The organism is Chryseobacterium ginsenosidimutans, from assembly GCF_024807225.1.
GTDB classification, from domain to species: Bacteria; Bacteroidota; Bacteroidia; order Flavobacteriales; family Weeksellaceae; genus Chryseobacterium; species Chryseobacterium ginsenosidimutans.
On record NZ_JANUCO010000001.1, the window covers coordinates 3921665 to 3979335 of the forward strand.

Genomic DNA, 57671 nt, shown 5'->3' on the forward strand with positions numbered 1-57671 from the left:
ATTCTCACTTTGCTCCATTACTTTTGCAAAATATTCCGAATTTTCAATTTCATCCCAAGAATATGTTTTATCATTTTCGGAAATCTCAATATTAGTAATCCCTTTTATTTGTGATAAAAGCTTTTTGATGAAAGGAACATCTGCATATTCGTCTAAACTGATTTTAATTTCCATAATTTCTGTATTTATATCAAAGTTAATGAAATTATTACTAAAAAATTAAATCGCAACAGGTGCTTTAATTCCCGGATGCGGATCATAGTTTTCCAGTGTAAAATCTTCAAAATCGAAACCGAAAATATCTTTAATTTCAGGATTTAGTTTCATAGTAGGAAGCGGTCTTGTCTCTCTTGACAATTGTTTATTTACCTGTTCAAAATGATTATTATAAATATGAACATCACCAAAACTGTGAACATAATCACCAACTTCAAGATCACAAACCTGCGCAACCATCATCAATAACAACGCATAACTCGCAATATTAAAAGGTACTCCCAGGAAAACATCGGCACTTCTCTGATACAATTGAAGCGACAATTTTCCATCTGCCACATAAAACTGAAATAACGCATGACAAGGCGCCAAAGCCATATTAGGAATCTCCGCAACGTTCCATGCAGAAACGATCAATCTTCGGGAATCTGGATTTTTTTTAATTTGGTCAATCACTTCTGTAATCTGATCAACAACCTTTCCGTTTGCACCGTTCCAGCTTCTCCATTGAGCGCCATAAACAGGTCCTAAATCTCCATTTTCATTTGCCCATTCGTCCCAGATTGAAACTCCGTTGTCTTTTAAATATTTGATGTTGGTATCGCCTTTTAAAAACCAAAGTAATTCATAGATAATAGATTTCAAATGCACTTTTTTAGTCGTTACCAAAGGAAAACCCTTCGACAGATCATACCTCAACTGATATCCGAAAACACTCTTTGTTCCCGTTCCCGTTCTGTCGGTTTTCTCTGTTCCGTTATCTAAAATATGTTGTAAGAGGTCTAAGTAATTTTGCATTGCACTGAAATTTTATCGTTAAAAACCGCCGTTGATTTTTTGCAAAATAAAGGATTTTTAATTGAAAAAAGTTCTTTTATAATTGGAAAATAAAAATCTGTAACGATAGAAAAAAGCAATACTTCTATAAAATCGGGCTGTTCGTCTAATAGTTTTGATATTCTTTATGATATGGGGCAACTTTGTCACTGTAAATCAGAAAGACAATGAAAAAATACATCACCATAGCGCTCTTCATCGGAATTCTGGCTCCGGCTCAAAAAGTATGGACGCTTCAGGATTGTCTTGATTATGCAGTAGAAAATAACATTACGGTTAAAAAGACCGTTCTCGACAAAACGACTGCCCAACTGAATTATCAGCAGCAGAAAAACAATAAACTTCCAACCATTTACGGTTTCTTCTTCATTGGGATTGACGAACGGTTCGAGTATTGACCCGATCACAAGTAGTTTCGTGAATCAGAATATTTTATCAAACAGTTTCGGAATAAGTGGAAACATTGCCATTTATCAGGGAAATAAACTGAATCTGCAGATCGAACAGAATAAAATGATTTTAGATCAATCTTCTTTGTATCAAAAACAGGCGGAAAATAATATTGTTCTGAATGTTCTGCAAACGTATCTACAGTCATTATATTATTATGAAGGCATTGAAATCGCCAATTACACCGCCAATTCTTCCGCTCAGGAACTGAAACTGACTCAAACTAAATATAAAAACGGAGCGATCTCAAAACTGGATCTCGCAGACGTGGAAACTCAGAATGCACAGAATCAATATACGGTTGTAAGCAGTCAAAACCTTTACAATCAGCAGGTTTTAAAATTAAAACAATTGTTAGAACTCGATCCGAGTGTAGATTTTGAAATTGAAAAAACATCACTTCCTGATATTGAAGAAATCATTCCGGATAAGCAGCAGGTTTTTGCTCAGGCAACGGAAAATCTTCCCGATCTTAAAATTTATGATGCTCAGAATGAAATTTTAAACAAAGCATTACAGATTACAAAAGCAGGATACAAACCTACGCTTTCTGCAACAGCCGGCTTGAATACAGGTTTTACAAGCACTCAGGATTTTACTTATTTTAATCAGGTTAAAAATAATTTCAATAAATCTGTCGGGCTTTCATTAAACGTTCCGATTTTCTCAAAGAAACAGAACAATACGAATGTTGAATTGGCGAAAATTGATATTCAACAAAATCAATTAGATAAAATAAGTGCAGGAAAAACGTTGTATTCAAGTATTGAAACGGCTTGGCAAAATGCGATTGCGAATCAGGCTCAGCAAAAATCTTCTAAAGTAGCGAGAGATAATGCCAAACTTTCTTACGATTTATCCAACAAGAAATTTGAATTCGGAGGACTGACAACAACAGAACTTTCTGTAAGCAGAAATACCTATCTCACCAACGAACAGACCTACATACAATCTAAATATATGGCGGTTCTGTACACCCAACTCCTGAATTTTTATCAGGGAAAAGTACTAACGACGAACTAAAATAACAGGAAAATATCAAAATTATGAATCCAAAATATAAAAAGACCTTCAGAAATTCAATCGTTTTTTTGGTGGCCGCCATTGTGATTGTTTTCGCGTACCGATATTTTACGCAGAGTGAAGAACCGAAGATTACCGTTCAGACCGTAAAATTGACAAAACAGGATGTAACAACTTCTGTAACTGCGACCGGAACTGTAGAACCCGTCGACACCGTGCAAGTGGGAACACAGGTTTCAGGACTTATTAAAAATATTTATGTGGATTATAATTCACAGGTAAAAAAGGGACAACTTCTCGCGGAAATTGAAAAAACCAACCTTCAGGAATCGGTGAATGATGCGCAAGCTCAGTATAATTCGGCTTTGAATGAACTTAATTATCAACAGCAGAATTTTCAACGTCAGAATAATATGTTCAAATCCGGTGTTATCAGCAGAGCAGATTACGAGCAGGCTTCTTATCAGGTGAAAAACGCGCAACAATCGGTAAATCAAAAGAAAACCGTTTTAGCAGAGTCAAAAACCAATCTAAGTTATGCTAATATTTATGCTCCGATTGATGGTATTATTTTAAGCAAAAAAGTGCAGGAAGGGCAAACGGTTGCCGCAAGCATGACGACTCCTACCCTTTTCACGATTGCGAAGGATATTACGAAAATGCAGGTTCAGGCCAATGTAGATGAAGCAGACATTGGAAATGTTCAGGTCGGTCAACGGGTTACTTTCACGGTGGATGCGTTTCCTGATACTGAGTTTAATGGAAATGTAAGAGAAATGCGTTTGAGTCCGAAAACCTCTTCCAATGTAGTGACTTACACTGTTTTGATTGATGCCGATAATTCTGAACAGAAATTAAAACCGGGACTTACCGCAACGATCACAATTTTCACTCAGGAAATGAAAGGAGCGAACACCATTCCGGCTTCGGCAATAAGCTTTAGTCCTGAAACTGAAACAATGCAAAAATATTATCAGAAAAATAATATCAAGGCTAAAATTCCGGAGATAAAAACCGGAAAAGGCAAAGAAAAATATATCTGGATCAAAAATAACGACGGAAGTATTTCTCAGAAGCAAATTACGATCGGAATCAACGACGGAATCAATGTACAGGTAAAAAGCGGATTGACAGGAAACGAACAAATCGTGACTTCATTGGATGAGCAAACAGAAAGTGTGGCAAAATCCAGCTCAGAAGGAAGCAGCCCATTCATGCCGAAAAGACCGGGAAACAATAATAAAAAAGCTGGTTCAAAACCTTCTGGAAATTAATATTTAGTTGTTGGTTGATGGTTTATAGTTGATGGAATTTTAAATCGCTAAAAACCAACAACTATCAGCCAAAAACAGTCAACTATCAACATAAAATAAAAAGCAATGAAACCCATCATCAAAATAGAAAACCTGAAACGAGAATTCCGAATGGGTGACGAGATTGTTCATGCGCTGAAAGGAATTAATTTAACCATCAATGAAGGCGAATTTGTAACGATCATGGGAACCAGCGGTTCGGGGAAATCAACTTTCCTAAATACATTGGGATGTCTCGATCAGCCGACTTCGGGAACATATGAACTGGATGGCGTTTTGGTAAAAGATTTAAATAAAAATCAGCTTGCTGAAATCAGGAATACCAAAATAGGATTCATCTTTCAGTCGTACAATCTTTTAGCAAGAACCAGTGCTTTGGAAAATGTAGAACTGCCTTTGCTTTACAATTCTACCATTTCTTCGGAAGAAAGAAGAGAAAGAGCTGTAAAAGCATTGCAACAAGTTGGTTTGGAAAGCAGAATGGGACATGTTCCGAGTCAGCTTTCGGGAGGTCAACAACAGAGAGTTGCGATTGCGAGAGCCTTGGTGAATCATCCTGTGATTTTATTAGCCGATGAAGCTACCGGAAATCTGGATACAAGAACGTCTTATGAAGTGATGAATCTTTTTCAACAACTAAATGATGAAGGAATTACGATAGGATTTGTCACCCATGAAGAAGACATTGCGAGATTCAGTAAACGTACAGTGATTCTCCGTGACGGAATTATTAAGGAAGATAAAATGGTAATGAACAGACTCAATGCCAAAGCCGAGCTGGAAAAATTACCCAAAACAGAATAACGTATATCAAATTATATTAGCTGTAATGAAGAGGAAATAATGCGGTGTCTTTTGCAAATCTGATATGAAGAGGATTTCTACGGAAGTGAAGTTGTTTTAGAGTGTTAGTGTAGGCAGATTTGCAAAAGATTTTTAAACAAAAAAGAAGAATTGAAAAGTAATAAAACCAAAATATAGTTCTATCAAATTATATTAATTAGCTGTAATGAAGAGGATGTAATGCGGTGTCTTTTGCAAATCTGATATGAGGAGGATTTCTACGGAAATGAAGTTGTTTTAGAGTGTTAATATAGGACAGATTTGCAAAAGATTTTTAAAACAAAAAAAATAAAGTTATGAATTTCTCAAACTTATTAAAAATAGCCTGGAAAGCCATTATCCTTAATAAAACCAGAGCCATGCTTACCATGCTCGGAATTATTATCGGAGTTGCTTCCGTGATTGCGATGCTTGCGATTGGAGAAGGTTCTAAAGAAAGCATCAAGAAAAATATTTCAAGTATGGGAGCGAATCTCATCACGATTCGTCCCGGTGCAGGAATGACGGGCGGTGTGCGTTCTGATCCTTCTGCGATGCAAACCCTGACTTTAGCAGATTATAAAGCGCTGAAAGCTCAGGTTACATTAATTAAAGACATTTCTCCTTTGGTAAACGGAAGCGGACAAAGTATTGCCGGTTCTAAAAACTGGCCGACTTCGATCTACGGCTCTTCACCTGAATATCTGAAAATCCGTGATTGGGGTGTTGAGAAAGGCTCGATGTTTACGGATGATGATATTGAATCTTACGCAAAAGTAGCCGTGATCGGAAAAACTGTTCAGGAAAATCTTTTTCCGAATGAAGATCCGATCGGGAAAATGATTCGTTTTAAAAATATTCCGTTTAAAGTCATCGGTGTTTTAAAAGAAAAGGGTGAAAATACTTTCGGGCAGGATCAGGATGATATTATTATTGCGCCTTACACAGCGGTTCAGAAGAGAATTTTAGCAAAACCATATCTTCAGTCAATCGTTGCTTCGTCGTTGAGTGAACAGGATTCTGAAGCTGCGGTGAATGAGATTAAATCCATCATGGAAAAACAACACAAAATAAAACCCGATCAGGATAATGATTTTAACGTGTCGTCTCAACAGGAAATTATCTCCATGTTCAGTTCTACCAGCGAAATGTTGACGATTTTATTGGTTGCCATCGCAAGTATTTCATTAATTGTCGGCGGAATCGGAATTATGAATATTATGTATGTTTCCGTGAAAGAAAGAACCAAAGAAATCGGTCTGAGAATGGCGATTGGCGCAAAAGACAGAGATATTCTGATGCAGTTTCTTATCGAATCTGTTCTGATAAGCATTACCGGAGGCGTTTTGGGAGTGATCATCGGGATTATTGCGACTTTCAGCATCAAATATTTTGCAGGATGGCCCGTTACTATTACGATGATTTCAATCGTTATTTCATTTGCGGTGTGTACGATAACAGGAGTCTTTTTCGGATGGTATCCTGCGAGAAAAGCGGCTCAGGCAGACCCGATTAATGCTTTGAGATATGAGTAAAATATCGTTAATAAGACTTGTTTAAATTGATTTAGACTTGGGACGAATTATCCTTAACGCAACGCTCGCAAAGTTGTATTGAAAATGATTTTTATTTTTCTGTTCGCAAGGGCACTTCGTTCAGCAAATGATAATTGCGTTTTTAGCTGAGTGAAACGCCATTGCGAACGAAAATATTTTCAAGTTTAATAAAAAATCTTTTGCGAACATTGCGTTTAAAATATTCTGAAGATTTTTTATCTCAAATCAGGTTAAAATAAAAGTTAAACAAGTTCAATAAAAATATAGGAAAAATGATAGAAAAAATTCTAAATTCACTTTTTCAAAAGTTCCATCGATCAAGACTTTTTGAAGGGTTGAAAAAGTATAAATTTTAAAATCTAAGACTGTAAAAAAATGGTCAATCTAAAAAATAAAAACGTTGAAATCAGCCTGCATTTCTTGATCTGGCTGGTTTTATTCTTTCTTCCGGCAGCTTTTTCTGTCGGTTCGAATGCAGACTGGAAAGATCTTTTCCGCCACTTTTGGATTCAGCTTATTTTCCTTGCCGTTGTTTTTTATGCCAATTATACTTATCTCGTAAAATACCTTTTTGAGGATAAAAAAGTATGGTTTTTTGTGGTTAATTTAACCTTGATCTTAACCTTAATCTATTTTAAAAATCAAATCTCCGACTGGCTTGAACCCAATCGACACAGACCTTCAGACAGAAGACCGCCTGTCGCGTTATTCTATTTTATGGATACGCTAATTTACATGATTCCTGTTGCTTTTTCGATTGCCATTAACGCCGGAAAAAAAATACAGAAAGCTGAAGAAATGAAGATTGAAGCCGATAATATCAAATTACAATCTGAACTTCAACATCTTAAATATCAGTTACAACCGCATTTTTTCTTTAATTCTTTAAATAACATTTACTCCTTGATCGATTTTGCACCGGATAAAGCCAAACAAAGCATTCACAGTTTAAGTAAACTGATGCGACATTTGTTGTACAAAACCGATGTTCCGACAATAAGTCTTTCTGAAGAAGTGGAATTTTTAAATAAATATATCGAACTGATGTCGCTGAGACTGACTGATAATACAAAGGTTTACACCAATTTTCCGAAAACAATTCCTGAAATGAAAATTGCGCCGTTGCTTTTTATTTCGATTGTTGAAAATGCTTTTAAACACGGAATTTCGGCAACACAACATTCTGATATTCATTTTAAAATGGAAATTATAGAAAAGGAAATTTATTTTACGGCTTCCAATTCTAATTTTCCGAAAACGGATGCCGACAAAAGCGGTTCGGGAATCGGCGTTGAAAATCTTAAAAAAAGACTTAATTTGCTGTATCCCGAAAAGCATGAATTTCATTCTCATTTGAACAATGGGATGTATATTGCGGAAGTAAAACTCGACACAAAATAAGATCAATTTATGAGAAAAATTTTAGCATTATTTATTTTACTGTTAACCTTTATAAGTTGCTCTAGAACTGAATTTGATATTGAAGAAAGGAAAGAAGATATCAATTCGATTATCACTACAATCGTAGAAACTGACAGCATCAATATTGCTAAAAATAATCCTGAAAACAATAAGGTAACGCAATTTTTAAAGAAAATTAAAATTATTACTCCAAAACCTGAAGAAATCACTCCGCCAAAAAGGTATGAAACAACATTAAGCTGGATTCTTAATGTTAATCGTATAAATTTATTTAGTAAAAATGATTCATTGTATTTACTATCTCAGAATATAAATCCAGATAGTCTTGAAATTGACAAAATGGTAAAAGCAAAATATAATTACGCTGAACTTTTTAAGATTTTAAAAGATAGAAATAATGAGCATTATTATCAATATTACGAATTTTCAATTCCTGTTTTCTCAGAAGACAATAAAACTGCATATATTGAATTATATTACCAGTCTAAAGGCTATTTTGGTCAAGGAATGGCTTATATTCTCAAAAAAGAGAATAATAAATGGAAAGTTGTTGAAAAAGAAGGAACTTGGATAAACTAAAATAACTATGAAAAAACTAACCTGCTTAATTGCCGACGACGAACCGATGGCTTTAAATCTAATTGAAAGCTACGTTCTGAAAACACCTTTTCTGGAGCTGAAAGCCAAATGCAGCAGCGCCATCGAAGCCATGCAGAAACTGGAAGATGAAAAAGAAATCGACCTGTTTTTTCTTGATATTCAAATGCCGGATTTAACAGGATTGGAATTTTCAAAACTGCTTCCTCAAAAAAGCAAAGTTATTTTTACGACAGCATTCGATCAATATGCGATTGACGGATATAAAGTGAATGCGCTCGATTATCTTTTAAAACCATTCGATTACACTGAATTTTTGAATGCCGCGACGAAAGCCCGAAATTATTTTGAAAGCCTACAGCCAACTTTAGAAAAAACAGAAAAAAAGCAGGGTTTTTTCTTCGTAAAATCTGAATACAAACAAATTAAGATCAATTTTTCTGAAATTTTATTCATTGAAGGACTTAAAGATTATGTGAAAATTTTCCTGAAAGATCAGCCAAAACCGATCTTAACGTTGATGAGTTTAAAGAAACTGGAAGAAGAAACTTCCATCGGAAAACTTCATGAGAATTCACCGTTCCTATATTATTGCACTTGATAAAATTGAAGCGATTGAAAGAAATCATATCGTGATCAAAGAACAGCAAATTGCGATTGCTCCGAATTACAAAGACTCCTTGATGGAATATATTGGCGGGAAAAGCTTTTGATAAGCTGGAAGTCGGAAGAGGGAAGCTGGAAGTTACTACTACACGATTATTCCTTAATTATGACCTCCATTACTCCAGCTTCCCTCTTCTAACTTCCAGTCTTGATTAAATTGCGGTATAACCTCCGTCAACAAGGTAATAACCACCTGTCATGAATGAAGATTTTTCAGAACTTAGGAACAGAACCAATTCTGCAACTTCTTCCGGTTTTCCGAGTCTTCCCATTGGATGTTTTGCGATCAGAGCATCTTTAACATCTCCGCTTGTGCTGTCCAGAAGCGGGGTTTCGATATAAGCGGGACCTACTGCATTGCAACGGATATTTTTCTGTCCATATTCTGCTCCGATATTTTTTGTAAGACCTACAACCGCATGTTTTGCCGATGTATACGCCGATGAAAGTGGCGCAGCAACCGTTCCGTGGATGGATGCGATGTTTACGATAACTCCTCCTCCATCTTTATCCATCTGTGCCAATTGATATTTGCAGCCGTAGAAAACGCCGTCTAAGTTGACACTCAAGACTTTTCTCCAGCTGTCTAAACTGTAATCTCCAGTTAATTCTTGTTCGCCACCAATTCCTGCGTTGTTGCAGGCAATATCCAGTTTTCCGTAGATTTCTACAGTTGATTTTACCAGTGCTTCCACTTGTTCTGCATTTGAAGTATCTGCTTTTACAAATGACGCTTCTCCGCCTTGCGATTTGATCTTTTCTACCGCTTCATTTCCGTGTTCTTCGTTGATGTCTGATACAATTACTTTTGCACCTTCTTTGGCGTACAATTCTGCGATTGCCAATCCGATTCCTGATCCTGCACCTGTTACCAGTGCCACTTTATTATCTAAAATTCCCATATTGATAAAATTTTAATATGATTTTTATTATATTAACTTTTATCTAATTTACGGTTAAAATTTTTCATTGCTTCATAAGTAAACAATAAAATTTTCTTAAATTATTAAGGGAAATATTAATTATTTTTAAAGAGCATTCTTTTGATCAAAACATTTAGAATTTGTTTGAGATTTATTTAAGGAATGAAATAATTTATTATGAAAAATTCATTTATAATAAACCATCATTGTTTATTAAACATGATTACCACACTTCTTCAATAGTCTGATTGATGGTATTGATAGAAAAATTCTGACCTTTACTCAATCCTGCCATCGCTTTTACCAACGGTGATTCCGCGGAAACCGTCATGATTTTCTGATTCTCCAAAACAATTTCTCCAATCGAGGCAGAAATATAAAACAATCCTTTACTTGTTTTTACCAACGCTCCGTTTTGCACTTTTGAAGAAAGTTCCGAGGTTATTTTTTGAATGAGTGCTTGTTGATTCAAAGATTCATTCAATTGTCTTTGCAAATTATTGATTTCCTGTTGCACCATTTCCCGACTTGTTTCATATTTGTCGCCCATCGAGCTTTTGGTCTCGTTATTTGAAGCACGTGTTTCTGCAATCAGACTTTCAAATTTTTGAATTTTATCTATGAGCTTATTTTTAACGATGTCTAATATTTTTGATTTATCCATGAAACTAGTTGTTGAAATTTTACAAAAGACTTCAAATGTATTAAATAAATTTAATGTTCGCGAACACATTTGCATCCATAATATGATTAAATTATATTGATTTTCTCTGACTAAAAAATCCCAGCCTTTGATTAGACTAGGATTTTATTTTTTTAACGACTTCTTCAAAGGGGAATTTCCGTGCTGTTAATAGAATTATTTATTTTTCAAAAACAGCATAATCACCAGGTTTGAAATTGAAATCTTTTCCCTGATTAAAATCTCTTTTCGTTTTATCGAATACATTTTTGAAATTTCCGGATAAATGTTCGTCTTCGATGGTGAAATTTACTTCTTCTTTAGACATATTTAAAACAACCACAACCTCATCATTACCATTTTTTCTAACGTAAGCGAGGATTTTATCGTTCGCTGTTGTATTTAAAAGATAGGTGATCACATTTGAATCTCCACCTCTTAAAGCCGGACTTGAAGCTTTTAAATCTAATAAAGTCTTATAAAAATCTGCCATCTGATAAGTATTTGTCCATTTGATAACATCTTTTTCGAAGAACTCCAAACGTTTCATATTGGGTAACTCCTGCCCTGAATATAACAGCGGAATGCCATTCCAAGTTGCAGAAAATACAGCCATCGGTTTTGTAATATCTCCATATTTTTCGTATTCGGTTCCGTTCCAAGAATTTTCGTCGTGATTGGTCGTAAACCATGCTCTCATTGAACTGTCACCGATATTCGAATATTGTTTTAAAAGATCTTTTAACTCCTGAAGCGGTTCGTTTTTCTTGTAATAATCTGCAGATTTGTGCATCCATTTCCAAGAATAACTTGCATCAAAAACTTTTCCGTATTCGGGACTTTCCAGTTCATCAAATTCGCCCAACCAGAAAAGCGGTTTTATTTTTTCGACTTCCGGACGAGCCTGCTGCCAAAAATCTACCTCAACCCAAGAAGCCAAATCGCATCTGAAACCATCGATATTGGTTTCCTTAATCCAATATTTCATCGCATCGATCATTGCGAGGCGCATTTCCTGATTTTTATAATCTAATTCAATGATATCATCCATTCCAGAAGCGCGGTGAAAACTTCCGTCGGGATCTTTTAAATAAAATTCCGGATGCGTTTTTGTCCAGACATGATCCCAACCCGTATGATTTGCAACCCAGTCGATAATAACTTTGAAACCCAGTCTGTGAGCTTCATTTACCAACTGTTTAAAATCATCCAACGTTCCAAATTCCGGATTAATTGAGGTATAATCTGAGGCTGCATAAGGACTTCCTAAGCTTCCTTTTTTGTTTTGCTGAGCAATTGGAGTAATCGGCATGAACCAAAGTGTTTTCACTCCCATTGATTTCAGGCGGGGCATTTCTTTTTCAAATGCTTTGAAAGTTCCTTCCTGAGTATATTGTCTTACGTTTACTTCGTAAATATTTGTATTATGTTTCCAGTCTTTAGGTAAATCCGTCATGTTTTTTGTGGCATTTTGAGTGGTACAGGAAACAATTCCCAGACCAATTACAGCAATTAAAATCAACTTTTTCATTAATTCTGTTTTAACAAATATAGGGAATGTGATTGAAAAGATACGGTAACGAACGGTGATATTTTGAAGTTTGAGCAAGCCTAAATGTTGAATTCAGCTACAAAAAAGCCCCGAATTTTCATTCAGGGCTTTATATTATTTTAGATCTTTCGATTATCTTTCGTCGTCGTTGTCTTCTTCATCATCAAAAACATCGTCGTCATAGTTTTCTTCTTCCTCATCATCGAAGTTATCGTCATCTTCATCTGCAAAGCTTGTACCGCCTCCGAAATCATCTTCAAAGCCAAAATCATCTTCCATTAACGGCATAGCAGATTTCTTTTTAGATCCTCCTGCAGTACCACTTTTGCTTGGTGCTTTTAAAGGAACGTTTCCAAATCTGTAAACGGTAATCGGATAATTAACTCCTTTTGTCTCATCGATAATTTCTACCAATTCGCAGAAAAACTCCCAAAGGTCCAGAAACCCATATTGGAACTGAGCTTTATCTCCTACATTTTCGAAAGCCTCGTCAATATACACATCCGACATAATTTCGCCATCTCCGTCGTCGCTCATATCTTCCAACGGAACTCCTTTTACTATCGTTCCGTCTTCTTCCAATAGATTAAAAGTAGAAAGCTCGTCTCCCTGCAAGCTGAAAGCGCTCTTAATACCTAAATGTAAGTTCCATAGCGTCTGTTTTCCTTTAACTTCGATATCTCGGAAAATATCTTCTTTCGCATCTAATATTACGCGGATTTTGTAAACCATTAGTTTTATAATTACTTTTTGCCTTTGTTATTATGATAAATTCTAATGCAAATATAAAATAAATGAGATGTGACAAAAAAATATTTCAGGATTTTTTAAAATATTTTTTTTCCTTACATTTTGCGAAAACTATTTACTTTTTTCCAGCATAAAACTAAATTTCGTTCCTTCGAGATAGACACTCTCTACGGTAATGTTTTCGTTATGAGCTTCAAGGATGTGTTTTACGATCGCCAAACCAAGTCCGGAAACCGCCTTCTCTTCGGCTTCGGCTAGTTTCTACACGGTAGAATCTCTCGAAAATTCTCGGTAAACTTTCGGGTTTTATTCCCATTCCGTTGTCTATGACTTCAATTAAAACTTTATTTTTCAGAATACTTGTTTTTACTACTACTTTCGCTTCCTGTCTATTTGCGTAATGAATAGCATTTGAAACTAAGTTGATAAAAACCTGCGAAACCTTCTGTTTGTCTGCATCCACCCAAATCTGAGGCTGCAATGTTTGAATCTGCAGCGTTGTGTTGTGTTTTTCAGCTTCGAGATCGAGAAGATCAAAGATTTCCTTGATTAAAAGATTAACATCAAATTTTGAAACGGTAAGATTAATTTCGCCCGCTTCAAGCCTGTTAATCATATCCAGATCTGTGACAATGGCAATAAGCCTTTCCACGGATTTATCAATTCTATCTAAATATTTATCGCGAATCACAAGGTTATCAACACCGCCGTCTTGCAGAGTTTCAACGTAACCCTGAATTGAAAATAAGGGCGTTTTAAGCTCGTGAGAAACGTTTCCTATGTATTCTTTACGATAGCTTTCCATTTCCTTCATCATATCAAGTTCGGTAACTTTCTGCTGATTGAGGTCTGAAAATCTTTCTCCCAATTCTTTAATGGTAATATTTTCATCATTAGCGTGAACAATTTCTTGCGGCAATAGCTGCGAAAGCCCACGAACCTGCTTTTTACCGTAGTAATTAAACAGCAGTTCCAGCACGATATAATTAATGATAAAAATAAAGACAAGGCAAATGAAAAGTCCTATTTTAAAGAAAGGGGTACGGTAATAGATATCCTTTAGCGAATCGAAAATGATTACTAATAGAAACATCACCAATGTCAGAAGACAAGAGGCGACAAGGGTAAGTCTGTAAAATTTCAATTTTACAACGTATTTATTTGGTTTATATAAAAGTAAGAAATCGAAATTGAGTATTAAACAATAAGTTTATACCCAATTCCTTTTAATGTTTGAATGGTATTAATACCAAGCTTTTCTCTCAATCTTCTGATGTGTACATCGATCGTTCTTTCTCCTACAATCACGTCATTACCCCAAACTCTCTCCAGAATCTCTTCTCTTTTGAAGACTTTTTCTGTGTTTGAAGCTAATAAATACAACAGATCGAATTCTTTTTTCGGAAGCAAAAACTGCTGTCCGGCTTTGGAAACTCTGAAATTGTCTTTATCAATAATAAGATCACCGATTTCGATTAATTTCGCATTATCCGAAACCTGAGATGTTAATTGCAATAACGCATTCACTTTAGAGATAAGGATTTTCGGTTTAATAAGCTTCACAATGTAGTCGTTTGCACCAGCCTGAAAACCTGCCAATTGTGAGAACTCTTCGCTTCTTGCAGAAAGGAAAACAATTAATGTTTTCTGAAGTTCTTTAATCTTGCGAAGCTCCTGACATGTTTCAATACCATCTTTTTCTGGCATCATGACATCTAATAAGATCAAATCAGGGACAATTTCTTTAGCTTTATCGATACCTTCGTTACCGTTTGTAGCAGTATAGATATCGTAGCCTTCTTTTTCTAAGTTGTAAGACAGAATCTCTAAAATATCCAGTTCGTCGTCTATTAAGAGGATTTTCTTTTGGTTCATTTTCAATTTTTACGAGTCAAAGTTAATAATATTTTAATCACAGTTTAACAAAACAGACATCGTTCACATAAAGTTAACAAAAATATCGATTTATTAATGTTTAGTTAAGAAAAAATTAAATTTCGCTAAACCATTTACCCCGTCAATCTTTCATTCCTTTGCAGCGAAAGAATTTAGTAAGATAAAGTAAAATGAAAAAACAATTCCACAAGAGCATTATGCTACTTGCCTTGTTTTCTGCTGGTTTTGCATTCGCACAAAGTCAGGTATTAGAAGGTAGGATATTGGATGAGAAAGACAATACTCCTATTGAAGGGGTAAAAGTAAAGGTAAATGATCAGGAGGTAACGACTGACATTTCCGGAAACTACTCTTTCAATCTTCCAGCCGGAACCAACTACATTATAACGGTAACTTCCAACGGCTACAATAGAAAAGAGATAAGCGAGGTCATTGTAAAAAATGATGCCAATACTCATCTTGATATTGTTTTGGATAAGCAATCTACGAAAGAAAAACAAATCGAAGGTGTTGTGATAAAATCCAACGCAAGAAAAGAAACTATTGCTTCTACAATCGGATTACAAAGAAACTCTGGTGTAGTTTCTCAGGTGATTGGTGTTGAAGCTATTAAAAGAAGCCCGGACAGAAATACAGGAGAAGTTCTGAAAAGAGTATCGGGAGTAAGTTTGTTTGAAGGAAAATATATTGTTGTAAGAGGTTTATCAGACCGTTATAACCAAGCGATGTTGAATGGTATTCAGTTATCAAGTACAGAGCCGGACAGAAAAACTTTCTCTTTCGACCTTTTTCCTGCAAACGTTATCGAAACGCTTGTTATCAACAAAACTTTCATTCCTGAATACAGTGGTGAATGGGCAGGAGGATTGATCCAGGTAAATACTAAAGACATTCCTAATAAAAACTTTTTCAATGCACAAGTAGGCGTGGGAGGAAACTCTATCACGATGGGGCAGGAATTTAAAATGCAGAAAGGTGGAAAATGGGATTTCTTAGGAATTGACGACGGATCTAGAAAACTTCCTACAGGGATGCCTGCAAAAAATGCATTCAACACGTTGGATGATGCTACTAAAACAGGATTCGGAAAACAATATGTAAAAAACTTAGGATACAATACAATCGGTTATCCTGAGAACGTAAACTTACAATTAGACGGAGGTTTCAATACGAAGCTTTTCGGAAAAGATTTAGGAGTTATTGCGGTTTTAAACTACAGCAACACCAAGAGAAAAATTGAAACTTCGAATAGTTTCTTTACAATCAACGGAGAGAAAGCTGATACCAACTTCGATTATTACACTGAAAAATATCAAAACGACGTTATTTTAGGAGGTTTATTAAACCTTACTTTAAAACTGAATAGCAACAACAAAATTTCCCTGAAGAACATTATTACCAACAATACGGTAAATCACATGTCTTTCAGAACAGGAAAAGATTTTGAATTTGATCCTGTAAACGGAACAAATATCATGGCAAGAGAAATTGGATTTAAAGAAACTACTTTCTACAATTCTACGCTAAACGGAACACATAAAATTGATGCTTTAGGAGGTCTTACTGTCAACTGGTACGGAAGTTTCGGTATTTTGGATCAGTATATTCCATTATTACAACGTCTTCAGTACAATCAATATCCTGACATCAACGGAAGTCCTTATCTGGCTTTGATCTCAAACGGTCTTTCTCAAAAATCAGGAAGTGTATTCTACTCTACGCTTAGTGATTATCTGTATAATGCAGGTGGAGATGTATCTAAAACTTTTGAGATGTTTGGACAAAAACAAACTGTAAAAGGAGGATATTTATTCCAGGTAAAAGACAGAGTTTATAACTCAAGACCTTTCTCTGTAAGACTTGAAGGATATAACCAAGGATTGCTTTCTCAGCCTTTCGAAACGATTTTCAGTCCTGAAAACTTCGGAACAGACGGAACTAAATTCAATTTCGACGAAATCTCAGGAGATCAATACAGATATATCGCCAATACGATTCTTAATGCAGGATATTTGCAGATGGACAGCAACTTTACGCCTTGGTTCAGAGCGGTATATGGTTTAAGAGTTGAAAACTTCGATCAATTGGTTGGAAGTACAAAAAGAAGCGATGACCGTTTTGTAAACACTCGTGTTACTGACTTTTTACCCGCTTTAAACATGACATTCAAGTTAGCGAATAACATGAATCTACGTGTTGCAGGTTCGCAGACTGTTGTAAGACCAGAATTTAGAGAAGTTTCTCCATTGGCATATTACGATTTCGATTTGGGAGCTACTGTTGTAGGTAACAAAAACATCCAGAGAACTAAAATTACCAATGCAGACGTTCGTTGGGAATGGTACCCAAGAAACGGAGAAATTCTTTCCGTTGCAGGTTTCTACAAAAACTTCAAAAACCCTATTGAATTATATTTTAATCAATCTGGTGCAGGAACGAGTAATACTTTTAACTATTTAAATGTAGATAAAGCTGATGCCTACGGAGCAGAATTAGAATTCAGAAAAAAACTTGATTTCTTCAGTGCTCTTAAGAACTTCACATTAGGTGGAAACTTCGCTTTAATTAAAAATAAAGTAACCGACGAAGCTACGAAAACAGACAGACCAATGCAGGGACAATCTCCTTACACGGTAAACGTAAGTCTTCAATATGACACTGAAAATACAGGTTGGACTTCAACGGTACTTTTCAACATGATCGGAAGAAGAATCCTTTATGTAGGAAACGATCAGATTCCACCAATCTGGGAAAACCCAAGACCACTTCTTGATTTCCAGGTTGCTAAAAAAATCTGGCAGAACAAAGGAGAAATTAAGCTGAACGTTTCAGATATCTTAAACCGTCACGCGAAATTCTACCACGATCTGAACAACAACAAAAAATATGACAGTGCAGATGCACTTGCTATCGACAGAGTAACGGGAACAAACATCAGTTTAACTCTTGGCTATAGCTTTTAATTCAATTCATTATCTAATTAATAAAAAATAACTCTTTATAACATGAAAAAATTTGTTTTATACTCTTTAATGCTTGGTACTTTAGCAACTACTGTAACAGCATGTAGAAACATAGAAGAAGACGGGCAGACTATCGTTCAAAACGGAGGTTCAGGAAACGGAGAAACTGAAAACTTGATTCTTTCAGGAAAAATCTCTTCAAGTCTTACGCTTAAAGCTAACAAAACTTATAAACTAAGAGGATTAGTATATGTAACTAATGGAGCTACGTTAACAATCGAGCCGGGAACAAAAATCGTTGGTGAGGCTGATAAAAACGGTTCATTAATTATTACAAGAGGAAGTAAGATCATGGCAGAAGGTACTGCTTCAAATCCTATTATCTTCACTTCAGAAAAACCAAGTCCTAAAAGAGGAGACTGGGCAGGATTAGTAATCTTAGGAGCTGCTCCTACGAATGCTTCTTTCAACGGACAAGCTGGAATCGGAGAGATCGAAGGTGGTATCAACAACACTGAAGGTTTAGGTCTTTACGGAGGAACAAATGCTGCTGACAACAGTGGTATCTTAAAATATGTAAGAGTAGAATATGCAGGGTACGCATTTTTACCAGACAAGGAAATCAACGGAATTACATTCGGAGGTGTTGGTAACGGTACTACAGTAGATTATGTAGAGGTTGCTTATGCTAATGATGATAGTTTTGAGTGGTTCGGAGGAACGGTAAACTGTTCTCACCTTATTTCTTACAAAGGTCTTGATGATGATTTCGATACTGATAACGGTTTCTCAGGAAAAATTCAGTTCGGTATTGCGGTAAGAGATTCTCAGATTGCTGACGTTTCTGGTTCTAACGCATTTGAATCTGATAATGATGCAAACGGTTCTTCTTTGACGCCGCAAACAGGAGCAACATTCTCTAACATGACTATTGTTGGACCAATCAACTCTACAAGCACTGCTACAAACGCAAGTACAATTAATGTTTTGTTCCAGAATGCTTTACAGATCAGAAGAAATTCTTCAATCTCAGTATTTAACTCTGTTTTCACAGGATTCCCGATCGGTTTATTCGTTGATGCTACAAAAGGAGTACCTACAGATAACAACATCGGTGGTTCAAGCCTTGTTTTCCAAAACAACATTTTGTCAGGAAACGTAACTCCTTTAAAATTTGCAGGATCTACTACAACTCCTACATCTTTCACTTTAACAGATCTTACAAACTGGTTCAATACAGGAGGAAACTCTACTCTAGCTTATACAGCTGATGCGAAATTTACAAACGCTTGGGCTCCTGCAGGAACAACTCCAAACTTCTCTCCTGCTGCCGGATCAGCTTTATTGACTGGTGGTGTATTCACTCACGCAAAATTAACAAACTGGTTTACTGCGGTAACGTACAGAGGTGCTGTTAAGGACGCAAACGATACTTGGTACGCAGGTTGGACAAACTATAACTTATAATATTTACACTAGTAATTAGTTTCTTCATATCAAATTGAGAAAACGGCATCGGAAAGCTTTTCCGATGCCGTTTTATTTTATTAATGTTCACGAATCTCTATCTAAGTAAATTTTAACTATAAAAAAAGCAATACATTATACTTTGAATTGGGAAAATAAACAGAAAAATGGTAATTTGGTCTTCTCAAATAGAATCGCTTTTCAAAAAGCATCTATTAAAAGTAAAATCTAAAATATTATGAAGAAAAATTACGTAAAGTCGATCATTGCAGCGATTATTATAAGTTCTTCCTTTGCCATCCATTCATGCGATAAAGACGATGAGGATATCGAAACAATTGCAGTGGTGGGAATCGCTCAGGATCCAAGTAATTTTCAAGGTGATGTTACAAACGGGCAAGTCGTAACGCTTGATGCAACGAAAGTATATGTGCTTAACGGTTCTGTTAAGGTGAAAGACGGCGGAAAACTGGTAATTCCTGCAGGAACAAGAATTGTAGCAACAGCAGGAGCAGCTTCTTATCTTTTAGTTGAACAAGGCGGACAATTATATGCCAACGGAACCGTAAATTCACCTGTGACATTCACCTCTTCTGCGGCAACTCCGGGAACTTGGGGTGGTGTTGTCGTTTGTGGAAAAGCTCCTATTAATACGGGAACTTCAGGTTCTTCAGAAATTCTAAATTCACCGTACGGAGGAACTACGGCTGCAGATAACTCTGGATCTTTAACCTATATGAGAATTGATAATGCAGGGATAGATTTTGCAACCGGTAAAAAATTTAACGGGTTATCTTTATTCGGTGTAGGAAGTGAAACCAAAGTAGAAAACATCGCTTTGGTGAATGGCGCAGAAGACGGAATCCAACTATATGGCGGAACAGTGAATGTTTCCAACATCATTTCTGTCGGTAACGAAAACGATGCTTTTGTATGGACAGACGGATGGATCGGAACAGGAAATAATATTTATACCAAAAGAAAAACAAGCGGTACAGGAAATACGGGAATTAAAGGAATCAATAATGCAACAAATCCGGCTGCAACTCCAATATCAAATCCTATCCTTAAAAATATTACATTAATTGGCGGAACTTCAGGAGAATCTAATGCCATAAGACTTTATTCAGGAACGTATGCTAATTTTGAAAATGTAATAACTTCTAATTGGACAACAGGTTTCAATCTGGAAAGTGATCCTACGGTAACTTCCATTAATGGACAAAGTAAAATTAAAGATGTTTTCTTCGACACCAACGTTACCAATAAAATCACAGCTAAATCAACAGCTGGAACCAATGTAACGATATTAGCTGCGACTTACACCGAAAAAGCCGATGCAATAGGCGCAGGAAACGGTACAGCAAGTCCGGCTTGGGCAATTGGCTGGTCTAGCTTACAATAAAAATAATTTTCATAAAAAATAAAACAGCATCGGATAAAATCTGATGCTGTTTTTTAATTATTCTCCTCAGGAATCCAGTTTAATATTTCAATATTTCTTTGAGCAAAATCCATAGCTTCTTCGATGGATAAAAACGGTTTCGAACTGCTGTCTGAAGAAATATATCCAGATTCATTAATAAAATACCTGCCGAAATGCAGATAATATTCCAACCCTTTCTTATTAATGTGTGACAAAACATGCCTGTAACCTTGTTCATAAAAACGATCCCAATCCTGTTCCACCAAAAGAATCGGCAGATAAGTGTTTCCGGAGTATTTCCATTCTCCTTTTTTAATAATTGTTTGCATGGGTTAAAAATTTCGATTCAATCAAATATATTTTATTTTAACATTTTTAAATTAACGATACTATTAAATCTGATGTTAATTTTTGTACTTATTAATTTAAATTTCAAAGTTTTTTAAACCCACATTTTATTGTTGGAAATCGCAAAGGCGCAAAATCTAAATTAAGGAACTGTTTTAAGGCGCAAAGATTTTATCTGGGATAAAATTGTTCCTGTTTTTTCTAAAAATCTTGTTGGAAATTCTTTTGCTACATGGAATTTTCGAAGTGTGGTTGTAAACCTTCAAGGTTTGATTTGTAACAGTCGCAAATTCCTAGCCGCAAAAATAGCGAGTGCGGAAAGCGGGAAATAGCTTCAAATAAAAAAAGGACAAAGTGTAAAACCTCGTCCTTTTAATTTTTATATCTGATTATATCTTAAGAATACTCAAACTTTCTGACAGCTTCCAGCGTCATATCAATTTCTTTATCTTTAATTGCATCGCTGATGAAATACGTTTCGTATCCACTTGGCGGAAGATATACTCCATTTTGCAGTAATTGATGAAAGAAATTATTGAATAACGAATGATTCGCTTCCTGAGCTTCATCAAAATTAGAAACTCTATTGATATGGAAAAACACAGACATCATCGAACCTTTTCTGTTGATTTTATGGGCAATTCCTTTTTCATTTAAAATTTTCCCGATTTCAAAATCTAGCGTTTCTGTCGTTTTTGCTAATCTGTTGAAAAATTCAGGATCGTTTTTAATTAATTGAAGAGTTTTTAATCCGGCTCTCATGGCTAAAGGATTTCCACTCAAAGTTCCTGCTTGGTAAACGCCACCTTTTGGCGCCAAATGATCCATAATTTCGTTTCTTCCGGCAAAAGCACCAACCGGAAGTCCGCCTCCGATTACCTTTCCGTAAGTCACCAAATCTGCCTTCACATTGTATAGTTCCTGAGCACCGCCAAAAGCCAGTCTGAAACCCGTCATTACTTCATCAAAAATCAATAAAGCTCCGTTTTCGTCACAGATTTTTCTTAATTTCTGAAGAAATTCGTTTTCAGGAAGAACACAACCCATATTTCCGGCAACAGGCTCGATAATTACCGCAGCAATTTCACCCTGATTATGTCTGAACAGATCTTCAACCTGCTCAAAATCATTATATCTTGCCAATAAAGTATCTTTTGCCGTTCCTGCCGTTACACCCGGAGAATTCGGATTTCCGAAAGTTGCAGCACCACTTCCCGCTTTAATTAAAAATGAATCTGAGTGACCGTGATAACAACCTTCAAATTTTACAATTTTATCTCTACCCGTAAAACCTCTCGCCAATCTTACAGCGCTCATACAAGCTTCTGTTCCCGAAGAAACCATTCTTATCTGATCGATATTCGGAACATTTTCTACGATGAATTTTGCAATTTCAGTTTCCAGTTTCTGTCGGAGCACCGAAAGAAAAACCTTTCTCCGCCTGAATTTTTAATTCCTCCAAAACTTCCGGATGCGTATGCCCCAAAATTGCAGGTCCCCAAGAATTAATATAATCGATATATGTGTTGTCATCGGCATCGGTAAGGTAAGCTCCTTTTGCAGACTTCATAAAAACAGGCACTCCTCCTACAGATTTGAATGCTCGAACCGGAGAATTTACCCCTCCCGGAATGTATTTGTAAGCTTCATCGAATAAAGCTGAACTTCTTTGGTATTTCATTTTCTATTTTTTCTTTATAATTTAATCCTCAAAATAAAGGATTCCATCTTCTCCTGCATAATTTTTTTTCCCCTTTATCATTGTGTAATATAATTGAAACGCATGTCCGTTTTTCCAGATTGTTTCTGCTGGTTCAAATCGTCCGTTTAATATTGTATTGTTGGGAAGAATTGTTTTAAAAATCTCATTTTCCAAATTTTGAGGATCGGGTTCTGAAAGTAAAACAAGCTTTTGAGAATCCAACAGTGAAATGGAGGTATATTTTATAGGATAAACTTCGTATGAAAATTCATCCGCCATTCCAAATAAGCCGGAAGAATCTGTGGTTAAAACATAAGGTTTTCCTTCATAAAACTGCCATCCGATATAAGCGATTTCCGGTGTGCTTTTATATAGTTTTTTGATTTTTGGAATGTAAATTCCGATATGAGAATCTTCTGAAACGATCTCAAGAAAATTAGCTTTAAAATTAATCTGATAAGCATTCTCATCTTCGTAAGGTTTGAGCATTTGCATATCTTCATCATCCAGATCGTCCCAAGTTAGTTTCGGTTCTTTATGAGGATTATTTACATCAAATTGATTTTCCCAACCCTTGTCTCTCATCGGAAATTTTTCAGGCTCAATATATTGATCCAGCTTCATTTTGGTTTTCATGGAATAATTATAATAATCAACACCATCGAAAACGACATATTTATCACCATTCACGAAAATTGCCTTTTCTGAAATAAACGGCATTATTGGAGTTGCATTATGATCAATAAGTCCAAACTTTCCATTCTGTTCTGCATGAAAACCACCTACCGAAGCATCGTACCAACTTATGCTGTAATATTGCGGTTGTACTGCTACAAATTTATTAGCATCACAAAGTCCCCAAAGTTTTCCTTTTCTGAAAGGAATATATTTTTGCGACTCCTGTGAAAATATTTTACAGGAAACAATGAGTAAAAATATCCACAGAAATCTGGATTTCATATTCAATATTTTCATTTTGCTGAGAGTTCATGGGAGTTGGTTGATAGTGTATCGTTATTAATTTAACCAGTAACTATAACCAATCAACAAAAATTAGTTTCTAGGTTTCTTGTCAATTAAATAAATCAATTGTCCGGCAGAAGGTTTTTGTCCTTCATCCATTCTGTTTTTTGCGTATAATTTATTTAATTTAATTCCGAATTTCTGAGCGATATCGTGCATATTTTCTCCAGATTCGGCTTTGTAGGTTGCGGTATTTCCGTCAGAATTTTTAGATTCAAGGAAGACGATATCATTTTTTTGAAGAACATCACTTTCCAGTTCATTCCATTTTATCAGTTTGCTTTCGCTTACTTTGAATTTATTCGCAATGAATTGCACATTCGTATCCTCAGGAATGATAATATATTTCAACCCGTCATTTGGGTGACTTTTAATTAAAATAGAATTAAGAATTTCTGCTTTCGTTTTAATTCTTTCCACTCTTTTCTGTTGCTGAGCGTAAGAAGTCGGCTTGTAAGGAACTTCAACCGTTACAGGTTCTTTTACCTTTTTTGTATACTTTTCAGGCTCTAATTGCGCCATAAAAGACCTGTCTTCTTTCAAATTCGGATACATTTTCAGGACGGCGTACAGAACTTCTTTAGAATTGGTATCATCAAATTCGTACAATTTATACCTTTCAATTTTACCGATTAAGATCGAAGCATAACGCGGATTTGTAGCGTAACCAGCCTTTTTCAAACCATGTGCCCAAGCTTTATAATCTTTCATATTAAGATTAAAAAGACCTGTATAATATTTTCTTGTCGCCAAAAATATGGAGTGATCTTCGTAAGACTGTCGCGGATCGTCGTACACACGGAAACACTCATTGGGAGCGTCATCGGTATGTTTCATCGTTTTCCCCGTCCAATCTTCTTTACACTTAATTCCGAAATGATTTTTGCCTTCCTGAGCCAATATACTTTGTCCGCCTCCGGTTTCCAAAAGTCCTTGTGCAAGAGTGATAGAAGCCGGAATTTTATATTTTTCCATTTCCTCCACTGCATATTTTGCAAATTTTTGGATGTATTGATCTTCAGTTGCCCAAGTCTGGGCCGAGAATTTTGATAAAACTAAAAGGCTTACGAGTAAGAAAAGTCTTTTCATGTTTTTCAATTTTACTTTATATGATTAAATTTCTATTCTGTTTTTCTAAAAGCAAATTTGCCCCTTTAACACCCTGTAATCCACCGGTATGAAAGCACAAAACCTTGCTGTTCTCAGGAAAATAATCTTCATCAATCAGTTCGAAAACCTTCTGCATCATCTTTCCTGTATAAATCGGTTCCAACGGAATTCCGTATTTCTCTTTAAAATCATTGATAAAACGAATATTTTCGTCTTTTATTTTACCATAACCTCCAAAAGCTGAATCTATTAGATTAAAGTTTTTGCGTAAGGTTAATTCAAAGATTTTATTTTCAAGTGAATCATCGTCAACAGCCTTAAAACCGATAACTTTCTGATTGTCTTCACAATATTTTGAAATCCCTGCAATCGTACCTCCCGTTCCGACTGCCGTGCAAAGATAATCAAAATCTTTTGTTTCGTTATTGAGCATCATTTTCACGCCTGTCACGGCATCTTCATTGGTTTCCGCCTTCAGGAATGATCAGCGCATCGGGAAATTCTTTATGTAAAAATTCGGTTAATTTTTCTTTGTGGCGATATTGTTCGCGGGTTACAAACTGCAGATTCATTCCGTTTCTTTTCGCAAAAAGCAATGTGGGATTATCGCGCCATTTGTCTTTTAGCTCCTCTCCTCTTATAATTCCTAATGTGGGAATTTTGGCTAAATTTCCAACGGCAGAAACGGCAGAAATATGATTTGAAAAACCTCCGCCAAAAGTGATAATAAAAGGTTTTGCTGATTTTTTTTCTACATAATTATTAACATTATAGAAAAGCTTCCAATATTTGTTTCCTGAAATTTGAGGATGAATTAAATCTTCCCTTTTAATGAAAAGTTTTATGTTTTTATCGATTGGGATTTCCTGAATGGGAATTTTTTCTGTCGGAAGTTGTAATAGCATGTTTTTAACGGGATGTTCACAAAGTTTAATGTAACAAAAATACTATTTTTTACGTTCGCAATGGCGTTTCACTTGACAATGGAAATAGATGCACAAAGTTCGTCATTCAGAATGAAACGTTGTGAGGTGAAGAATCTATTGTAAAAGTTTAGATTTCTCCTTCTTCGAAATGACAAAAGGGACGTTGTTTTTTCTCCCACGGATTTCACAGATTTGCACGGATGATTGTGTTTATTTGTGAAAATTATTTTTGGGATTTGTGTTTAAAACAATATTGATAATTGATAATTAATTACAAGTATTTCCTGAAGCTCCAGAATTTTCTTTTTTTAAGATAATTAAGATCGTGTTCCTTAGAGTAGGCTTCTCTTTCAAAGGAGATTCTTTTGTAGGCGTGATAGCTGTTTTTCAATTTAAAAAACCAGTAATAATATTCAATGACATAGAACAGATAAAAGAAAATAATCAACATTTCCCATTGTTGTCTTAAATGGATCTTTTCATGGTTGATCAATATGTTATTTTTCTTATCTTCGGGTCTCCTAATCAATATGAAAGGGAAAAGAGCAATGCCATTAATTTTTAATATTTTTAAAGGCTTTTGGCATACAATTATCATAATAACAAATATAAAGTTTTTTGACTTAGAGATTTAACCTATGGCACTTTTTGACATCAAAGAAGGTGAAGACTTTTACTACAACGAGCAAGGGTACAAGGTTTTTACAGAAAAATTTCATCTGAAGAGAGGACATTGCTGTAAAAGTGGTTGTAGACACTGTCCTTACGGATACGATAAAAAGACCGATACATTCATTAAAAACGATAAAAAAAATAAATAAAATGAAAAAATATATTTTTATTTTGTTAGCCTCGGCTACTTTGGCTTTAACATCTTGTAGTCCTTTCCAGGTGCGTTCTGATTATGCTGAAACAGCTAATTTCACTTCTTATAAAACTTACAAAATAAGAATTGATGATCTGAAACTGAATGATATTGATAAAGACAGAGTTCTGAATGAGTTGTCTAGACAGCTTCAAAGCAAAGGTCTTCAGTCTGGAGAAAATCCGGATCTGATCGTCAATGTAAAAGCAAACCACAAAAAAATAACAGACATTACCAACAATTCTCCTTACGGAATGTACGGTTGGGGCGGTTCTTTCGGTTGGGGAGTCGGAATGAGCAGAACTTGGACGAGCAATTACAATGAAGGAGCAATTATTGTAGATATGGTAGATGCAAAAACCAACAAACTGGTTTGGCAGGGAATCGGAAGCGGAATTTCTGTAGACCGTCCTAAAGCTAAGCAAAAACAAATTCCTGAAATCATGATGGAGATTATGAAAAATTATCCTCCAATGAAAAAATAAGATTATAATTAATCAGATATATAGAAAGTCAATGCAAATTTTGTGTTGACTTTTTTATTTTTAAAACAGAAAAGGCTGTCAATGTAAATCAACAGCCTTTTCATTAAAATTTAAAAAAATTAGTTTTTAATTGCTTTGAACGATTTTTCAGTTCCGTTTTTAAAATGTAACGTCACAAAATAAAGACCTTTCTGAAGCTCGTTTAAATGTAAAGTGGTTTCAGGTTTTGCAATCGTTTGCACAACTCTTCCTACCGCATCATTGATGCTAATCGTTTTTACATCCTTAATATCAGAAATGTGTACTACATCATTGAAAGGATTCGGATATACTTTTACTCCCGCGGAAATATCACTTTCATGAGTTCCCAAATTTGGAATCGGTTCCCAAACCGCATCATCCCAATAATGTCCCGCGAAAGAAGTTCCCGGATTACGAATCGCCAATCTCATTCCGTCCGGAACCGATGTAGGAACTGTAAAAGTTCTTTCTGATGTCGGACTGTAAGTCGTGTTTGTAATATTGATCGGCTGAAGCATCACAAAAGTATCCGGCAAAGCATCTTTTATATATCCAAATTCCAGATAACCGGTACTGTTTGCTTTAATTTTCACTCTCAACTGGTGTGTTCCCGCATTGATATTGGTAATCGGAGGCATCACAACAATAGAAATTTTTCCGACTCCATAACCGTTTTGATAGATCTGGCTCGTTCCGGAAGCAGGCTGCGTGCTTGAAATAATCTGGCTCGCTCCTCCCAGCAAAACACTGTCCCAACAAGTTGGTACAACTCCCATTGCGCAACAAGAGTAGGCATCAAAATTCTCGGAGAAACTGCTTACTGCTGTACATTGAGCATTAATTGCAGACATTCCGCCTAAGATTCCTAATAAAGGAATACAAATTTTAAAAGGTAAATTTTTAATCATTCTAAATAAAAATAATAATCGCGAAATTACTCCTTTTACGATTACTTTTAATTCAAAATTTCATGATTTTTATCAATTAAATAAAACTTAATATTAGATTTAAAATTGATTAATGTAATTATAATCGAATATGGATTAAAATATTTTAAAAAACGAAAAATTTAAACAGCTTTATAAATGATATGAATTTTTTAAAACATATTCTTGATATAAATTATTTTAACGCTATGTCCGCAAAGCTCAATCAATCGTTGGTTTTTATTTTTCCGTTCGCAAGGGCGCTCTGCCCAGCAAAGGCTGATTGCGATTTTAGTTGGGTCAAAAGCCATTTCGAATGAACATTTTTTCAATTTGAATAAAAAAAATTTGCGACCATAGCGTATAAAAGATGTATGAGACTTTCTTATCCTTATTGAAATGAGATTTAACAATTCCGTAATTTTTTATTCATAAATTTATACTAATCTTACCAAACCTAAATATTAACATGAAAAAACCACTACTAATCATTGCATTTGCCAGTTTTTTAGCGAATGCTCAAGCTCCGGCGGGATATTATAATGCTGCGAACGGATTATCGGGAGCTTCTTTGAAAACCGCTTTAAGTACAATTATCACCAACGGTCACCAAGACAAAGGCTATGGCGGACTTTGGACAGGTTACAAAACGACCGACATCGATAAGAACTACGAAAATGACGGTTCGATTTTAGATATTTATTCTGAAAAACCAACAGGAGCCGATCCGTACAAATTCACTCCGGTAATGAACCAGTGCGGAACCTATTCGGTAGAAGGAAACTGCTACAACAGAGAACATATCGTTCCTCAAAGTTTATTTAATGAAGCTTCGCCGATGGTTTCCGACATCAATTTCATCAGAGCAACAGACGGAAAAGTAAACGGAATGCGTTCTAATTATCCTTTCGGAAAAGTAGGAACGGCAACTTTCACTTCTAAAAACGGTTCGAAACTTGGAAATTCTACTTCTTCAGGATATTCCGGAGTGGTTTTTGAACCAATTGACGAGTTTAAAGGGGATGTTGCAAGAATGATTTTCTATTTTGTGACCCGTTATCAAAGTAAACTTTCAACTTTCTCAACAGGAAATATGCTGGGAAGTTCTGCGTTTCCGGGATTACAGACTTGGGAGCTGAATGTTTTACTGGCTTGGCATAATCAAGATCCTGTTTCTCAGGCGGAAATCAACAGAAATAATGCGACTTACACGTATCAGGGAAACAGAAATCCGTTTATTGATAATGCAAATTATGCCAATCAAATTTGGGGATCTGGTTCTACAGGTGGCGGAACAACAACTCCTCCAACTTCAACAGGTTGTGCCAATGAAACTTTCGAAACGATTCCTACAACAAGCACAGCTTCTTATTTAACAAGAAACTGGACAAACAGTGGAATTTCTTGGACGGCAACCGATGCAAGAACCGATCAAACAATTTCTACAAAAGCAATTACGGTAAGAGACGGAGCATTAACATCGAGCAGCTCGGCAAACGGAATTGGTTCATTAACGGTGACTACTCAATTGAAATTTACAGGTTCGAACGGAACTTTCAATGTAAAAGTGAACGGAACAACCGTAGGAACAGTTCCTTACAATACGAATGCAACAACGACTACCATTAACAATATCAATATTTCCGGAAATGTAGCGGTGACTTTGGAAAATACCTCAACAAGCAACAGAGTGGCGATCGATAACCTGAGCTGGACTTGCTATTCGGGAACTTCAAGACAGGTTCAGAATATAGCTTCTGAAGTAAGTTTAGATCAAAATACGTTACAGATTTCGCCAAATCCGATTTCAAATAATGAAATTTTTGTGAAAGGTGAAACTCAAAATATCAAAAAAGCAGAGATCTACAATCTTCAAGGAAAAGTGATGCAGACGATTGAGCAGCCTTTTAAAAATAACAGAAATTCTATTTCTATTAAAAATCTTGGGCAGGGAGTTTATCTTCTTAAACTGGATGATTCGATTTTGAAGTTTATTGTGAAATAAGCTGAAAATATTTTAACTCAAATAAAAAAGACTTCTCTTTGCTAAGGGAAGTCTTTTTTAACTTTTCTTCTTTTATATTATTTCAAACTCATTTTTTCCTTCTGGAATGTAGAACGAAATATCGAGCATTAATACTTTCTTGGCATAGAAATCATAATTATCCATCAAATATTTTTCTATGGAGTAAATGTTTTAATAATGTGTGAAGCTACAGTTTCCTGAACTTCGGGAGTTTTGCCTTGTGTTTGCTAAATGCGTGTAAGTTTAATTCCTTCTACAAACATTTCAAAATAAGATTTATCATTAGAATTTGTATAAATATTTATTAATATATCTTAAACTCTTTTTCTCCTTGGGGAATGTAGAATAAATGCTTTAATTCCAGCAGTCCTTTTCCATAGCCTGACTTCATATTGCAAATTAGGGCATTGTCACCTTTAGTTTTTGGGTCAGAAACCATCAGTATAAAGCGCAACCAATCTTCCGTCTGCAAAGAAACGCATCTGATATTTTTCAATAGGAAGTATTTCGATATCGCTATTGAATAATATTTCCCCTGCTTCGTTCCAAGCTGCTTTTACTTTTTCAGGCGAAGCATATTCTGCCACCATCTGATTTTTTAATTTATCAAATAAAAGACGCGCCACTTTATCTTTGTCTTTACTCTGATAAATACTGCGAACCTTATTATATTCTTTCACCAATTTTGCTTCGAGCTCTTTCTTATCCATTTTACGCAGATCCTGTGCTTTTTCAAACAGAGGTTGATTGGTATACGGAACTTCTACATTAATATCAAAACTACCTTCATAAAACGTTTTTCCCGATCCCGAAAATGTATATTTAGAATAAGTATCTGTTACTTTTTTCTCATTTTTTGGAATGCTATATTCCATGTAAGTGATATCATCTGCATTTTTATTTTTCTGATCATAAGAACTTAATGTCAATTTAAGATCTGTATTATCTGGAAGCACTTCTGAATTCGCAGGGTAGATTTTATAGGTTATTTTTTGTTTTCCGCTTTTAAAAATAACATCATTTATTAGGAATGCAGATCCGGTTTGAGCTTCTTCATACTCTTTAAATGAAGGCATATCATTTACTAAAATTTCAAAATAGCACAGGTGATTATTATAATTAAAAGTATATTGTTTTTCGGAAGGATAATGTTTAATTTGTTTCGTAATCTCTTCTACGATATTATTTGCATTGATGTTCGTATTTTGCATAATTTCATTTTTACTTTGAGAGCAAGCCGTCAAACTTGTAATAGTTATTAAACTTAAAAGCAGCTTTTTCATATTTTATTATGATTTAAATAATTGAATTTCATATAATTTAACTTCAAAAGGTTCAACAAGAGTAAAAGGTGTCGGTTTACCATCATTGGTTTCAATTTTACTTGTCCCAAAAATAGAAGTTCCTATAAGACTTCCTTTATATTTTCCTTCAATTCCCGAACAATACAATATTTTTTCTATAAACAGACCTTTCCCTTCCCTCACATTAACTCCGTATTTTAATTTCACTCCTACACCTCCATTTAATTCTATGTCTATTTTTCCTTCAACTTTTGCCTGAAGAGGGTTAAATTTAAACATTAATTTAAATTCTCCTTGAATTTTGGCTTCGAAACTAATCTGCTCTTTTATAATAGACTCATTCTGTGCACTGGCTACAAGATTTCCAAGCTTATCTGTAAAACTATAACTATTCGTAAGGAAATTATATTTTATATTTTGTTCAAACATAATATCTCCTCTCACGGAAATCTCTCCTTTTACAGAAGTTCCCAATTTCTCAAAATATTGTTCTATTTTACTACTATTCTCCCTATTTTCTTTTAATTTTTTCTCTGTCTCTTTAGGATGTTTAGCCCCTTTAATCCCGCTAATAGTTTTAGTTATCAATTTTATAAGATCAAATTCTCTTTTAAAGTTAACGGCAACTAACGGATCAGCTTTTATATTAGCTTCATATACTAAAGCAAGTTTTCCATTTTTTTGCTTCTGATAATACATTCCTGCATTCACTGCAATGGCGGGCGGAATAAGGTCTACTCCTGCATCATCCATCTTTTTAAGAATGCTTTCAGCTTTCCTTGCCATTTTAGCGAACTTTTCCAGCTTTGTGCTTATATTTCTACCTCTTGTAAGATAGATCATTAACAAGTCGATAATAATACCAACAACTACAAAACCATAAATAACAGCAGCAGCAGCAAATCTTGTATATTGAGTCTGTTTTATTAAATTAGTCTGCGTACCAGAAAGGGAAAGCTCTTGCCCCGCCTTTTCCACTGTACGGTTGTGAAAAGTGTGAATTCCATAAAAATAGCTTTTAGCCTGGCTTTCAATATATTTTAATAAGGTATGTTCAACAATGAAATTGGCAGGGATTAATCTATAAATTTTATAAAAAGTAGTCTCTTTCAATTCATTAAGAACATCAGAAATTCCTTGCTCCAAGCCAAAATTTTTCTGATGAAAATAGTAAGGCATTACAGTTTCTTTTCCATTATACTGAAAATGCCCTATCCATACAACATCCGGATAAACCCTTACTTCGAGTGTAGCTTTATCTTTGTCGGCATAATAAGCACAACTGTTGATATGGAATGCAAACTGATAATAGATCGTTGAAAAAGGATTCAAAAATTTACCCAATAGAAATGCATAATTTTTAGGAAAAGCAGCCTGTTGGGAAAAAACAATCTGTTTTAAGCTATTTCCATTTTTGGGAATAACGCCCGGACCTCCTGTTTCATTTATATAGATAATATTTTTATTATGTTTTTCTTTTCTGAAACAGCCTTTATCCGAACGGTTTAAAACATTTACCGTAATCTCCTTCATTTTATTAGCATCCGGCGCAATCATTTCATAAAAAAGGGCTTTCTGATTGTATTCCAAATAGCTGAATTCTATTTCTACCCTTCTGTTTTTCTTATACGCTTCTTCTGTTTTTCCGGAAGCGACGGGATTTACTTCTCCATATCCTCTCGTCTTGATCCTGTTTTTATCTAATCCTCCCTTCGCAAAAAAATCTTTTACCGCTTGTGCTCTTCGTTCGGAAAGAGCCTGATTATAATCAAGTGTTCCTCTGTCATCGGCATGTCCGGAAAGAGTCATATCTAAATGTTGATTATAGAGAAGAAAGTCGAGCAAATATTTTAAAGTATCACGAGCTTCAGAACGGATTTCCGATTTATCATAATCAAAATGGACTTTTGCGGTTGTATATTGTACAACGGGAGACGTTTTTTCAAAAGTAGTTTTTCCTTCTTTAAAAACCTCAAAAGTTTCTCCATTATCTTCTATATTGATCTGCTTGAAGGTACAAAGGTGATTTACTTTAACATCTTTATCTGCAGCACCCACTTTTACGGGAGCATTATTGGTAAGAGTCACCATATTTTGCTTTATGGGAACAATATTGTTTTTAACTTTTAAATACCTTCCGTGGATGATCTGTTTCTTGCTATCCTGAACATAATTGTTTCCGTCTTTTACTTTAACATAAAACAAATTATCATCCGTTCCTTTCTTCCAAGACGGCTGAATGGTAAATTCTGTATTAACTTCTCCGTCAATAACTTTAGCCTGCTTCTGAAATACTTTGGTTTGTTCATCATCTTTTGTAGGATCGTAGTTGCTGTCAAATACCCTTCCTGCGACTTTACCAAATGTAACTTCATTATTTAAGCGATATACTTCTATCGTAAGAGTCTGCTGATTCAAGCCTTCTGTTTCCAATCCCAGAAAAACATTTTCTCCAAATGAAAATTTGCGGTCGCGTTGATCTGTGCCGTCATTTTGCAGACACCATTTGCTGCTTACCAATAAAGCAGGAGCAAATCCTTTTACATAAAGCCCCGTAATATTTTTAGTATCTCTGTTCCCAAAAAGTGTGGCTTCAATATAATAATATGCTGAAGCTCCACATTCCTTTTTTTTAAAGGCATAGCCGTAAACCTGACCAGATCCGATCTCTTTTTTATTGATGATCAGTTCTCTTTTATAGTCTTGCCTTATCCAGATAGTGCCTTTCTTTTTATCGACTTCTGTAGTTCCTGACATCCACTCGGAAACTTTAAACCATATAAGTTTTCCTGCTTCCACACAAATACGGTTTCCAGATCGGCTTAACACTTTTGCATTGACCTCATTGGTGGCTATATCGATCTTATTGACTCCTTTTCCCATGTCAATTAACTTAGAGTTTGTTTAGTTGCATCACCCGTAATATCGTATACCGTTTCTTTCTTTTGCATACTTTCAGAATCCACCAACGGATTAATCTGCTGCTGTACATCCTGATCTGCATTTTTAAAATTTTGTTGACAGGCTTCAGCTCTTTGTCCGTTATCTATAATTTCGATGCAAGGTGTTCCTGCAATGGCACAAACGGCCTTGCTGTCTTCCAAAATGATAAACCCGCCATTGCTGAGTTGCACTTTATCATAAAAATTCTGCCACTCGGTGACCATTATTTTACATGGCGGCGGTGGAGTTCCCATTTTTATACAGTTTCCGAATGTATTTTTCTCAAATGTAGCTGCTCCTATCTCTTTTGTTGTGACAATAAGTTTCTTGGAAGCAGTTTTATCATTAGCATATTCTTTCTGATGGGTAAGCACTTTCAGCTTATCCGGAGCCTGCCCGAACTGGCATTTGCACATAGCACCCTGTACTACAATATGTTTTTCTGCCATAGCTAAAATTCTTTATTTGAAATCATCACTCTGGTTAAATATTCATTCCCGAATTCCAGACGAACAAAAGTGGAATTTACATTGAAGGTAACGACTGTTAATGCTTTTGATGAATTTTCATCCGTGTCTACTGTTGTCTGATAAAGCTGTGCATTATATCTCGCAAATTTCTGCTTACATTCAGAAGCCGAACTGCCATTAAACAACAAGCCGTATGGTAATCCTGAAACGATATCATTCCCATAGTATTGAATAGCATAATATTCTCCCCCATCATTCATATTAGCATGAATCATATTAAAATCGTCGAAATCCCAATTAGAGTATTTTCCATCTTTACAGTCTTTACATTCCAATTGAGTTGGTTTTACCTGTAAAAGTTTTGTAAAAACATCTGATGCAGCAGGAAGCGTAACAAACTGTTTCTTAATAAATAAGCTTTGTAATTTTTTCGATACGGTTTTCTTTTTAGCAGTTTTTGTTTCAAAAGAAGCGATCTCAGTAGTTGCCTGTGCTTCAGCTCCGGTATCTATTGCGGAAGAATCTGAACTTTCCAACTCTCTTGAAGATTCGGTATTTTTATAATGTAAAAGAAATTCTTTGATCTCTTTCTCAACTTTTCCGGTAGATTTCGTGAGTTTTGTATCCACTTCTTTTTTTGACCAACTGTCGGGAATTATTTTTTCCAGAAAAACAGTGACTTTAGTTTTTGATGAAGAAACTTTTTTCAAACTTACATTCCAACTTGCCTGTTGAATATGTTGTTTAGGTTTTGCCCCGCTTTTTAATGCTAAATTCAGATAAGGATTTTTGTTGCCTTCATCATATTTCAAATTATAAAGATCCACTGTTGTTGAGAAGTTTCTCACCAGATGCGGCAGCGTCTTTCGCTCCATTTTCTGTGAAATCATTTTCGAAATAAAGAATAGCATTTTGTAAGGTCTCCATATTTTTCGGAACATCAAACTCTACTTTTTGCCCAAAATACAGACTAAAACTTAGTATAAAAATAAGTATGGAAATTTTATGATTCAGTTTGGTTTTCATTTTGTTATGTTTTTTTCAATTAATCCTCCAGCGTCGCAATGACTACCGATATTTTCTTTTTCTTCTCAAGCTCGATATCGCATTCCAGATACAGTGATTCCGGAAGTGACGTTTTTCCGTTTAAATAATATTGAATTCTAAAAGATCCGTTTTTATTCATCACCGGATTTTCTTCAATGATAAATGAAAAAGGCGCTTTGTTGATAAAATCATACGCACTTCTTTCATCATATAATGTTCCGTTTCCTTCTATATTGGTTAAATCATATTCATCTTTCAGCGGGTCGATCTCCAATTCTATTTGATAATTTGGTTCAACCGCATTATTCACGATCGGAAAAGTTTTTATTCCTTCTATTTTAAAACTTTGTCCAAAACTCTGATATATACCGAAAAATAATGTTCTCAGGAAATAATCATTTTTTAAAACCAAGCTTAAAGTATCGGGTTCACTTAAAGTTTTTTCTATTTTAAGGCAATATTCATCTACCGTTTCACCGTCATATTCTTTATAAACTTCCCTTTTTACACTTTCCCATCTTTCTTTAAACACAGAAAAATTTTCAATATCATTGAATTTCCCTTTCTCATCCACACTCACCTGCAACGGATACAAAACTTTAGACGTTTTGTAAGCCAGCAAATCGGCAATTTCATTTACTTCTTCTTCATTCAGATATAAATTTGACGTTCTGTCTATTTCAAAAAAATGCAGTTTATTTTCACTTTTTAGCCAACGGACGGAAGTTTCGTATTTCAATTCGTTTTTGTGATCTCCATTCTCGATATTGATGACAACACCATATTTGCAGAATGAATTTTCGGGTTGAAAAATAAGTTTATTTCCCTGTCCGAAACTCACTAATTTATTTTTATCAATTACCGCCGTTCTTGGAATAAAAAGTTCTTTTTGACCGGTAAGATCTATCAAAATCATATCCTTAACACCGCAATTGTTATTATGAAATGACTTTAAAGCGTCCCAAGATAAATTGTACAGAGAAGCAACACTTTTTAAAGTTTCATTTTTCTGGACGATATGTTTGTTAAATTTCTGCATATAAATTTTCCGACTTCATTAATTGATCTTTGTCTTCAGGTTTTTATTTAATATTTAAAATATAGATCACTAATAAAATGATGCCAGTTATGATCAATATTATATTTGTTATTCTATTTTCTTTATTTTTAGCTGTAAAAAAGCTCACTATTAGTTCTATAAAAAGCAAAAGACACCATATAGCCATCCAACTGACATTCAAAACAAGATCCATAGGAATCGACATCCCACTGTTTCCTCCAATCGATGGATGAGGATGAAACCAAGAATCCCAGTGAACATAACAATAGATCAATAGAAATCCTATTAATAATAATGCTATTCTTATGATCAGGTGTTTTTTCATTTAAGAAAAATTAATGCAATACTCTTACCCTGTCTGATGTCGGATCCATACCGATACCTTCTCTTCTTGCTGACCAGTGCAGATATTTATTTCTAAGTATTCTTAAATCATCCTGCTCCTTCATTTCTCTCTGATAATCTGCATATTTCTGTTCCGGAATTGATGCTCCGCCGTATGCATTTTCAACGTCTTTGTATCTTTTGAAAGTGTATTGTTTTCCGTTTTCCATCGCATAAGATCTGAGACGGTCTTTTACTCTTACCAACAAAGGATCTTCTGAAATAGAATACACTTCATCAGTCAGTTTTTTGATGGTTAAAGGAACGGTTTTCTGAACGCCATATTCCGCCATAAAATGCAAAGGAACATAGCTGTATCTTTTTACCAGATCGCGCGTTCCCGATAACGTCAAATAAAATCCGGGATTAATTTTAAGCTGATCTTCTTTGTACCACGCATCAGCTATAAGCTGACTTCTTAATTCTTTTAATTTTGCACTAGTAGTCCACGATGTTTCAATTTCTTCCCAAGTCTCGGTTTCCATCTTCATAAGCTCCGCCAACATCGCAGTGTACACCGGGAAATATTCTTTCTGTACCTACATGCACATTGGTAAGGTCAAAGTTTTCTCTATGTTCGTTTTCTGCCACAAAATGGATTACCGTTTGTGCTCTTCCGATATCATTTAAGCTTAATTCTTCTACATCATTATGAAAATTAGGTGTTGCAGAAAAGCTTTTCGAATAAGAAGAAACGGTATCATAAATACCTAAAAATCTGATTTTTAAAACATCAACTACAATTCCCGCTTCCTGAAGTTTGAGTCCTAAATGGCCCCATTTCGGAAGTTCCTGACCTTCTACTCCATCGCCATCACTATCGGAAAGAACGGTAACCGTCATTCCTTCGCTTGAATACGTTTGTGAGGTTGCTTTATATTTTGATTTTCCTATTTCATGAACGAAATTTCTTGCCGCCGCCGCACCACGGCTGAAACCAAAAACATCAAAAGTAAGTACCGCAATCTTGTCTGCTTTTTTTGCGTTTTTAATATTTTTTACTTTTTTTACGATCTCTTCACAGCCTTTTCTTACTTTTCCGCGAATTCCGGTAGGTCCGGTTCCAAAAGCATACCCCAACATTGAATCTTTTTCCTTATCATCTGTACCGATCCCTTCAATGTAAATTCCAAAATTTTTATCGTAGTTATCCCAAAGACGTGCTACATTGCTCCAATCGTTATTGTAACTGTTGTTATCCGTAGGATTTCCTCCTTTTTTCTTGTATGCATCAGTTTTTTCCCTTCTTTCGATGGTATTGGTTTTGTTATTCAGGGTTCCGTCGAAAAACATCCCGAGAGTAATATCTAAGACTTCTTCTTTGGTTTCTGTTGGCGTATAATCTCCAAATTTATTATTAGGCATCTTTCTTATTTTAAAATTGATGAATAAGGATAAATTATTCTATTTTATGAGACAATCTTATCTTAGCTTTTGTAATTGGAAGTTCCTGTTTTTCTGTTTTTAATGACAGAGATGCTTTGGTGTTATCAGGATTAACTTTAATAACCAACTCTATATTTTCTTCTTTTCCGAGTTTTTGGAAGAGATCAAAAATTTCTTTTTCGTCAAAAGAATCTATCCAAACTGCATATCTATTTTTGCTCTTATCTCTCCAGTAAAAACCGCAAAATTTTGGAACAGCTCTTTTTTGATAGGTATCATTATGTAAGCTTTCTGCAAAAAGATTTTCCTGCTCTCCGTTATAATTATTAAATCCAAAATCGATCCATTCTCCGCCTTCAGGCACTATTACTGAGGGTTTCCAATTAAATTTTTCTCTGTAAACTTCATAAATATCAGGATTAGGATAGCCCTGTTCTTTTATTTTTGCTATTACCTCAGGTTTAAATGTTTTGTAAGATGGATCGTCCAGCATTCTGTCTGCAAAACCTTCCTTCAACATATATTTTGCATTATCATATGCTTTTTCCTTCGTAATAATCGTGTCATGAGCCTGAAAAGCGCCAACTTCAGTTTGATTTCCCGGTCCGTTGATCCATAAAACTACTTTTCCTTTTGGCGCCAAACCAACTATAAAATTGGTGTAAGTCGTTTTTTTATTATTATCCTGATCTATAAAACCTTTTTTAAACAGATCATTTATTTTTTCTTTATCTAAATCCCACTTTCCGGTGTAAAATTTTCTTTCCACTAAAGAATACCAGGTAAATTCTAATTTGTGAGGAATTTCCATTAATCTGGTTTCTACACTCATCGTTCCGCCTTCATTTCCCCAACCGGTATTTTGTGTTCCCCAAATGGCATCAAAACCATAACTGAAATCATCAGCAATAATGGCTCCTTTATATACTTCCATCGGATATTCCTGCGGTGCTGAGACGGTTCCTAACCAATTATACTTTTCTTCCATTTTTTTATTTTGACAACTTATTAATGAGAAACTGCATACCACAAATAGAATCAGGAACTTCAATTTATTTATTCCCATGAGACATTATTTTTTTATTGCTTGCCAAAACAAGGTTTCCCTTCTTAGCTTCTGTATTGATCTTTCCTGCAATTTTTTCAACCTTTTTACCAACACTCAGGTGGTAAGAATCATTTACCTTGATCAATATATTTCTTGCGGTTTTTCTTATTGCCATGATTAGAAAAGTTTAGATTTTTCGGCACTGTTGAATTCTACAATTTTTCCACTTTGCATGGTCATATTTTCTTTTTCGCTGAACATGGAGATTTCTCCTGCAATTTCATTCGAAGTTTCAGATTGTCTTCTGAATTCCTTTTCCACCATCTCGGTTTCTCGTATCCGACGATTCTTTGATATCCCCAGTTGCCGTCATCATAATATCTGTTCCCGCCGTGGAAACAATATTCTCGTTGGCTGAGCTTGTGATACTTTCTCCCGCATCAATTGAAATTTCTTTTCCTGCGGTGATGCTGATGTTTTCTCCTGCTTTTAAAGTGAAATTTTTAGGTGCGTTTACAGAAATATTGCCTTTACCATCCATAAAGAAAAAATTTCCACTTGGATCGATAATATTTACACTTCCTTCTTCATCATTCATCAAAATCCGGATTCCACTTCTGGTCTGAATTGATTTTAAATGATTATTAACTCCGCCTCCTAATGCCACTCCGCCATGAAACATTCCGCCCATTACGAAAGGTCTGTCTGGATGACTGTGAACAAAATTCACCATCACCTGATCTCCGACTTCAGGAATCGCAACATATCCTCTGTTCTGCGTGATCTCGTCTGTTCCTCCTGCATCAGGACTCATCATTCGGATAAAATGGGTCGTATCATTCGTCTGCCAATCAAATCTCACCTGAATTCTTCCCTGACCTTCCGGATCGGCATTAGAAATCACGATGGCAGTTTGCGTTTCTGCTTTCGGAACGGTAAAATCCGGTTTCGGTAAAAATCCTGTATCTGCTGCAATTCCTTCAAAAGTTCCTTTGTAATGACCGATCGTATCAATCTCATGAGTAACTTCCGTTGTCATGATTTTGGTGAAATAAGAGGTTTCGTTGGAATCTGTTTTCCGCATCTGAACATCAACAATACAGCCCGGATGCAAAAACGGAACGGTGGTATTTCCCTCAATAGAAAATACATTTACAGCCTCACTTCCCGACGCACTTTTCTGAGAATATTCTACATCAAGATGCGTTGTTGCTTTAATTGGAGCAATCTGCAGTGAAGGTGTTTTATAGATTTTATCATTATTTTCGTAAGACTTTTTCGCAAGATCTCCGACATGTTGCACAGGCGTTTCTCCCGAAATCAGTTTTTCGTTTTTACTACTGTTGTATCCGTAAAACTGGGGTTTTGTATGTACGGCTTTTAATTCAACTTTAATATCATTTACGCTACTTCCGTACGTTAATTGAATCGGCTTATTCTGAGCCGGAAGTTTTCCGAAATGCAAGACTTCACCATCATAATAAAACTGTTCGCCATACGCTTCAGCCATTCTAGCCAGATAATTGTAATGTGTTTCGTTGTATTGACTGCTGTAAATGATTTGAGAATAATCGTTCGTATCAATTCTTACATCAAACCTGCTTTTGTCGATTCCCTGTTTAATTATTTCTTCGGCAATCATCCCCATATTTACCGACTGGCTTCCTCCAAAACTCTGAATATGAGGAGCTCCATCCAATAAAATGGTAGGACTGTAACCTTTTAACACAATATTTCCAAGGCTCATTTTTTCCTGACTGAATCCTACTCCTGTGATGACTCCCACAAAAGTTCTTTCCGGACTGCTGTCGATATCTTTGTATGAAATTACCACTGTCAAACGTTTTCCAAGGAATTTATTTGCCTCTTCCAATGTGTGATTCTGGAAATCTCCCAAAGCGTCGTGAGCCAACGTAAGGGTAAACTCATGATGGCGTTGTGCACTTTGCTGAAGTTTAAAATGCTTGTAATATTTAATTATTTTTCCTTCGATAACAACCGAAAGTTTAACCAGGCGGTTTATTCCAATATGATGATTTGCAGATATTCCGTCTGCGTTTTGAGTCGGACGGAATGGTGCACTCCCATTTTGTTCAGGTGTGGATGACATAATCTTGTTTTTTTGATGTGCTTTTAAACTAGAAATTATTTAATCAAAAGAGAATCCCGAATCACAGATACAGACTTCTCTTTTGAAAAAATTTCAGAATACATACCAGTAATTGTTTATAAAACAGCTACATTCATATTTTCAGTATAAAGATTTAGCTAGATGGCCAAAGTCCTTTATATTCTGAGTTTCCGTAAGAGATTTGTTCGGCACTTATTACAAAGCTGATCAACATGCTATTGCTGTCGAGTGCATCAAAATCTATTTCGTGATCGATCACATAACCGTTTTCCCAGTTTAGGGTGATTAACGTTCCTTCTTCGTGAGATTTATTAAAAGTAATTTCTCCTTTCGTAGGTTTATATTTCCCGTTCAGTAAACTTTCCAGAATATCTGATTTTTCCGTTGCTTCTACGGTTACTTTGATAATTGCGTTGGACGGATCCGAAGCCACTCTACCGGAAACATCCGTAGATCGGGATACGCTGTAATTGAGTTTCAATAGTTTTTGTCCTTCTCCGCCATTGAATTTTAAGATTCCTCTTGAATTTGCTGCCATACTTGTAAATTTTATTTCATTAATATTCTACTCTCATGATGATGGTAAGACAAATATAGGTCTCAGAATCTAATTGAGATAATTTTTAACAGGTAGTTTTACATTCTGTAGTAATTCTACTACTATTGATTTAATTTTTAAGAATTATTAACATAAAATTTAAAACAATTGTATTGATGCATAAAAAAAAAGACCGCTAAAGTGCGGTCTTCTATAATTCTTATTGAGTTTATTACTGTCCCTGAAGTTCTCTGATTCTCTCCTGCAATAATTCTGGATTTGAAAGCGCATCTACTCCTACAGACATGATAGCGTATACGTAATAGATTAAAGAAATTACGTTCAGAACGATACCGATAATACAAAGTATTCTTCCTACATTCAGGTTTCCGTAATTACTATATTCTTCCGGATTCAGCTTGTACAAGGCAAGATCTTTTTTAGCAAGAACCAGACCGATGATTGCTACTATAAGACCTATAATCCCATAACAACAGCATGTTGCGATAGATACAATTCCTAAAACTAAAACGACAGTTGCGTTTGGTAATTTTTGATTCATAGTTATAATTTTAATGTTTGTGTTTAATTTATCAAAATGTGATGCTTGTAAAAATATGAAACAACCATTATTATAGAATTAATAATAGCCAGAAAGATTAATATATTACCGTAATTCCTTTTTTTATCTACAAAAGTGAGAAAAACTGTTGCAAAAAAAAGCAACAAAGTATAAACCGCCGGAAACATATGAAATGCTTCACCAAATCTTCCTTCAAAAACCATGACAATAGCTCTCTGACTGCCACAACCAAAACATTCAATTCCTAAGAATTTTTTGGTAGGACACGGTAGCATGAAATCTTCTATTTTCATTTTGTATTTTGATTCTCAAATATATAAAAATTATGTAGAAATTTTTGCTCTTAAATATTGATGTGGAAAAAAGCAATCTTCTTTCATCTCAAACGAGCCCTGAACAGCGATATAAGGATTTCTTAAAATTTCTCTTGCAATAAAAATAAGATCGGCATCACCTTTTTCCAGAATTTCTTCTGCGTGAGATACTTTTTTAATTAGACCAACTGCTCCTGTTTTTATTCCGGCTTCATTTCTTACCTGTGAAGAAAGTGGAACTTGATAGCCGTCAAAAAGCGGAATTTTTACCCCATGAATATTTCCTCCACTTGAAACATCAACCAAATCAACTTGATGATTTTTTAATATTTTTGCTAAAGCTACGCTGTCTTCAATTTCCCAACCGTTTTCAGCATATTCCGTTCCTGAAATTCTTACGAAAAGAGCTACATTTTCATTTAATTCTTCGTTCACGGCATCAACAATTTCAATTAAAAATCTGATCCTGTTTTCGAAACTTCCGCCATATTCATCTGTTCTGATATTTGAAAGTGGAGACAAAAACTGATGAACGAGATAACCGTGAGCTCCGTGAATTTCAATAACATTAAAACCTGCTTTTACAGCTCTTCTCGCAGCTTCTTTAAAATTCTGAACCTGTTCTTTAATCTCTTCAACCGTTAAAACATGAGGAATTCTTTCTGTCGGATGATAAGGAATCGGACTCGGCGCAACGGTTTCCCAACCTTCCTCCACCGGAATCTGAAGATTGTTCCAGGTAGAACCTTTTCTTCCCGCATGTGCAATTTGGATTCCTATTTTACTGTCAGAATTTTTATGTACAAATTCTACAATTTTCTGAAGCTTTTCTGCCTGTTCGTCATTCCAGATTCCCATACAATGGTTGGTAATTCTTCCGCGAGGTTCAACACCGGTTGCTTCCACCATGATTAAACCTGTTCCCCCTTGAGATCTGCTTCCGTAATGAACAAAATGGAAGTCATTCGCAAGACCGTTTTCACAAGAATACATACACATTGGAGACATTACCCAACGGTTTTTCAACTCAACATTTCTGAATTTGATTGGAGTATATAACATTTCTGATCTAAATATTTTTGTTAAAATTTTGAGGGATGAGATAATATTGTCCACCTCATTAAAAAGAAGTAAATTTATCCCCCTTTTTTTAATCCACAATATATGAAAAAAGAAACTCAAATCAGTTACGAATATTTTAAGAATAGCAGTGAACTGAACGATATAGAAAAGCAATTACTCGAAAGAGCAAAACAGGCTCGTGAAAACGCATACGCTCCTTATTCTCAGTTTTTGGTAGGCTGTTCTATCTTGCTTGAAAATGGTGAAATTTACGCCGGAAACAATCAGGAAAACGCGGCTTATCCTTCCGGACTTTGTGCGGAGAGAACGGCTCTTTTTTGGGTTGCCGCCAATTTTCCGAATGTAAAAATCAAGAAGGTTTTCGTTGTCGGAGGTCCGAAAGAATTTCATGAGAAAAATCCGCCAATTCCACCGTGTGGAGCTTGCAGACAAAGCTTAATGGAATATGAAACCAAACAGAATGAAAACATCGAACTTTATTTTTCTAGTATGAATGAAGAGGTTGTGAATGTACATGCCATTAAGGATTTGTTGCCGTTTTATTTTGATGCTACTTTTTTGTAGGCTACAAAATCTATTTAAACACAAATGGCACTAATTTTTTCACAAATGACACAAGGTTTTATTCGTGTTTATTAGTGATACTATTATTTTGATGTTTTATTTTCCGGTTGAATCGAATAATACTCATAATAATGTTGAAAAATGAATGCTTATTAATGAGATAAAAACATCCAGTTTGTCATTCCGTAGGAATCTAAGCAGTGATCTTAAAATAATGCTTTAATAACGGAGTCTGGATTCCTATCGGAATGACAAACTTTGTGGCTATTAGAAATGTTGAAAATAATACCTGCAATCATAGCCCCGATAGAAACGACATCCTTTTTGGTTGCGGTCGAAGCGAAGCGGAGACCGTAACCAAAAAGATACAGTGGATAGCGGGAAAAGCTTCAAAAAAAATTATAAATGATGAATGATGAATGATAAATTATAAATGGTGTAATAGATACTAGTTTTCTACAAATATTGTTTTTCGCAAAATTTCTTTTATTTTTTGTGAATTTGTGAAATACATTTAAAAAGTTATCTTTGCAAAAATTTTGGTTTCCAATCATTTGGAATGAAAAGGGAATTGGGTTGAACTCCCAAACTGTCCCCGCAACTGTAAATCGCAACTGAAATTTCTACGACAAACCACTGTGCAAACGGGAAGGTGTAGAAAAGCGAAAGTCAGGAGACCTGCCAAAATCTAATAAAAAAACATTGCTTTCGGAGGAAAAGTAAAAGAAAATGGATATAAAAAGATCTTTAGTACTGCTTTTTTCGTCTTACGGTTGTTTTCTTTTTGCACAAGAGAAAACGATCGACACGGTTTATGTTTTTGACAATCAAATGAATAAGGTGAAGCTTTTTCATAAAGTCAATACCATTACACCGGAAGACGCCCAAAAAAATTCAACCAACCTTTCTGAAACATTGCGTTTCCAATCTCAGGTTTACATCAAAGAAAATGGTCGTGGAGCGGTTTCGTCGCCTTCTTTTAGGGGAACGAGCGCGGGACACACTGCTTTTGTGTGGAACGGAATTAATATTAATTCTCAATTTCTTGGGCAAGGTGATGTGAACAATATTCCGCTTTTCGGATATGATGAACTGGAAGTGAAATCCGGCGGAGGAAGCGTTCAGTATGGAAGTTCGGCAATCGGAGGAAGTATTCACCTGAATAATAATCTGGATTTCAACAAAGGTTTTAGAGCTTCTCTTTTCTCGGAAGTGGCTTCTTTTGGCACTTTTAATAATTTTGTGAAGGCTGGTTTCAGTAATGAAAAATTCAGCTTTAAAGTTTCCGGGAATTATTCTATCAGCCAAAATGATTATGAAGTTCCGGAGGAAGAATATATCAACAGAAATGGTAGATATTATAATACCTCAATCAATGTCGGAGCTTCTTATAAAATAGCTAATCACCAGACGATTTCATGGCAAAACCAAATTTTTGACGGTTCACAATACTATCCTATTTTTGTAGAAAACGGGAACAAAACAAAATACAATTCTCAGACTTTAAGAAGTTTACTTGCCTGGAATATCGATAAAAATAAACTTTCCAACAGTTTAAAAGCCGCTTATACGGAAGATAATTTCCAGTATTTTGGAGATATTGACAAGCCAAAAGAAAGTGGCGCGGCAGGAAAAAATTATATTTTTAAGGATGATTTTAATTACTTTATTACGCCTAAACTTAATTTCAATGCCATTGGAGAATTTCAAGTAAACAAAGGCGTTGGTTATCAGTCAGGAATTGGAAATATCAGCCGAAATGTAGGTTCTGTTGCAGGGTTATTAAGATATTTTTTCACGAAAGATCTTCGTGTTGAAGTCGGAGCAAAAAAGGATTTTGTAGAAGGTATAAAATCGCCATTTTTATATTCTTTTTCAGGAAAATGGAATGCTGTAAAATGGTATCACGTCGGAGCCAATTTTTCCAGAAACTTCAGATATCCTTCATTTAATGATCTTTATTGGCAACCGGGAGGAAACTTAAATTTGCTTCCTGAATATTCTACGAATGTAGATATGGATCATGAATTCAGTTTTGGAAACTTCAAAATTACTTTGAGTCCGTATTATATGCACATCAAGGATTACATCAACTGGCTCCCGACACCTTACGGATATTGGGCGCCTTTAAATACCTATAAAGTAGAATCTTACGGGCTAGAATCTCAGATTACTTTTAATAAAAACTTCGGAAAACACGGTATTAAGCTGAATGCAGGCTATAATTACGCAAAATCCATCAACAAAGAAACCGGAAACCAAATGGTATATGTTCCGATCCATAAAGCGAACGGAAATATTGAATATCAATACGATTTCCTGAGAATTTATGTTCAGGGGCTTTTCAACGGGCTTACTTACACGACAACCGACGAAAAAAGAGCCGATGCTATTGATCCTTATTTTGTAATGAATACAGGAATTTCTGCAACGCTTCTGAAAAAATACACTTTAGGATTTAAAGTAAATAATATCACAAATACTGTCTACGAAACGGTTTCGTATTATCCGATGCCGAAAAGAAATTACAGTATTTACGCAACCATTAATTTTTAAACTAAAAAAAGATATGAAAATAACTAAACTTTTAACAATTGCTTTTGCTTCTGCATTGCTTTTTACTGTTTCTTGTAACAGTGATAATGATGTGAATCAGGAAATGTACTACGGAAACGGATTCCTAATTGCTAATGAAGGGAACTTCGGAAAACCAAATGCAGACGTAACGTATGTAAGTTCAGATTTAAGCATTAAGCAGGATAATATTTTCTCAAGCAATAACGGAGGTTTCTAATTTGGGTGATGTTTTGCAGACTATCGCATACAACGGTGAAAACGCTTATTTGTTATTAAATAATTCTAACAAAATCCAGATCGTAAACCGTTATAACTTTAAAAAGTTAGGTGAAATTACCTCTCAATTAAATACCCCCCGTTTTATGGCTTTTGCCAACAATAACCTTTACGTAACTAATGATAAATACGGAGGTGATAAATTTGTAAGTATTTACAAAACTTCTGATTTATCTTTCGTTAAAAAAATCAATTTTACGGATAATGTTGAAAGAATTGTTGCAGTTAACAATAATATTTTTGTACAGAATGCTTCTTTTGGTTTCGGAAACAAAATTTCTTACATCACAACTTCTAACAACGAAGTACAATCAACGATCACTTTGCCAAGTGGAAACATCAACAAAATGATTGCTTATAATCAATCGGTTTATGCAATTGCTGCAGGAACTACGGATTCTTATGTTTATCAAATTTCAAATACAGGAACTATCACAAAAACATATACTTTGACAGGAATTACTGATGCAACAAACCTTGAAATAGAAAAAGGCAAAATGTATTTTTCTTCAGGTCTTAAAGTTTACGCAATGGATCTGACTGCTACAACAGTACCTTCTGCTCCATTATTTACGGTTGCAAACAGTATTGATCCTTATTCTAATTTATACGGATTCAGTGTTGTGAATGACAGAATTTTCGTTTCAGACGCCAACGGATTTACTGAGGACAGTAAAATCACTGTCTATTCTACAGCGGGATCTATTCTTAAGACTTTTACAGCGGGTAAAGGATCAAACGGAGTATATGGAAACTAAATTATATCGCTTTTTGCGTATAAAATAAATTATTTTTTTTCATCATTTGTGTTTTTTTTCCGGGCGGTTTCTTCGAAACCGCCCGGATTTATTTTATCATTACCTTCTTGCTTTAAAATAAGAAGTAAAGAAATCGCACGTACTCATCATATCTTCATATTGATCCGGATAATTATTTTTTAGTTTTTGATAGTATGAATTTTTCTCCAATCTATCCTCAACATATTGATCCGAAAGGGAGAAATATTCATCCTTTTTATCTTGTTCAAAATCGAGTCTGTAGTTTTCACATCTCCCTTGCATTCTCAGACAAAGAGCTTTAAATCGATCTGTTTTGGCATTGTCAAAAGCTTTTCCGTAATAGAATTTCGCCAAATTTGCAGTCATAAATTCTTCATTATCATCCCGAATAGAAAAATTTCTTGAACCTTTATAATACCTTTTCATCATCCATACATTTCCGTATTGAGACATGTTGTAATAGCAATTGGCAACCAAAAAGTAATAATAATCGCGGTCTTTTTCTTTCGGATTATCAGCTTTATTTTTATATTCAATAAGCTTTTGCGTGATGGAAATTTTATTTAACCTAAACTCTTCTTTTTCAGGAATAAAATCCGGTGTATATTTCAAATGATAGAAAGGATTTTCATCAAAAATTACATCATTATAAGCATCCTGATCCTTTCTTTCCCAAAGTGAATATTGATTGTCATAATAATCTTTTCCCAGTTTTTGAAATGTATTTAGGGCAAAATTAAGCTTATTCTCCCTCATATATTTTGTTCCAAGCAAGTCATACAATGCCTGAACAGAAGATTTGTTTAGTTTAAAATTCTGAGAAAAAAGATCTGTTTTTCCTTCTGTATCCTTAGCTTTTTTAATGAAACTCAATAATTGCTCAGAAGTGTAAACCGCATCGAGATAATTAAAAGAATTTTCAAAATAATCTCCGTATGTTTTGTTATTATTTTTTAAAGATTTATAGTAAACATAATTGTAACTAGAATAATCATTTTCCGAAAAAGTATGATCCATGGAAGCATATAAAAGTGCCGCATCATCGGTGTTTCCAAGATATTCTAATTCTCTTCCCAATGCAAAAATGAAACGTCGGTTATTTTTATTTTTAATAATAATCTCTTTAGTATTTTCCGGGATTACGGCATTTCCGTAAGTCTGATTTGCAAAAAGATTCAATACTTTGATCTGATCAAGATTTTCACGAATTTTTGAATCTTTAGACAAAGACTTCTCAAGCTGTGAAATTTGCACTAAACTTTCTTTGTAATTTTTTGTCATTAATAAAAGTTCGGCTTTTGCAAACTTCCAGAAATCAGGATTATCAACCTTAGAAATATCTACAGAATTAATAAATTTCAAAACTTCGGCAGCATATTTTCTGTCAAATTCAGATCTTTTTAAAACCTGTTGAATAGATTCACTTTCAGTATTATCTTTCATTGCATATCCTGAAGATATCATCGAAGGATCAAATAAAGTATAATAAGGCGTATAAACCCAGTCTTCAAGCTTATTGATCTCTCTTGAAAGCAGAAAACCCAATCCTTCAGATGTTGGATTATAGGTATAAATTTGTTTTAAATTATCAAGGTTTTTACCCGGATTATAAATTCCGTACAGCAGTAAAACGTTAGCTTTTTCTATGTTATTTTTAGCATCATTCAAAACATCTTTTTCAGCTATTTTTGAATTAAAATATTGCCATGAAACAAAGCGTTTATCAGGACATTTAGCAAAAACATTGGCGAAATAAATATTTTTAAGCGCCGGATTTTTTTCAGCAATCGCTTTAAAATACAAAGCCCAACTATCAATAATATCTTCAGATGTATCAGGTGAAAAATATTGATCATATATCGTATTAATCTGCTTCATATCCTGATTATAAAACGCAAGACGAATCGCTAAAAATGCATATCTCTTTTTGATTTCAGGTCTTTTTACAACGTGAGCCGACGTGATCGCTTTATTTAAAATACTACTTCTATTGACCTTAACTGTATTTTGATTTCTTTCCCACGGATCTTCCTGCCAAGTATTAAAAAACTCACAATTTTTTGCAAATTTTAAATAATTAATCGCTTCAGTATCTTTAGTTTTAAATAAATATTGGATAAAAGAATTGCCATCGTTAGAATGAATATCCGAAAAACTATAATTCCATAGAAACCTCTGTAATGTCTTCAACAGAAACCTTATTGTTGCAGTATTTTCTCCAAAGCTCCTCATTCTGAGAATCAAAAACCTTAGTACCATCATAGTAAGATTGATCGCCAAAACTTAAAGACGAATAATAAAACGAATTGTATTTCTGATAAGAAAAATAATCCGGATTGAAAAAATGAAATCTCACATCTTCTCCATATGGGTAAAAACCACACGCAAGAAGAAAATTACTTAGTAAAATCGCTATAAAAATGACTAATTTCTGCATCTGTGTAATTTTTTAACTGGTTTTCGTCTAAATGAAAAAGGGTTACGGTAATTTCCTTATCAAGCTTTACATTTTTCTTAATAATTGCAATTGCCTGATCGACCTGAGAAGTTGTTATTTCTTCATATTTTATTTTATCTCCTACTCTCAGATAATTTTTGTAATCGATAACGGTATCTTTCGTCACTTCATACCAAAGTGGTTTTATCGGTTTCAGGGATTTTTTAAGCTCACCTCCGTTGTACAAAACTCCGGTAAACTGCTTGTTTTGATACACCTGCATCCACGAATACAAAGGAAGCGCAACATCCATATGAAGTGGATATTTTTTGTCTGTGTTCAGATAACTTTTAAGCTCATTAAGATCCAAAATAGAGTTTTTGGAATCATCTTCCAGCGGATTGATTAAATTATAACACATCAACGTCACTTTATCAACCGGCGGAACTCCCATTTTATCGGGATATTTATAAGGATACAACCTCAACGTACACGAAATTTCTTTCTGAGCAAGAGGTTTTAATTTTTTAAGAAAATAGAAATATTTGTCTTTTGTAGAAGCAGTCCAGTCGCAATCAATCTGGATCTCGGAAACAGTTGCAGAGTCAAATTTTTCCTTGGAATATTTATTAATTAGAAAATTGACGTTATCTGCCAATTTATCCAAATCCTTTTCATTGCTTTTTTTAAAAACAATATTTTTGATATAGATCGTCGGAATAATTTCGCAGTTTATCATACTATTTTCATTGTAAAAAGAGGTTCGCATATCGGTTTTTGAAACAGGAAAATTTCCCATTGCTTCGGTATAATCTACTTCGAAAAACTTAATGTAAAGCTTTGTTACATTTTGATTTTTTATGATCTGATTTTCTTTAAGTGACATGGAGTTACGTTCTGTTTTCCAGTAATAAAAAGCACGATCTACCTTTTCGACTTTATTTTCACATGACAGAAAGAGAAAAGGCAATGATAAAAATAGCAGGAGTTTTTTCACCAATAAAATTTTTAAAATTAAACGAAATTGAACTTGAAATTTTTCATAAATGTAATAGCAAAACTCATGCAAATTTTAAGATTTCGTTAACAAAATTTTAAGATTTTATTATAATTTAATTTTTAGTCAAAAAATAAAGCAACAGATAAATCCATTGCTTCATTATTTATTTTAAAATGTAATTTTTTATGCTAAAGTTAAGCCCAATTTCTCCGCTTCTACAATTACAAAATTTCTTGCTTCTTCGCTGTCGTTCCCGATTTCGCCTTCCAAAATTGCTTCTTTTACTTTTTCCTTTAAAATTCCGATTTCACGACCCGGTTTCAGATTAAACATCGTCATAATTTCTTCTCCGGAAATGGGCGGCTGGAAATTTCTTACCTGATCTTTCTCTTCCACTTCTTTGATTTTAACAGCCACATATTCAAAGTTTTTCTTAAACTTTTCCTGTTTCTTAGAATTTTTGGTCGTAATATCGGCTTTGCAAAGCGTAAACAAATCTTCCATATCTTCTCCAGCATCAAAAAGCAGTCTTCTCAACGCTGCATCCGAAGCATCATCTGTAATCAGAGCAATGGGACGGGACGAAAGTTTTACCATTTTCTGAACATATTTCATGTCCGGTCCTAATGGTAATTTTAATCTTTGAAATAAGCTTTTTACCATTTTAGAGCCCAAAAATTCATGACCATGGAAAGTCCATCCTGTTCCTTCAACGAACTTTTTTGTCGGAGCTTTTCCGATATCGTGAAGCAATGCAGACCAACGAAGCCAGAGATTATCTGTGTTTTCAGAAATATTATCAACAACTTCCAACGTGTGGTAAAAATTATCTTTATGAGTCTGTCCTTCAACCTCTTCTACTCCTTTAAGATCGATTAATTCAGGAATAATTAATTTCATCAAACCTGTTTCTGCCATCAATTTTAATCCGATGGAAGGCTTTTGAGAAAGCATGATTTTATTAAATTCCACCATAATTCTTTCCATTGAAACAATTTTGATTCTTTCTGCTTCTTGCTTGATCGCTTCCAATGAATTTTCTTCTATTGTAAAATGTAAAGTTGAAGCAAAACGCACCGCTCTCATCATCCTCAAAGGATCATCAGAATAGGTTTGAGCGGGTTCTAAAGGTGTTTTCAGAATCCCTTTTTCAAGATCATCAATTCCGTTAAAAGGATCGATTAATTCGCCGAAATTATCTTTATTTAAAGAAATCGCCATCGCATTCACCGTAAAGTCCCTTCTTTTCTGGTCGTCTTCGATTGTTCCGCCTTCTACTTCAGGTTTTCTGCTGTCTTCTGTGTAGCTTTCCTTTCTTGCACCCACAAATTCAAGTTCAAGATCTTTATATTTAATCATCGCCGTTCCGTACGTTTTGAAAACGGAAACTTTCATTTTGGGATCGATTTCTTTTCCTACGCTTTGGGCAAGCTCAATTCCGCTTTGCTCGGTCACAAAATCAATATCCGTAGAAGCTTTTCTTTTCATCAGCAAATCCCGAACATAGCCTCCCACAATATATACAGACTGATTGTTTCCGGCTGCAACTTCGGAAATTATTTTGAAAAGTTTTAGATTTTTATTTTGATTAAGATTGATTATCATTATTATTTAAGATGTAAAATATCAGATTTCTGATATAAAATGAAATTTTTGCAAAGATAGCAATTAGATTAAATTTTAAATAATTAAAAAATAATTTACAAAATCTCCTTATCTTTATGAAATACTAAAAACTAACAACTATGAAAAAACTTTTATTCATTGGCTTCGTGTGTTTGTTTTCGATTCTCTTTTCCCAAGCCAAAAATGTTCATTATACAGATTTTATAGACTTCACCGACAATTCCGGAATAAAATATAACGGAATGATGATTACGGATGAACACGGTGACGACGGACGTGCAGATTCTACGGTAAGAATTCTCTATACTACCGATGAAAGCGAGCATCTCGTAGAGTTTTATGCAGATTGCTATCATGAAAAACTAAAAAACGGAAACACTAGGATTTCTTTTATCCCGACAAAAAATACGACTGTAAAAATTATTAAAGGAAAAGATGTTAGCTACAATCCTGATACTTTTGTGTATGAAATCGATATAAAAACAGACAAAATAACAGGAACACAATCCGATAAAAGCGGTAGTGACCCAATCCCGATTGTTTATAAAAATACAACCATGTCTACTCAGGACAGAACAGATCAGGTTGACAGATTCTACTTCAGAGCCGAACCGATGTACGATCTTTTAAAAAACTTTTACAACAAAAAAATAACTGATGCCAACAAAATCACTCCTTATTATGATGCTTTGGGTTGGTTTGGAAGCGACGGTATTGCTTATCAGGCATTTATCGTTTCACTTTTTAAAAATGACGAAAATTTAAATACCATTGTAAGAGTACGCTATGAAAAAGATGGTGAAATTAATATCATAGAATACGACGCCCAATCTGAAATTGTATTACAAAAAGACGACAATCTGAGTGTTTCTATCAAGCCAAAAACTACCACTGTAAAAAATATTAAAGGCAAATCCGGTTACAATCCTGACAACTTTTCCTACACATTAGATTCCGCCGACAAATTCTTAAAAGGAAAACAGTCTGATGAAAATTCTTCTGCAGATCTGTCTTACATTACCATTAATAACAAACAAGAATTTGCGTTGAAATTTTATTCCGAAAAAGACGAAATTTATCAAAAATACCTGAAATAAATTTCTGCAAACATAATATAGCCTTTTTACTCGCGAAGAATTTTTATTCTGTTGTCGCTCCAGATTTTTATAACAGACGAACCGGAATATTTTGAGACTTTTTCGCGGTCTTCTTCTACTGCATAATCCACCAAATCAATCATTTCAGGAGAAATATCAGAAAATTTCAACGGACTTTTATCTCCACTAAAATTAGCGGAAGTAGAAACTATCGGCCTATTTAATTTCGTGATTAATTTTTTACAAAAATCATTTTTCACCAAACGGATTCCTATACTTCCGTCTTCTGCCAGTAATTCTTTCGGCAATCCTTTTGGGTTTTCATAAACGAGTGTTACCGGTTTTTCGCTCAGATCAATAATTTCCCAAGCCATTTCCGGAACGTCAACCAAATCCTGCAATCTTTTTTCGGTTTCCACCAAAATAATCATGGATTTGTTTTTCTCGCGTTTTTTGATATCAAAAATCTTATTAACCGCTTCTATATTTGTAGCATCACAACCAATTCCCCAGATCGTGTCTGTTGGGTAAAGAATTGTTCCACCGGATTTTAATATTTCTATGATTTTCTCCATTATTAATTGAAAATTTCAGGTTTTGGCTAAAGCCAATTCAAGAGTTGTATATATTAACAAACGGGCTAAAACCCGTCCCTATTGATATTGATAATTTTTTTATATAATTCTAAATTTATATTTCTGAACGTCTATAACTTCGGCAAATATCTTTCCTCAATAATATTCAAATGATGTATATTATGTCCGACAATCAATTTCCCGATTGTTTCTGCGGAAATCTGGTTTCCGTTGGCAGTTCCGATGTTATTTAAAACAGATGGATTTAATGTTTCCAATAAGATCTGCGAAGATTTTCTGATCAATTGATATTCTTCCAATAAAGATTCTAAACTTCTTTCGTTTGCAAAAGAGTTTTCGGCATATAATTCTTCATCAAAACCGGGCAATTCATTTTTTTCACCTCTCGCAAAAGCCAAAATTCTGTATTGAAAAACCCTTTCCGCATCCGATAAATGCAAAAGCAATTCTTTCAACGTCCATTTTCCTTCGGCGTAAGCAAAAAGAGATTGTTCATCGGTAAGGTTTGAATACATTTCAACAGTTTTTTCTCCCGATTTTTTCAATTCTTCCAACCAACTTTCGGATGGAATTAAATCTAAATATCTCTGAACGTATTTTTGAAAATCAGTCATAATTTTTAATCTAGCAATTTAACAGTGTAGCAATATAACAATTAAAAAAAATTGGTAAACTGTTAGATTGATACATTGGTATATTATTTATTTGTCCATTCGTAGAAGTTTACGGAATCATATAATTCGAAACCGCAACTTGGATAAAGCTTATTTCCGATGTTGTTGCCTTTACCTGTTTCCAATAAAACTCCGGCAGCATTTGTAGATTTTGCCAGTTCTTTTGATTCTTCAATTAGTTCTTTTGAAAAACCTTTTCCGCGATAATTTTCGTTGACATACAGATCATTCAACAGCCAATAACGCTTCATTCTCGTTGAGGAAAATAACGGATATAATTGTACAAAACCAACCAATTTACCTTCACTTTCAGCGACGAAAATTTCAGAATCCTTATGTTCAATTCTTTCTTTTAAAAAAATTTCTGCAGCCGGAATATCCGAATCTTTATGATAAAAAACTCTGTATTGATCAAACAATTCTGCCAATTGAGACAGATTATTAATCGTAGCTTTTCTTGTATTGTTCATAGTCAATTATAAGTGATGATCGTAGCTTAGAACACGCTTCATTTTCCAGTCTTTCCCCTCTAAAATCCAAAGAATGGTAAATTTTGCACGGCTTCCTTTATTCCATTTTCCATTAGAGAATTCGGCAAAATCATGTTCTCCTTCCTGAATGAAGGCATACAAAACATTGTTGTTGTATAAAGGGTACACTTTCATGCTGTTCGGAACCAATTCACGTTTCACTTTATTCGGTCCGCCGCAAATATTGTTTTTGATAGAAGCTGTGAAAGCCTCTTTTCCTGAAGTAATTCCGCCTTTGTCGTGGTAGAATTCCAAATCGTTGCTGATGATAGAATCATAATGAGAAAGATCGCATTTATTAAATCCGATATCAAATATGAGACTGTCTAATTTTTTTGCCGTTTTGTACAATTCATCGGTATTTTTTACCTGAGAATAGGCAATCTGGCTTACAATTAATAACAATAAAATCTGAATCTTTCTCATTATGATTTATTTTAAATAATTCTTTTAACGCAAAGCTCGCCAAGGATTTTTTTGACTACTAAACGTTTTTAAGTTCGCAAAGGCGTTTCACTCAGCAAAGCTTGCTAAGAATTTCAAATTATTATTTAATTAAGAAAAAGCTCTTTCCAAATCTGCGATTAGATCTTCCGCATCTTCGATTCCGACGCTTAAACGAACCAAATCATCGGTAATTCCCAATTCAGCACGTTTTTCTGCAGGAATTGAAGCGTGAGTCATTAAAGCAGGATGATTTGCCAAAGATTCTACGCCACCAAGAGATTCTGCCAAAGTGAAAACTTTCACTTTTTCTAAAAACTTGATCGCATCTTCTTTTTTACCTGATTTGAAAGTGAAAGAAACCATTCCTCCGAAATCTTTCATCTGAGATTTTGCCAATTCATATTGCGGGTGAGATTCTAATCCCGGATAAATTACCTGAGCAACTGCAGGGTGATTTTCAAGATATTTTGCCACTGCCATTCCGTTTTCAGAATGTCTCTGCACTCTTAAAGCTAAGGTTTTAATTCCTCTCAACACCAAATAAGAATCGTGAGGTCCTAAAATTCCACCACTTGCAAACTGAATAAAGTGAAGCTTTTCTCCCAATTCAGTGTCTTTTGCGATCAAAGCTCCGGCAATAACGTCAGAGTGACCTCCTAAATATTTCGTCGCAGAATGCATTACGATATCCGCTCCCATATCAATCGGTCTTTGAAGATAAGGTGTCGCAAAAGTATTGTCAACCGCAACAAGGATATCTTTTCCTTTTGCAATTTCTACAACA

55 protein-coding genes, 4 pseudogenes and 1 riboswitch (2 of these 60 running past the window's edge) are annotated in these 57671 nt (G+C 34.8%); of the genes and pseudogenes, 19 read left to right on the forward strand and 40 right to left on the reverse strand.

Translation table 11 applies throughout. From position 1 onward, the window contains the following. Both J3D55_RS18290 and J3D55_RS18295 read right to left on the reverse strand, forming a co-directional pair. A protein-coding gene (locus tag J3D55_RS18290) for a hypothetical protein (protein ID WP_259132905.1) crosses the window boundary here: on the reverse strand, positions 1-174 show its 5' portion. It extends 69 nt beyond the left edge of the window; 174 of the gene's 243 nt are visible here — the first part of the coding sequence; the start codon lies at positions 172-174; its stop codon lies off the left edge, out of view. A gap of 45 nt (positions 175-219) precedes the next feature. Further along, positions 220-1014 (reverse strand): thymidylate synthase, encoded by a 795-nt coding sequence (locus J3D55_RS18295; protein WP_259132906.1) that lies wholly within the window; start codon positions 1012-1014, stop codon positions 220-222. Between the two features lie 206 nt (positions 1015-1220). Between J3D55_RS18295 and J3D55_RS22405 the strand changes: the two genes are divergently transcribed. The 8 genes and pseudogenes from J3D55_RS22405 to J3D55_RS18330 all read left to right on the forward strand — a co-directional run bounded on the left by J3D55_RS22405 (position 1221) and on the right by J3D55_RS18330 (position 8949). Next, the gene (locus J3D55_RS22405; RefSeq protein ID WP_310467275.1) at positions 1221-1451 is read left to right on the forward strand and encodes a hypothetical protein; all 231 of its coding nucleotides are present in this window, start codon (positions 1221-1223) and stop codon (positions 1449-1451) included. A 19-nt stretch (positions 1452-1470) separates the two neighbouring features. Then, positions 1471-2526: a TolC family protein gene (locus J3D55_RS18300; RefSeq protein ID WP_310467277.1), complete on the forward strand. Its 1056-nt coding sequence runs from the start codon at positions 1471-1473 to the stop codon at positions 2524-2526. 23 nt (positions 2527-2549) lie between these two features. Next, complete coding sequence (locus J3D55_RS18305) at positions 2550-3800, forward strand: efflux RND transporter periplasmic adaptor subunit (protein WP_259132907.1); 1251 nt, start codon at positions 2550-2552, stop codon at positions 3798-3800. Between the two features lie 105 nt (positions 3801-3905). Next, positions 3906-4643 (forward strand): ABC transporter ATP-binding protein, encoded by a 738-nt coding sequence (locus J3D55_RS18310; RefSeq protein ID WP_310467280.1) that lies wholly within the window; start codon positions 3906-3908, stop codon positions 4641-4643. Between the two features lie 335 nt (positions 4644-4978). Next, a complete protein-coding gene (locus J3D55_RS18315; RefSeq protein WP_259132908.1) occupies positions 4979-6196 on the forward strand; it encodes an ABC transporter permease in 1218 nt (405 codons plus the stop codon). 396 nt (positions 6197-6592) lie between these two features. Beyond that, entirely contained in the window at positions 6593-7618 is a 1026-nt protein-coding gene (locus J3D55_RS18320) for a sensor histidine kinase (RefSeq protein WP_259132909.1), read from the forward strand. A 9-nt stretch (positions 7619-7627) separates the two neighbouring features. Next, on the forward strand, positions 7628-8218 hold the full coding sequence (locus J3D55_RS18325) for a hypothetical protein (protein WP_259132910.1): 591 nt from the start codon (positions 7628-7630) through the stop codon (positions 8216-8218). A 7-nt stretch (positions 8219-8225) separates the two neighbouring features. Then, positions 8226-8949, forward strand: a pseudogene (locus tag J3D55_RS18330) (LytR/AlgR family response regulator transcription factor). Positions 8950-9054: 105 nt separating this feature from the next. On the opposite strand, the gene J3D55_RS18335 reads toward J3D55_RS18330, so the two are convergent. The 6 genes and pseudogenes from J3D55_RS18335 to J3D55_RS18360 form a co-directional block, all read right to left on the reverse strand. Beyond that, positions 9055-9804: an SDR family NAD(P)-dependent oxidoreductase gene (locus J3D55_RS18335; protein WP_259132911.1), complete on the reverse strand. Its 750-nt coding sequence runs from the start codon at positions 9802-9804 to the stop codon at positions 9055-9057. A 244-nt stretch (positions 9805-10048) separates the two neighbouring features. Next, positions 10049-10489, reverse strand: coding sequence for a hypothetical protein (locus J3D55_RS18340; protein ID WP_259132912.1), 441 nt, complete (start codon positions 10487-10489; stop codon positions 10049-10051). Between the two features lie 199 nt (positions 10490-10688). Then, positions 10689-12038, reverse strand: a complete 1350-nt coding sequence (locus tag J3D55_RS18345; protein ID WP_259132913.1) for an alpha-amylase family glycosyl hydrolase — start codon at positions 12036-12038, stop codon at positions 10689-10691. A gap of 153 nt (positions 12039-12191) precedes the next feature. Beyond that, positions 12192-12791 (reverse strand): IS1096 element passenger TnpR family protein, encoded by a 600-nt coding sequence (locus J3D55_RS18350; RefSeq protein ID WP_259132914.1) that lies wholly within the window; start codon positions 12789-12791, stop codon positions 12192-12194. Between the two features lie 129 nt (positions 12792-12920). After that, positions 12921-13953, reverse strand: a pseudogene (locus J3D55_RS18355) (sensor histidine kinase). Positions 13954-14006: 53 nt separating this feature from the next. Next, complete coding sequence (locus J3D55_RS18360) at positions 14007-14684, reverse strand: response regulator (RefSeq protein WP_259132915.1); 678 nt, start codon at positions 14682-14684, stop codon at positions 14007-14009. 191 nt (positions 14685-14875) lie between these two features. On the opposite strand from J3D55_RS18360, the gene J3D55_RS18365 reads away from it, so the two are divergent. The 3 genes from J3D55_RS18365 (at position 14876) to J3D55_RS18375 (ending at position 20540) form a co-directional block, all read left to right on the forward strand. Further along, positions 14876-17668, forward strand: a complete 2793-nt coding sequence (locus tag J3D55_RS18365) for a TonB-dependent receptor (RefSeq protein WP_259132916.1) — start codon at positions 14876-14878, stop codon at positions 17666-17668. Positions 17669-17710: 42 nt separating this feature from the next. After that, positions 17711-19135 carry a beta-helix domain-containing protein gene (locus J3D55_RS18370; RefSeq protein WP_259132917.1) on the forward strand — a complete coding sequence of 475 codons (1425 nt, stop codon included), beginning with the start codon at positions 17711-17713 and terminating at the stop codon, positions 19133-19135. 238 nt (positions 19136-19373) lie between these two features. Next, positions 19374-20540: a beta-helix domain-containing protein gene (locus J3D55_RS18375; protein ID WP_259132918.1), complete on the forward strand. Its 1167-nt coding sequence runs from the start codon at positions 19374-19376 to the stop codon at positions 20538-20540. A gap of 53 nt (positions 20541-20593) precedes the next feature. Here J3D55_RS18375 and J3D55_RS18380 read toward each other — a convergent pair whose 3' ends face one another. The 6 genes and pseudogenes from J3D55_RS18380 to J3D55_RS18405 form a co-directional block, all read right to left on the reverse strand. Beyond that, positions 20594-20890, reverse strand: coding sequence for a hypothetical protein (locus tag J3D55_RS18380; RefSeq protein ID WP_259132919.1), 297 nt, complete (start codon positions 20888-20890; stop codon positions 20594-20596). Positions 20891-21305: 415 nt separating this feature from the next. Beyond that, positions 21306-22590, reverse strand: a pseudogene (gene hemL / locus J3D55_RS18385) (glutamate-1-semialdehyde 2,1-aminomutase). A 21-nt stretch (positions 22591-22611) separates the two neighbouring features. Then, positions 22612-23571 carry a hypothetical protein gene (locus J3D55_RS18390; RefSeq protein ID WP_259132920.1) on the reverse strand — a complete coding sequence of 320 codons (960 nt, stop codon included), beginning with the start codon at positions 23569-23571 and terminating at the stop codon, positions 22612-22614. A gap of 93 nt (positions 23572-23664) precedes the next feature. Continuing rightward, on the reverse strand, positions 23665-24723 hold the full coding sequence (locus tag J3D55_RS18395; protein ID WP_259132921.1) for a glucosaminidase domain-containing protein: 1059 nt from the start codon (positions 24721-24723) through the stop codon (positions 23665-23667). Positions 24724-24739: 16 nt separating this feature from the next. Further along, positions 24740-25649 (reverse strand): annotated as a pseudogene (locus tag J3D55_RS18400) (1-aminocyclopropane-1-carboxylate deaminase/D-cysteine desulfhydrase). Between the two features lie 292 nt (positions 25650-25941). Continuing rightward, positions 25942-26268, reverse strand: a complete 327-nt coding sequence (locus J3D55_RS18405) for a hypothetical protein (protein WP_259132922.1) — start codon at positions 26266-26268, stop codon at positions 25942-25944. A gap of 40 nt (positions 26269-26308) precedes the next feature. Here J3D55_RS18405 and J3D55_RS18410 point away from each other — a divergent pair, with 40 nt between their 5' ends. Together J3D55_RS18410 and J3D55_RS18415 are read left to right on the forward strand one after the other, a co-directional pair. After that, entirely contained in the window at positions 26309-26491 is a 183-nt protein-coding gene (locus tag J3D55_RS18410; protein ID WP_029294953.1) for a C1orf53 family protein, read from the forward strand. Between the two features lies 1 nt (position 26492). Beyond that, a complete protein-coding gene (locus J3D55_RS18415) occupies positions 26493-27020 on the forward strand; it encodes a DUF4136 domain-containing protein (RefSeq protein ID WP_259132923.1) in 528 nt (175 codons plus the stop codon). Positions 27021-27139: 119 nt separating this feature from the next. Here the strand turns inward: J3D55_RS18415 and J3D55_RS18420 are convergent, their stop codons facing one another. Continuing rightward, positions 27140-27949, reverse strand: a complete 810-nt coding sequence (locus tag J3D55_RS18420) for a T9SS type A sorting domain-containing protein (protein ID WP_259132924.1) — start codon at positions 27947-27949, stop codon at positions 27140-27142. Positions 27950-28436: 487 nt separating this feature from the next. On the opposite strand from J3D55_RS18420, the gene J3D55_RS18425 reads away from it, so the two are divergent. Continuing rightward, complete coding sequence (locus tag J3D55_RS18425; protein WP_259132925.1) at positions 28437-29972, forward strand: endonuclease; 1536 nt, start codon at positions 28437-28439, stop codon at positions 29970-29972. Between the two features lie 449 nt (positions 29973-30421). On the opposite strand, the gene J3D55_RS18430 is transcribed toward J3D55_RS18425, so the two are convergent. The 16 genes from J3D55_RS18430 to J3D55_RS18505 all read right to left on the reverse strand — a co-directional run bounded on the left by J3D55_RS18430 (position 30422) and on the right by J3D55_RS18505 (position 44263). Beyond that, complete coding sequence (locus tag J3D55_RS18430; protein WP_259132926.1) at positions 30422-31204, reverse strand: hypothetical protein; 783 nt, start codon at positions 31202-31204, stop codon at positions 30422-30424. 78 nt (positions 31205-31282) lie between these two features. Continuing rightward, complete coding sequence (locus tag J3D55_RS18435; RefSeq protein WP_259132930.1) at positions 31283-34180, reverse strand: OmpA family protein; 2898 nt, start codon at positions 34178-34180, stop codon at positions 31283-31285. Between the two features lie 5 nt (positions 34181-34185). Further along, positions 34186-34689, reverse strand: a complete 504-nt coding sequence (locus J3D55_RS18440; protein WP_259132932.1) for a DUF4280 domain-containing protein — start codon at positions 34687-34689, stop codon at positions 34186-34188. 2 nt (positions 34690-34691) lie between these two features. Continuing rightward, positions 34692-35585, reverse strand: coding sequence for a hypothetical protein (locus tag J3D55_RS18445; RefSeq protein ID WP_259132951.1), 894 nt, complete (start codon positions 35583-35585; stop codon positions 34692-34694). Then, positions 35524-35736, reverse strand: coding sequence for a hypothetical protein (locus tag J3D55_RS18450; RefSeq protein ID WP_259132953.1), 213 nt, complete (start codon positions 35734-35736; stop codon positions 35524-35526). The genes J3D55_RS18445 and J3D55_RS18450 overlap by 62 nt, the downstream gene beginning before the upstream one ends. 19 nt (positions 35737-35755) lie before the next feature. Further along, on the reverse strand, positions 35756-36796 hold the full coding sequence (locus J3D55_RS18455) for a hypothetical protein (RefSeq protein WP_259132963.1): 1041 nt from the start codon (positions 36794-36796) through the stop codon (positions 35756-35758). Positions 36797-37152: 356 nt separating this feature from the next. Continuing rightward, positions 37153-37686, reverse strand: a complete 534-nt coding sequence (locus J3D55_RS18460) for a hypothetical protein (RefSeq protein ID WP_259132965.1) — start codon at positions 37684-37686, stop codon at positions 37153-37155. Further along, positions 37658-38566, reverse strand: coding sequence for a T6SS phospholipase effector Tle1-like catalytic domain-containing protein (locus J3D55_RS18465; RefSeq protein WP_259132967.1), 909 nt, complete (start codon positions 38564-38566; stop codon positions 37658-37660). Before J3D55_RS18465 ends, J3D55_RS18460 begins: the two co-directional genes overlap by 29 nt. Before the next feature lie 34 nt (positions 38567-38600). Beyond that, positions 38601-39575, reverse strand: a complete 975-nt coding sequence (locus tag J3D55_RS18470; RefSeq protein WP_259132975.1) for a DUF2931 family protein — start codon at positions 39573-39575, stop codon at positions 38601-38603. A gap of 64 nt (positions 39576-39639) precedes the next feature. Continuing rightward, positions 39640-39810: a hypothetical protein gene (locus tag J3D55_RS18475; RefSeq protein ID WP_259132977.1), complete on the reverse strand. Its 171-nt coding sequence runs from the start codon at positions 39808-39810 to the stop codon at positions 39640-39642. Positions 39811-39812: 2 nt separating this feature from the next. Further along, positions 39813-39959, reverse strand: a complete 147-nt coding sequence (locus tag J3D55_RS18480) for a hypothetical protein (RefSeq protein ID WP_259132979.1) — start codon at positions 39957-39959, stop codon at positions 39813-39815. After that, positions 39928-41745 (reverse strand): type VI secretion system Vgr family protein, encoded by a 1818-nt coding sequence (locus J3D55_RS18485; protein ID WP_259132989.1) that lies wholly within the window; start codon positions 41743-41745, stop codon positions 39928-39930. The genes J3D55_RS18480 and J3D55_RS18485 overlap by 32 nt, the downstream gene beginning before the upstream one ends. Positions 41746-41899: 154 nt before the next feature. Continuing rightward, positions 41900-42304 (reverse strand): type VI secretion system tube protein TssD, encoded by a 405-nt coding sequence (gene tssD / locus J3D55_RS18490; RefSeq protein WP_259133001.1) that lies wholly within the window; start codon positions 42302-42304, stop codon positions 41900-41902. 232 nt (positions 42305-42536) lie between these two features. Further along, entirely contained in the window at positions 42537-42866 is a 330-nt protein-coding gene (locus tag J3D55_RS18495; protein ID WP_259133003.1) for a CCC motif membrane protein, read from the reverse strand. 23 nt (positions 42867-42889) lie between these two features. After that, positions 42890-43180 (reverse strand): DUF2752 domain-containing protein, encoded by a 291-nt coding sequence (locus J3D55_RS18500; RefSeq protein WP_259133004.1) that lies wholly within the window; start codon positions 43178-43180, stop codon positions 42890-42892. A gap of 30 nt (positions 43181-43210) precedes the next feature. Next, the gene (locus J3D55_RS18505) at positions 43211-44263 is read right to left on the reverse strand and encodes an NADH:flavin oxidoreductase/NADH oxidase (protein ID WP_259133013.1); all 1053 of its coding nucleotides are present in this window, start codon (positions 44261-44263) and stop codon (positions 43211-43213) included. Between the two features lie 102 nt (positions 44264-44365). On the opposite strand from J3D55_RS18505, the gene J3D55_RS18510 reads away from it, so the two are divergent. The 4 genes from J3D55_RS18510 to J3D55_RS18525 all read left to right on the forward strand — a co-directional run bounded on the left by J3D55_RS18510 (position 44366) and on the right by J3D55_RS18525 (position 48459). Further along, positions 44366-44848 (forward strand): cytidine deaminase, encoded by a 483-nt coding sequence (locus J3D55_RS18510; protein ID WP_259133015.1) that lies wholly within the window; start codon positions 44366-44368, stop codon positions 44846-44848. A gap of 523 nt (positions 44849-45371) precedes the next feature. Beyond that, a riboswitch (cobalamin riboswitch) is annotated at positions 45372-45548 on the forward strand. 29 nt (positions 45549-45577) lie between these two features. Continuing rightward, positions 45578-47404, forward strand: a complete 1827-nt coding sequence (locus J3D55_RS18515) for a TonB-dependent receptor plug domain-containing protein (protein ID WP_259133017.1) — start codon at positions 45578-45580, stop codon at positions 47402-47404. Positions 47405-47417: 13 nt separating this feature from the next. Beyond that, entirely contained in the window at positions 47418-47642 is a 225-nt protein-coding gene (locus tag J3D55_RS18520; RefSeq protein WP_259133019.1) for a hypothetical protein, read from the forward strand. Positions 47643-47655: 13 nt separating this feature from the next. Then, complete coding sequence (locus J3D55_RS18525; protein ID WP_259133021.1) at positions 47656-48459, forward strand: hypothetical protein; 804 nt, start codon at positions 47656-47658, stop codon at positions 48457-48459. 99 nt (positions 48460-48558) lie between these two features. On the opposite strand, the gene J3D55_RS18530 is transcribed toward J3D55_RS18525, so the two are convergent. From J3D55_RS18530 to J3D55_RS18545, 4 genes are all read right to left on the reverse strand, one after another. Then, the gene (locus J3D55_RS18530; protein ID WP_259133023.1) at positions 48559-50670 is read right to left on the reverse strand and encodes a hypothetical protein; all 2112 of its coding nucleotides are present in this window, start codon (positions 50668-50670) and stop codon (positions 48559-48561) included. After that, a complete protein-coding gene (locus J3D55_RS18535) occupies positions 50636-50917 on the reverse strand; it encodes a hypothetical protein (protein ID WP_259133032.1) in 282 nt (93 codons plus the stop codon). The genes J3D55_RS18530 and J3D55_RS18535 overlap by 35 nt, the downstream gene beginning before the upstream one ends. Continuing rightward, positions 50877-51914 carry a hypothetical protein gene (locus tag J3D55_RS18540; protein WP_259133034.1) on the reverse strand — a complete coding sequence of 346 codons (1038 nt, stop codon included), beginning with the start codon at positions 51912-51914 and terminating at the stop codon, positions 50877-50879. The genes J3D55_RS18535 and J3D55_RS18540 overlap by 41 nt, the downstream gene beginning before the upstream one ends. 186 nt (positions 51915-52100) lie before the next feature. Beyond that, complete coding sequence (locus J3D55_RS18545; protein ID WP_259133045.1) at positions 52101-53522, reverse strand: CCA tRNA nucleotidyltransferase; 1422 nt, start codon at positions 53520-53522, stop codon at positions 52101-52103. A gap of 140 nt (positions 53523-53662) precedes the next feature. On the opposite strand from J3D55_RS18545, the gene J3D55_RS18550 reads away from it, so the two are divergent. Further along, on the forward strand, positions 53663-54640 hold the full coding sequence (locus J3D55_RS18550) for a hypothetical protein (RefSeq protein ID WP_259133048.1): 978 nt from the start codon (positions 53663-53665) through the stop codon (positions 54638-54640). Positions 54641-54666: 26 nt separating this feature from the next. Here the strand turns inward: J3D55_RS18550 and J3D55_RS18555 are convergent, their stop codons facing one another. The 5 genes from J3D55_RS18555 to J3D55_RS18575 form a co-directional block, all read right to left on the reverse strand. Further along, positions 54667-55215, reverse strand: a complete 549-nt coding sequence (locus J3D55_RS18555; protein ID WP_259133059.1) for an L-threonylcarbamoyladenylate synthase — start codon at positions 55213-55215, stop codon at positions 54667-54669. A gap of 131 nt (positions 55216-55346) precedes the next feature. Continuing rightward, a complete protein-coding gene (locus J3D55_RS18560; protein ID WP_259133061.1) occupies positions 55347-55850 on the reverse strand; it encodes a DinB family protein in 504 nt (167 codons plus the stop codon). Between the two features lie 83 nt (positions 55851-55933). Further along, entirely contained in the window at positions 55934-56380 is a 447-nt protein-coding gene (locus J3D55_RS18565) for a GNAT family N-acetyltransferase (RefSeq protein ID WP_259133063.1), read from the reverse strand. 6 nt (positions 56381-56386) lie between these two features. Beyond that, positions 56387-56866 carry a nuclear transport factor 2 family protein gene (locus J3D55_RS18570; protein WP_259133065.1) on the reverse strand — a complete coding sequence of 160 codons (480 nt, stop codon included), beginning with the start codon at positions 56864-56866 and terminating at the stop codon, positions 56387-56389. Between the two features lie 129 nt (positions 56867-56995). Beyond that, positions 56996-57671 carry the 3' portion of a cystathionine gamma-synthase gene (locus tag J3D55_RS18575; RefSeq protein ID WP_259133084.1) on the reverse strand. The gene runs 464 nt beyond the window's last position, so only the last 676 of its 1140 coding nucleotides appear in the window; the start codon falls outside the window, past its right edge; it ends in the stop codon at positions 56996-56998.

Bases quoted from the DNA above. Each gene is read 5' to 3' on its own strand.
- J3D55_RS18295 (WP_259132906.1), bottom strand. From the start codon at position 1,014: ATGCAAAATTACTTAGACCTCTTACAACATATTTTAGATAACGGAACA.
- J3D55_RS22405 (WP_310467275.1), top strand. From the start codon at position 1,221: ATGAAAAAATACATCACCATAGCGCTCTTCATCGGAATTCTGGCTCCG.
- J3D55_RS18305 (WP_259132907.1), top strand. From the start codon at position 2,550: ATGAATCCAAAATATAAAAAGACCTTCAGAAATTCAATCGTTTTTTTG.
- J3D55_RS18310 (WP_310467280.1), top strand. From the start codon at position 3,906: ATGAAACCCATCATCAAAATAGAAAACCTGAAACGAGAATTCCGAATG.
- J3D55_RS18315 (WP_259132908.1), top strand. From the start codon at position 4,979: ATGAATTTCTCAAACTTATTAAAAATAGCCTGGAAAGCCATTATCCTT.
- J3D55_RS18320 (WP_259132909.1), top strand. From the start codon at position 6,593: ATGGTCAATCTAAAAAATAAAAACGTTGAAATCAGCCTGCATTTCTTG.
- J3D55_RS18325 (WP_259132910.1), top strand. From the start codon at position 7,628: ATGAGAAAAATTTTAGCATTATTTATTTTACTGTTAACCTTTATAAGT.
- J3D55_RS18335 (WP_259132911.1), bottom strand. From the start codon at position 9,804: ATGGGAATTTTAGATAATAAAGTGGCACTGGTAACAGGTGCAGGATCA.
- J3D55_RS18340 (WP_259132912.1), bottom strand. From the start codon at position 10,489: ATGGATAAATCAAAAATATTAGACATCGTTAAAAATAAGCTCATAGAT.
- J3D55_RS18345 (WP_259132913.1), bottom strand. From the start codon at position 12,038: ATGAAAAAGTTGATTTTAATTGCTGTAATTGGTCTGGGAATTGTTTCC.
- J3D55_RS18350 (WP_259132914.1), bottom strand. From the start codon at position 12,791: ATGGTTTACAAAATCCGCGTAATATTAGATGCGAAAGAAGATATTTTC.
- J3D55_RS18360 (WP_259132915.1), bottom strand. From the start codon at position 14,684: ATGAACCAAAAGAAAATCCTCTTAATAGACGACGAACTGGATATTTTA.
- J3D55_RS18365 (WP_259132916.1), top strand. From the start codon at position 14,876: ATGAAAAAACAATTCCACAAGAGCATTATGCTACTTGCCTTGTTTTCT.
- J3D55_RS18370 (WP_259132917.1), top strand. From the start codon at position 17,711: ATGAAAAAATTTGTTTTATACTCTTTAATGCTTGGTACTTTAGCAACT.
- J3D55_RS18375 (WP_259132918.1), top strand. From the start codon at position 19,374: ATGAAGAAAAATTACGTAAAGTCGATCATTGCAGCGATTATTATAAGT.
- J3D55_RS18380 (WP_259132919.1), bottom strand. From the start codon at position 20,890: ATGCAAACAATTATTAAAAAAGGAGAATGGAAATACTCCGGAAACACT.
- J3D55_RS18390 (WP_259132920.1), bottom strand. From the start codon at position 23,571: ATGAAATCCAGATTTCTGTGGATATTTTTACTCATTGTTTCCTGTAAA.
- J3D55_RS18395 (WP_259132921.1), bottom strand. From the start codon at position 24,723: ATGAAAAGACTTTTCTTACTCGTAAGCCTTTTAGTTTTATCAAAATTC.
- J3D55_RS18405 (WP_259132922.1), bottom strand. From the start codon at position 26,268: ATGATAATTGTATGCCAAAAGCCTTTAAAAATATTAAAAATTAATGGC.
- J3D55_RS18410 (WP_029294953.1), top strand. From the start codon at position 26,309: ATGGCACTTTTTGACATCAAAGAAGGTGAAGACTTTTACTACAACGAG.
- J3D55_RS18415 (WP_259132923.1), top strand. From the start codon at position 26,493: ATGAAAAAATATATTTTTATTTTGTTAGCCTCGGCTACTTTGGCTTTA.
- J3D55_RS18420 (WP_259132924.1), bottom strand. From the start codon at position 27,949: ATGATTAAAAATTTACCTTTTAAAATTTGTATTCCTTTATTAGGAATC.
- J3D55_RS18425 (WP_259132925.1), top strand. From the start codon at position 28,437: ATGAAAAAACCACTACTAATCATTGCATTTGCCAGTTTTTTAGCGAAT.
- J3D55_RS18430 (WP_259132926.1), bottom strand. From the start codon at position 31,204: ATGCAAAATACGAACATCAATGCAAATAATATCGTAGAAGAGATTACG.
- J3D55_RS18435 (WP_259132930.1), bottom strand. From the start codon at position 34,180: ATGGGAAAAGGAGTCAATAAGATCGATATAGCCACCAATGAGGTCAAT.
- J3D55_RS18440 (WP_259132932.1), bottom strand. From the start codon at position 34,689: ATGGCAGAAAAACATATTGTAGTACAGGGTGCTATGTGCAAATGCCAG.
- J3D55_RS18445 (WP_259132951.1), bottom strand. From the start codon at position 35,585: ATGGAGCGAAAGACGCTGCCGCATCTGGTGAGAAACTTCTCAACAACA.
- J3D55_RS18450 (WP_259132953.1), bottom strand. From the start codon at position 35,736: ATGAAAACCAAACTGAATCATAAAATTTCCATACTTATTTTTATACTA.
- J3D55_RS18455 (WP_259132963.1), bottom strand. From the start codon at position 36,796: ATGCAGAAATTTAACAAACATATCGTCCAGAAAAATGAAACTTTAAAA.
- J3D55_RS18460 (WP_259132965.1), bottom strand. From the start codon at position 37,686: ATGGAAACCGAGACTTGGGAAGAAATTGAAACATCGTGGACTACTAGT.
- J3D55_RS18465 (WP_259132967.1), bottom strand. From the start codon at position 38,566: ATGCCTAATAATAAATTTGGAGATTATACGCCAACAGAAACCAAAGAA.
- J3D55_RS18470 (WP_259132975.1), bottom strand. From the start codon at position 39,575: ATGGAAGAAAAGTATAATTGGTTAGGAACCGTCTCAGCACCGCAGGAA.
- J3D55_RS18475 (WP_259132977.1), bottom strand. From the start codon at position 39,810: ATGGCAATAAGAAAAACCGCAAGAAATATATTGATCAAGGTAAATGAT.
- J3D55_RS18480 (WP_259132979.1), bottom strand. From the start codon at position 39,959: ATGGTGGAAAAGGAATTCAGAAGACAATCTGAAACTTCGAATGAAATT.
- J3D55_RS18485 (WP_259132989.1), bottom strand. From the start codon at position 41,745: ATGTCATCCACACCTGAACAAAATGGGAGTGCACCATTCCGTCCGACT.
- tssD (WP_259133001.1), bottom strand. From the start codon at position 42,304: ATGGCAGCAAATTCAAGAGGAATCTTAAAATTCAATGGCGGAGAAGGA.
- J3D55_RS18495 (WP_259133003.1), bottom strand. From the start codon at position 42,866: ATGAATCAAAAATTACCAAACGCAACTGTCGTTTTAGTTTTAGGAATT.
- J3D55_RS18500 (WP_259133004.1), bottom strand. From the start codon at position 43,180: ATGAAAATAGAAGATTTCATGCTACCGTGTCCTACCAAAAAATTCTTA.
- J3D55_RS18505 (WP_259133013.1), bottom strand. From the start codon at position 44,263: ATGTTATATACTCCAATCAAATTCAGAAATGTTGAGTTGAAAAACCGT.
- J3D55_RS18510 (WP_259133015.1), top strand. From the start codon at position 44,366: ATGAAAAAAGAAACTCAAATCAGTTACGAATATTTTAAGAATAGCAGT.
- J3D55_RS18515 (WP_259133017.1), top strand. From the start codon at position 45,578: ATGGATATAAAAAGATCTTTAGTACTGCTTTTTTCGTCTTACGGTTGT.
- J3D55_RS18520 (WP_259133019.1), top strand. From the start codon at position 47,418: ATGAAAATAACTAAACTTTTAACAATTGCTTTTGCTTCTGCATTGCTT.
- J3D55_RS18535 (WP_259133032.1), bottom strand. From the start codon at position 50,917: ATGCAGAAATTAGTCATTTTTATAGCGATTTTACTAAGTAATTTTCTT.
- J3D55_RS18545 (WP_259133045.1), bottom strand. From the start codon at position 53,522: ATGATAATCAATCTTAATCAAAATAAAAATCTAAAACTTTTCAAAATA.
- J3D55_RS18550 (WP_259133048.1), top strand. From the start codon at position 53,663: ATGAAAAAACTTTTATTCATTGGCTTCGTGTGTTTGTTTTCGATTCTC.
- J3D55_RS18555 (WP_259133059.1), bottom strand. From the start codon at position 55,215: ATGGAGAAAATCATAGAAATATTAAAATCCGGTGGAACAATTCTTTAC.
- J3D55_RS18560 (WP_259133061.1), bottom strand. From the start codon at position 55,850: ATGACTGATTTTCAAAAATACGTTCAGAGATATTTAGATTTAATTCCA.
- J3D55_RS18565 (WP_259133063.1), bottom strand. From the start codon at position 56,380: ATGAACAATACAAGAAAAGCTACGATTAATAATCTGTCTCAATTGGCA.
- J3D55_RS18570 (WP_259133065.1), bottom strand. From the start codon at position 56,866: ATGAGAAAGATTCAGATTTTATTGTTATTAATTGTAAGCCAGATTGCC.